The following is a 57,296-nucleotide window of genomic DNA, read 5'->3' as shown; positions in this document are numbered from 1 at the left end:
CCGAGCAACTGGAGGACGCCGTGCGCGACTGGCTCGCCGCGCCGGGACCGGCCCTGCTGGACGTAGTGACCGATCGCTATGAACTCGTGATGCCGCCAAAAGTGGAGGCGGGCCAAGTGGCGGGCATGGCGCTCTATTCCGCCAAGGCCGTGCTGAATGGACGCGGGCGTGATGTGATGGGATTGATCCGGAATTTGCTGTCGTGACGGAAAGATCCGTCCTGACCGCGGCGCTGACCCGCGACAATGCCGTGTCGCGAAACCTTCTGCTCCTGATCGGCCTGGTGGGGACCGTCGGCGCGCTGGCCATCGGATGGCGGTATCATTGGCTGCTGTGGACCTTGTTGCTGTTCACGCCAGTGCTGGCGCTGGCGCTGATCGACCTTGTCCAGCCCCATCATTCCCTCCGCCGCAACTATCCTGCCTCCGCTCGTTTCCGCTGGTTCTTCGAATGGCTCCGCCCCTTTGCGCGAGCCTATATCGTCGAAAGCGATCTGGACGGACGTCCCTACAGCCATGATGAACGAGCCCTGGTCTATGCCCGCGCGAAAGGGGAGGTCGACGCCCATCCCTTTGGTACGGAATTGGACGTCTATTCCGACGAGTATGAATGGCTGGCCCATAGCATCGCTCCATCCCGCGATGCGCCCAGGGAAACGCGCGTCCATGTCGGCACCGATCAGTGTAGCCAACCCTATCAGGCCGCCCGCCTCAACATTTCGGCGATGAGCTTCGGCGCGCTGGGCGCGAACGCAATCGAGGCCCTGAATCTGGGCGCGAAGATCGGCAATTTCTATCACGATACCGGCGAAGGCGGATTGTCACCCTATCATCTCAAACATGGCGGCGACATCGTCTGGGAAATCGGATCTGGCTATTTTGGCTGCCGGGATCGGCAAGGCCATTTCGATCCCGGACATTTTGCCGATCGCGCCGCCCATGATGCGGTCAAGATGACCGAGATCAAGCTCAGCCAGGGCGCCAAGCCCGGTCATGGCGGACTGCTGCCGGGCGCCAAGGTGACGCCTGAAATCGCCGCCACCCGGGACGTGCCAGTGGGCGAGGACTGCCTGTCGCCGCCCGGACACAGCGCTTTTTCCACGCCGATCCAGCTGGTCGAATTCGCCGGCCGGATGCGCGAACTGTCAGGCGGCAAGCCGGTCGGCATCAAATTGTGCGTGGGCTATCCCCATGAATTGTTCGCGGTGATCAAGGCAATGATGGAGACCGGTATCCTGATCGACTTCATCGTGATCGACGGTGCGGAAGGCGGCACCGGCGCCGCACCGACGGAATTGTCCGACCGGGTGGGTATGCCGCTCCGCGAAGGGCTCATGCTCGCGCGGAACGCGCTGGTGGGAACGAACCTCAAGGGCAAGGTCAGGCTGGCTGCATCGGGCAAGGTCAGTTCGGGCGCCGGGATCGCGATGAATGCTGCGCTTGGCGCGGACTGGTGCAACGCGGCGCGGGCATTCATGTTCTCGCTGGGCTGCGTGCAGTCGATGCGTTGCCATACCGATACCTGTCCGACGGGGGTTGCGACCCAGTCGGCAGCACGCCAGCGGGGCCTTGTCATACCGGAGAAAGCGGAGCGGGTTGCCCGCTTTCAACGATCGACATTGTCGGCTCTGCACGACATCGTCGTCGCCTGCGGCCTCCATTCCCCGGACGAGTTCACGCCGGACGGTCTGCGCCAGCGGATCAGCGCGGTGGAGATGCGGTCGATGGACGAACTCTATCCGTTCGTCGAACCGGGCGAACTGCTGGATGGCGTCCGAGATGCGCGACTGGCTCGCTGGTGGACTCAGGCCGACCCCACATCCTTCAGACGACGCGCGCCATGATCGGCATGGCGGTAACAGACGGTTGACGGATTCAGTCGGCAGCCGTCACGGCGCGCATGAAACGCACGCTGTCTTCCAGCACCGGGGCACGGGATCGGAACGGCCGGGCAAAGGCCGTAACCATTCCGACATGTCCTATCCCGGGATAGCGCCTGATCCGGACTGTCACGCCAGCTGCCTGCAACCGGGTGGCCAGCGCCTCGCTATTGCGCGCGCGGACGGTTTCGTCATCCCCGCCGACCAGCAGCAGGCTCGGCGGATCGCCTGCGCCCGCCCATGTGACCGGCTGGGTTTCAGCCGGATTTGGCCACTGCCCGAAGGCAGCTTTGCTGGCGGGCACATCGAAAGGTACGAAATCATAGGGGCCGGCAATGCCGACAAATCCCTTGATCGCCCTTCGCGCCGGACCGAGCCAGCGTCTGTCCATGGCGAGCATTGCCGCGATATAGGCGCCCGCCGAATGGCCGCTCAGCACCATCCTGTCGGGCGTGCCGCCATAGGCCTGGCCGTGTGCGATCACCCATCGCACGGCATCGGCGCCATCGGTCACGAAATCGGGATAGAGATTTTCGGGACCGATCCGATAATCTGGGATGACGACAAGAAAGCCTTGCGCCGCCAACGCCCGCCCGACGAAGCTATAGCCTGCCCGCGTACCGCTCGCCCAGGAACCGCCGTAGAAGAAAAGAATGATCGGCAGTTGCGCGCCTGCCTTCCGGACGCGCGGCGCATAAATGTCCAGCATCCTGCGCTGTCCATCGCCATAGGCGATGCCGCTCGCTATCCTTATACCGCCGCTATCCTTGGGAACAAGCAGATCGAAGCCCTGCAACGGCGCCCAGGCAAGACCAATCATGCCCGTCAGCACGCCGATCCCCGTCGCCGTCCATAATAGCCGCCTGCTCATAGACCTCCTGTCGCGATATGCGGCGCCTTATACCAAGGCGCTAAGATGCTAACGCATCACGCCTTGGACATGCTCACGCGCCGCACGAGCCAATACCGATTTGCCTCGGTACAACGAAGGAAAGGCGGTCCTCAACATCGCGATGCTGGGCGGATGCGCCAGCCTTCCACTGCTGTCGGACTGCACGAGCGGACGGTCGGGACTTAGTGACCGGCATGGGTCGACCTCCCTCCGCGCGGTTCAGATTCTGCTTGGCCATACGAAGATCGAAAGCACGGTCAGGCCGAACAGGAGCCACGGCGTCCAGCCGCAACAGACAACAGCTCGATCACCCTCTCGGTAACGCGAAGGCCATGATGTAGTCGCCCACGTCCGGCGAATGTGCGGCGCCGCCCACCGAGATCACGACATATTGACGACCATTGATCGGGGATATGTAGCTCATCGGCGTGGCGCTGGCGCCCACCGGAAGGGCGTATCGCCACAGCTCCTTGCCCGTCCCGGCGTCCAGCGCGCGCAGATAATAGTCCTGCGTGCCCGCGAAGAACACCAGGCCGCCCGCCGTCGTCGAGGTTCCGGCGTAGCTCGGCATCCCCGGCGTCAATGGCAGGCCGAGCCGGATCCCGAGTGGGCCCAGCATCTTGGCGGTGCCGGCCGGGATCTGCCATGCCACTTTGCGCGTATCCAGATCGATGGCCGTAATGGTGCCGAAGGGTGGCTGCGAACAGGGCACGCCGAGCGCGGACGCCCAGGTGGCACTCTCGACCCCGTAAGGCGTTCCAGCCATCGGGCCTAATCCGTGGCCGTCAGGCGTGGGCGCGCGCGTCTTGATGAGCTTCTCATATTCCGATCGCGTCATGAGCCTCCGCGTGCTCGGCAGGCGGATGTCGTTGACGAACAGGCGGTGATGGGCCGGATCGTACGACGCACTCCCCCAGTTGAGGCCGCCCAATGCGCCGGGATTGGCCATGCTCCAGTCCAGACCGGGCGGCGTGAAATCGCCATCATAGCGCAACCGCCTGAAGCTGATCCGGCAGGTCAGCTGGTCGAACATCGTCATCCCCCATGACGACGCCTCGGTGAAGCGCGGCGCCGCGATCACCGGCATGCCTGTCGAATAGGGCTGTGTCGGCGATACGCGGTTTTCCGGGATGGACCCGCGCGTGGGGACCGGCCGCTCCTCGACGCGAGAAATAGGAGTCCCCGTGCGGCGGTCCAGGGCGAATATCTGACCGCGCTTGGTGAGGATAATCACGGCAGGCACGATGGCGCCGGCATCATTCTTCATGTCGAGCAACGCCGGTTGCGACGGCAGATCATAGTCCCACAAGTCGTTGCGCGTTGTCTGAAAGGACCATCTCGGAACGCCCGTGCCGGCATCCAGCGCCACGAGCGCGTCGTTGTATTTGAGGGATTCCTTCGGTCGGGCGGCGTTGTAATAGTCGGTGCCGGCATTGCCCATGGGAGCGTAGATCAGCCCAAGCGCGGGATCGTAGGCGGCATGGGTCCACATGTTGGGCGTTCCCAGCGTATAGCTGCCGCCATCGGCGGGTCCTTTGCGCACTGCCGGGTTGCCGGGATCCCAAGCCCAGACGAGAGCGCCCGTGCGAACATCGAACGCCCGCAGGCCGCCTGCCGGCTCCCCGAGCATCTGGTTATCCGAAACCCAGCCGCCGACCACGATCTTGTCGCCTGCGATCAGCGGTGCCGAGTTCTGGTAATAGTAGCCGGGGCCCTCCGCCCCCATGCCGTCACGCAAATTGACGACACCGCCGGAGCCGAAGCCGGGGCATAGCGCGCCCGTCTCCGCATCGAGCGCGAAGAGCCGACCGTCGACGGTGTTGCCGATGATGCGCGACGCGCAGACCTGCCCCTTCGTCGCCTGCTCGTCGCGGAAGAAGCCAAGCCCGCGGCAGCGCGCCCATGCAACGGCCTTGGCCTTCGCCTCGAACACCCACCGGCGCTTGCCGGTCGTCGCGTCTATGGCGTGCACCGCATTCTCCGGCGTGCAGGCATATAAACTATTGCCGATCTGGAGCGGCGTGTTCTGATCGACCTCGTTGCCGTCGCTGATGTTGCGGCCGGTCCGGTAGGTCCAGACCGGCTGCAAATTCTTCACATTGTCGCGATTGATCTGGTCGAACGGCGAAAACCGCGTGCCGAAGGTGTCACGGCTGAAGCCGGTCCAGTCGACCGGCGCGTTCCCGGCGCCGGCGGTCCGGTAGCTCTCGGCGCCGTCGTGGGACACGTAGGGCGTGGCGACGAACCCGCGTCCGATGAAGACGACCAGCCCGAGGATCAGGACGAGCCCGGACGCCAGAAACACGCGATCCCTGCCGGGTCGCACGGACGAAAACAGAAAGAGGCTGACGCAGAAAACCGCCCAGGGAACGATCAGCCTGGGAAAGAGCCCCCAATAGGCGGTGCCGACTTCGTAGAATGCCCAGACGACAGTGGCCAGGAAGACGATCGCGGCGACATAGGCGACCCGGACGTCGCCTCGCCACGCGAGGAACGCCGAGCCGAGGTACGTCATGCCGACGAGCAGGTAGTAGATCGAACCGCCAAGGAGCGCGAGCTTTGCACCCAAGACCAGGAGGAACAGCGCCATCACCGAAAGGATCGCGGCGGCAGTTTTCCTCAAGATGTTCATCTGCCTGCCCTTCTCACCCAATCCCCGTCACGACGACAGCCAAGAAGGACGGATAGGCCTCCGGGCATGAATAAGCAATCCGCGCGCTGCGACGCGGGACGTGGATGTGACGGCGCGCCATACGTAACGACAGGATCACATGCCTTTTCCGACAATGATGGGTCAATGGAGGCTATGGCCTAGGGCTGGAACCGAACAGTCCGCTATGGTCGTCATACTCCTGCCCTGAGCGGCAGTGCAGTACGATACACCACGGGCCGCAAAGCAAAACTGGTGGTGACTTGGGAGACGCCGGTGATCTTGGTCAGCTTGTGGCGCAAGAAATCCTCGAACTCTCCCAATGAACCGACCAGGACGCGCAATTGATAGTCGGCCTCGCCGCTCATCAGATAGCATTCCATGACTTCAGGAAACTCGGTGACGGTGGATTCGAACAGGGACAGGTGACTGTCATCCTGCCGATCGAGCCGGATACGGACGAAGGCCGAAACGGCAAGGCCGACTTCATCGGGTTTGACCAGCGCGACATAGCCCGAAATGATGCCATTTTCCTCCAGCAGACGCACTCGCCGCAGGCAGGGGCTGGGGGAAAGGCCGACCTCTTCGGACAATGCCTGATTGGTCATCCGGCCATCCATTTGCAGCCGGTCCAGGATTTTGATGTCGATATCGTCCAACGGCACTCTTGGCATAATCTGCTTTCATTATGGGATATAATATGGTAAGCTAGGGTGGCTTTCGGGCCAGCTCGGCGCGCACCATCAGCCGTCGCTTCGCGAAACACCGAACGCGCCGCATATCCATGCCACCGGCCAAATCCTTTGGGTAAACTTCATATTGAGTTCTTCGCGAAGTGGGCAGCCTTCTTTAGAAAGCCGCCGAACCGGACCGTCCGCACCTGGAATAAAAAATTCGCCACTGAGTGACCGACAAGGGTCGCTTATTCCTGAAATCGGATGACAGGCTCAATATCTGAGCATAGCGATGATCGCACGCCGAACCTGTCGTCGTCGCTCCGCAGGTTCTTCAATTCTGGGATAAACTTCTTGCCGTATTCGTCGCGCCAGCACACGCAGCGCCGCACGGTTAGGTTTTTCTTTCGCACCAATGTTGGCGAGCAGTGCAGGGTAGGTCGGGGTGGAAATTGCCATCCTTGATCCCCCGGGCGTGCAGGATCTGCACGATCTGCCAGGAGACGCCATACATCACGCCGACATAAAGGGGCCGATGCCGACGGCTTTCCAGCAATCCATCCAGTTCTCCAACTCCCCCACCGGCTTCGCCTGCCGCGCCGCGACATCCGCTTCATAGGCGACGATCTCACCACGGCCGACCTTGCCTGCAGCGAGTAGGCGGCACAGTTGCGCGGGTCGCATCGCATCGAAGGCGAGGACAGGATCGTCGCTGAGGCAATGGAATTCGCCCGACGTGGCCCAGCGCGGGAAGTGCGCGTTGCAGAAATCGATCATCTTGTGCGTGCCGCGCGGCGGCATCATCGTGAATACAAACCGGTCATGATCAGGCACATAACCCGGTGTCGACAGGTTGGCGGCCGCAAGACAGGCGTCGATCGAAAGATCGCGATCCTGTGTCGACTGGTCGAGGAAGGAGGATTTGCCCGATGTCCCGCTCGACGCGAAGGACATGATGGCCGGCCGTCTTGGCGCGATCCAGCCAGTCGTCAATATCGCGCACGTCGGCGACGTCGATATTGTCGGTTGGATAGCTGCTTAATGTCCCGAGCCACATGTTCATATGGCTCCACTGAGCATTGTCGACAAAGGCTTCGGGATAGCTTTTGCAACTGGTGTGGGCGAAAAGCAGCGGAACAAGATCGGCAAAGCTGTCGATCGTCGTAATGCCCGCCTCACGCGCCCGCTTGTCGAGTACCCTGATCTTCTGACGCCGCTCCGCGAAGCGCTCGCGCGCGGCCTCCAACTGCAATTCAGCCAGATTGTCCGGCGCTTTCCGGAACGGATCGGGCGATCGTGCAAAGGCGATCAGTTCATCAACCGCGCGCATGGCAAACTCCTCTCAGACATTGCCGGGAGTATAAGCAAGGGCAGGAATTCCGCCGCTCCAATTGCTTTCACGGGGAGGACATACTATTTTCAATGCGACCTTCGGACAGCGCCGAAGGACCACGGCCTCTGTCTGCCGTTGGTGCCGACCGGCAGCGCGTCTATGCAGACATCATGAAATCCTTCGATGATTATTCTGTATCGGCGCAAAAGCTCTTATCCTATTTCCCGCCAATCTTTCATCAATCCACGATCACTCTCCATGAAGATCGGGCATGACCGAGATCGTCAACTTCACTGGCGTTCAGTCCGGTATTCTCTGAAGCTTCAATTCGTAAATACGACGCGCGCCACCGACTATGCCATTCTGCTGTCGGAGTTGGCGGCATGAACGGCGACAGCTATCACCTCAAACAGTCCGTCCGCCGCCGACTAACCCGCCGTTGACAGTCGCGGAGGCCGTGATCAGGGATCGCTTCGTGGGGAAACAACCCTGCTATCCCTATCGCCCTTATCTCGAAAGCCTTCCGCATTGAGGTAAATTTTCTGCATCGTCCATGATCGCTGCGATTCAGCCTATTGCCTTGAAAAGATTGGCCATAAATGCGTCCACAACGGGAGGCTTGGGTGCACGCACCCGCGTCGCGACGATCAAGGGCCGCGTCCATGGTTCCACATCAACATCGATCCTGACGATCCTTCCAGCCTTTAGATCACGGGCCAGCAGCATTTCGGGTAGGATCGTCAGGTGCGTGCCTCCGTCGAGCACCGCCAGCGTAAAAATGACGGAGGTCGTCTCAATTTCAGGCTGCGGTCGAACCATTCCGCCGGCATGAAAACTAGCGTCGATTGCCTGCTCCACTGCACCGATATTGGCACCGGCCAGCCAGCGCTCATTCTTCAGATCATGGAGCGTCATACAGCCCCTGTTCGCCAGTGGATGCCCTGCGCCAGCGAAGACACCATAGCGGATGTCCCCCAGAACCTCCTCACGGATAAGCGGGTCGTGGCGGTCGACCTGACGGACCGCTACGATCACGTCCAATTTGCCAAGCAAAAGATCATTGACCATCGTTTCGTAGACGCCAGCCAACACGGTCAGGCGCACATCAGCCCGCTCGACCACCAACATCTTCACCGCACTGGCGACGACATCCGCCGCGGCGCTGGGCCCCACGCCAACTCTTAACCGGCCATGCCGCCCGCCCAGCATGTCGGTCAGGTCGGCGCGAAAACGATCACTTTCCGCAGCAATGGCACGGGCATGGGGCAGGAAAAGTTCCGCATAGCGGGTCGGACGCACGCGACGCCCGTCCCGTTCGAACAGGCGTACACCCAGCTGCGCTTCAAGACGCAGGATGCTCTTGCTGATCGCCTGCTGGCTCAACCCCAGCCATTCCGCAGCGGAAGCGAAAGTGCCCATGTCATATGCGGCCAGAAAATGCCGTACCTGCCGTGATTCCATAAACCTCCAATACACCACCTATGGTTGTTCAAAAAGATCATTTGTTGTTCGCTTCGTAACCCGCCCTGCGCAATGATCGGGGTACAGAGAGAGTGAGGGCATATGCAGATCATTACGGAAAAACAGCCGATCGTCGCCGATCAGGCAGGTGTGTGGGAAGGCGAATATGTCCATCTCGACGCCGACCACAACATCATCGACCGCCACAAGTCGCGCCTTGTCTGCCGCCTGACCGACGGTCCCGACGGCGTTGCGAAGCTGAGCCAGACCAACATCTACACCTGGGCCGACGGCACGCAGGAAATCCGCTATTTCGACGGCATCTTTCAGGGCGACCGCATCTGGATCAAGAATGAACTGATCGACGGCTTCGTCGGCGCGCTCAACTATGACGAAACCAATCGGACCATCATGGTCGGCTGGACGCGGACCTACGAACCCGACTTCCGCTATTATGAAATGATCACCGTCGCGGAAGACGGCGATGCCAAGAACCGGACCTGGCACTGGTATCGCAAGGGCCGCCTGTTCCAGCGCACCGTGATCAACGAAAACCGGGTCTCGCGCGATTGGCAGGCCTATGACGATCCAAGCTACTACAGCTACCGTCCGCGGGCGGCGCTATGAACCAAGCGGCGCTTTCACGCAGGGCGCTGTTGGGTGCGGCGGGAGGCATTGGCCTCTCCGCCGCTCTCGGCGTTTCAGGCCAGGCCGCTGCCGCCCCCACCGCGCCCAAGGCCGACGTCAGCGTCAGCCCTGACGGCCGCTATCCCGTCGCTCCGTTGGCCAAGGAAAGCTGGACGCTGGGCGTGGCGCAGGCGCGCTCCATCCCCGTCGACCTTGCCCGTGTCGAGGCGAGCCGGCGCGAGAACCTCAACCATATGTTGGGCCTGATCGACGCCGCCTTCGCCTTTGGCGGCGGACCCGACCTGCTGTTCTTCCACGAATTTCCGATCACCGGCTTCGGCGCGGGCTGGACGCGGCAAGACGTGCTGAAGGTCGCGATCGAAATCCCCGGCGTGGAGACGGAGGCGATTGCGAAAAAGGCCCGCCAATACGGCACCTATGTCGTATTCGGCTCCTATGCGCGCGATCCCGACTGGCCGGGCCACGCGCTGTCCATCACCACCGTCATCGGTCCCGATGGCCGCATCCTCTCGCGCGGGTGGAAGGCCCGCAACATCAAGGGCGCGTTCGGCGGCGAGATAGAGCTGTTCACGACGACCATCTACGACGTGCTCGACCGTTTCGTCGAAATGTACGGGCGCGACGCGATCCTGCCGGTCATCCAGACGCCGATCGGCAATATCGCGACCAGTTCGGTCCAGCGCGAACCGGAACTGTTTCGCGCCCTCGCGATCAAGGGCGCCGAAGTCATCCTGCGCACGGCGACCGGCGGTTTCGTGCCCGCCGACATTGCCGCCACCTCTCTCTACAACAGCGTCTATACCGCCGTTTCGAACAATGCGATCTCGCCCGGATCGCCCTTCTTCGAGGATACGAACGCCGGCGGCTCCGCCATTTACGGACCTGACGGCGAAGCCATGGCGATTGCCAAATCGCCCAATGAAACGCTGGTGACGGCGCGCATCCCCATCGGCGCCTTCCGCGCGCGGCACCGCCAGCCGACGATCCATCCGCAACTCTATATGGATGTGTTCAACGGCTACACGCCGCGCTTCCCGCCGAACCTGTTCGATAACTATCTGCCCAGCGACGTGAAGGACGCCGGGCGCTATCTGCGTGACAAAGGTGTCTGGAAATGAATGGCGTAACCCGCAGTGTCACCGGCACGATCCTCTATACCAGCACCAAGCCGGAACGCATGGGCCAGGGCCGTGGGCGTGAGCATTTCCGCATGGATTTCCACGCCGACGGCTGCCGCACCATCGCCGCACATGGGCAGATCGACGACGCCCCTTCGGTCGTGCGCGACGTCAACCTGCGCATCGGCAGCGACGGGCTGCCAAAGGAAAGCTTCGTGCGCATCGCCGTGGGCGGTGAGTTTCGCGGGTCGGGCTGGTTCCGCTTCGCGAACAATTTCGCCGAGTGCGAGGCGATGACCACGGTCGAGGGCCGCGTGTCCCAGCGCATGGAACTGGATGCGCCGCTTGTCGCCTTCGGCAACCATGCGATGGTGAATGACGGCTTCCTGCTCAGCCTCTACGACCTGTCGCAAGGGCCGGGCGTGCAGGTGTTCCGCAACATCCTGCTCTCCTCTCCCGACCATCGCGGCGCGACCGGGCCGATGCTGTTCCCGATCGACCTTGCCATCGAATTTGTCGGACGGGAAACGGTGAAGGTCGCGGCGGGCCGCTTTGACGCGCTGCATTTCCGCTTCACCGACATTCCCGGCCTGCTGCTGGAACACCCGCCTTACGACCTGTGGTGCACCGACGATGGCGACTATGTGCTGCTGAAGGCGGCGGTAGGCGGCTATATGCAGACCGCCTATGAACTGACCGCCTATGACCGGACGGAGACGGCCGCATGATCGTCGCCTGGCTGCTCGCCGCCCATATCGCGGTACTGGGCTACTGGCTCGGTTCCGAATTCGTGATCAACAGCACCTATCGCTATGTCTCCTACGGCGACCGCATGCCGTTCGAGGAACGGTCGCGGCTGATGGAGCATGTGATGCATGTCGACCAGCATGTCCGCTATGCCCTTGTGTTGCAGGCCAGCCTTGGCCCCGCCATCGCCGCGCTCTACGGCTATATTCCCGGTGGAGAGGCTACGGCGATCGGCTTCGGCATTTTCGGTGCGCTCTGGTTCACCTTTGTCGAACTGGTCCATCGCCTGCGCCACAGCCGTATCGGCAAGACGCTGGGCGCCATCGATCGTGGCTCGCGCTATCTGTTGATGGCGGTCTTGCTGGGCGTTGCCACCGGACTGATCGGCGGGGCATGGGACATGCCCCAATGGCTGCGTTGGAAACTGGCGCTGTTCGCCTGCGTCATGATGTGCGGCGTCGGCATCCGCCTTGCGCTCATCGCGCATTTCCGCACCTGGGCGATCATGACGCGCGAAGGGCCGACCAATGAGACCAATGCGATCATCAAGCGGACCTATGTACGGGCGACGTCGGTGCTTTTGCTGCTGTGGGTATTCATCGGCGCGATCACCATCGTTAGCGTATGGAAGCCGGCGTGACCGATCGCGCTCTGATTGACATGCTGACGGCGCGCCTTGGCGCCGATGCCGTCCGCACCGACGACGAGGCCGTGACGCTGGCGGCGAACGACGTCCATGTGACGGCCGATCGCCCCGCCGCCATGGTCGCGCCGCGCGATGCGGCCGACGTCGCCGCCATCGTCGCGGCGGCCACGACACAGGGCCATGCCGTCGTCCCGCGGGGCGGCGGCCTCAGCTATACCGGCGGCTATGCACCGCCCTCCGCCCGGACGATCACGGTCGACATGCGCGGCATGAACCGCATCCTCGACATAGCTGAGCAGGATATGACGATCACCGTCCAGGCGGGCGTGACATGGAAGCAGATCAACGACGCGCTGAAACCGCGCGGGCTGCGCCTGCCCTACATCGGCACATTCTCCGGGGCCGGTGCGACGGTCGGCGGCGGGCTTGGCCATGGCGCGCTGTTCTTCGGTTCGGCGCGCTATGGGTCGGCAGCAGAAAATGTCCTGGGGATGGAAATCGTCCTGGCCGACGGCACCATCTTGCGCACCGGCCAGGGCGCCCTTGCCCAGCCCAGCAAGCCGATATTGCGCAGCTTCGGTCCCGACCTCACCGGCCTCTTCACCCATGATGGCGGCATGTTCGGCATCAAGACCGAAGCGACCTTCCGCCTGATCCGCAGCCCTGCGGAACAGGGCTATGCCAGCTTCGCCTTCGCCTGCATCAAGCAGGCCGCCGATGCGCTGTGCGAGATCGCACGCGCCGATCTGGCGGAGGAAGTGTATATTCTGGATCCCAGCGCGGCTGGCGCGGTCCATGCCGACGCGACGACCATGGCAAAAACCGCCATGTCGGTCGCCCGTGAAGCCGGTGGCGCGCTCAAGGCAATCAAGGCGCTGGCATCCCTCGCCAAGGGCGGCACGGACTTCATTCCCGAAGGCCATTTTTCCCTTCACCTGACGGCCGCCGGACGCTGCGCCGCAGCGGTGGAAGCGGACCTCGACGCGGCGCAGCGCATCGCTGTGCAAAGCGGCGGGATCGTCGTCGCGCCCACCATCCCCCGTGTCGCGCGGGCGGAAATCTTCGCCAATCTGAATGGCGTGCTTGGCCCACGGGGCGGACGCTGGGCGGCGCTGAATGCCAAGGTCGCACATTCCGACGCCCATCTCCTGATCGACGCGTTCGACGCCATGATCGCACCCCATGCCGAAGAGATGGCGGCTTGCGGCGTGACCCATACCCGCCTCGTCTCCGCGCTCGCCAACCATTGTTTCAGCTTCGAACCCGTCTTCCACTGGCAGGACAGCTGGCAACCTTTGCATCGAATGGCGCCCGAATGCGACCATCTCACGCGCTTCACCGAACCGGCACCCAATCCGGCAGGCCGTGCGCTCGTCGACCGACTCCGCCAGCAGACCGTGGAGTTGTTCCGCAGTCTTGGCGCGGCTTCCAACCAGATCGGACGCACCTATCCTTTCCGACCGGCCCTTTCGCCCGCGCCGGAACAGTTGCTTCTCACCATAAAACGGGCGCTCGATCCTCGGGGACTTATGAATCCCGGCGTATTGGGTTTCACCTGACTCTGTCCCAAGGAAATGACCATCATGAAGTTTATCGATTCCGCCGCGCTCGCGCTTTCCAGCCTGACGCTGACCGCCTGCGGCGGACAAAAGGCCGCTCAGCCGGCCAATCCTGTCGCCCAGTGCAAAACCTGTCACAGCTTCAAGAAGGGCGCACCGGGCCTGTCCGCGCCCAACCTGAACGGCATCATCGGCAAGGCGGCGGCAAGCCAGCCCGATTTCAAATATTCCAATGCCATGAAGAACAGCGGAATTGTCTGGACAACTGAAAAGCTCGACGCTTACATTGCCGGGCCGGCTGCCCTCGTTCCGGGCACCCGCATGAATTTCGCCGGGGTGCAGGATGCCGCGAAGAGAAAGGCGATCATCGACTATCTACAGAACGAAGACAGCAAATAAGCGTCACGGCATCATTGTCCAGATTCAAAGGGAATAATGGGATGAACAAAAGCCTTTTGCTTGGTTTCAGTGCGCTCGCCATTCTCGCCGCGACACCTGCCTTTGCAAGGGCGCTTGATCCGGACAAGCCCGAAGACGCCGTCGAAATCATGAAACGCGCGCAATGCGGCGCGAAGGACGGTACACCGGCGATCTACCAATGGTCGGGCAAGATCTTCTCGCGGGTCGAGGGCGAATCGGACCGCCTGCTCTTCACCGGCGAGGGCATGAACATCCGCCAGTGCGTGACCGTCACGGACCCGAAGCGGGGCAAGGGATATCGCCAGGTCAGCCGTGAGATCATGCTGTTCACCGATCCCAAATCAGGCGAAGTGATCCGCAACTGGACCAATCCGTGGACTGGAGAGACGGTAGAGGTGATGCAGGTCGCCAATGATCCGGTGAACGTGCCCACCGCCTTCCCCTATGCCGCCGACGGCAAACCCTTCCACCTCGGCTATAAACGCATGGGTCCGTGGCTGGCCATGCCGCTGGAAGTGCCGCTCTTCTATCATAATGTCCTTGCGGGCAATTATCAGGATTATGTTGGCGGCAAATATCATGCGATGGAGATTTTCGACTTCATCGCCCCCGCGAACGAAATTCTCGACACGAAGAAGCCGACCGCCCATCCTTCGATATCCTGGGTGCGTATTTCCGACTGGATGCCGTGGATGAAGATGCGCGGACGGCAGGGACACCTGGTCTTCAACGCCGTCGGAACGAAGCTGGACAATTTCGATGCCTTGCCGAAACAGTTGAAGGACGAAATCGCCGCAAACTATCCCATCTATGCCAAGGCGCCGCCCACGGACGACGCGCGGCCCAATGAAACCACATGGACCGCCTTCAAGAAATGGGTGGACGAACGCCACCGGCGCCAGCCGCCGACGGCCCATCCGGGAAGTTAAGGGCACATCGGAATGGGAGGGGCATAGCGCTTATGGTTCGGCAGCATTTGTAGCCAAAATCATATAATAGCGACCGCCGCAAATCCTCTCAGGTTCCTTCGGGCGCGCCTTGCCAAAAAGGGCGACGCCTCAGCCATTATTGGCGCCAAATCAAAATATGAAATCATAGCGCTTTTCCGCAACACTCCGCAAAAATCCGTATGGACGCCATCAAATATCCAGACAAATTTGAAAAATTTGTCTGGACAACTTTATGCATGACCGCAATGCTGCATTACAGATGTCGGCAAAGCGCCGCTCTACTGAGGGGGAGTATTTTCGGAAATGAAAAAATCAGCATTTTCGGCGCGCAAGATCGCGCTCATTATCTCTACCGCCATGCTCGCTTCGGCCGAGATGCCGGCCTCCGCACAAGATGCGGCCAACGATCCCGCGGCCAACGCCAGCACGGATTCACAGAACGCCATCGTCGTCACCGCGCGCAAACGGGCGGAAACGCTGCTTGAAGTGCCCATCGCGGTCAATGCGTTCAATAGCGCCCTGATCCAGGACAAGATGGCGCAGAATATCACGGATCTCGCCGCCTTCACGCCTGGTTTCCAGATTCAGCAATCTTTCGGCCGTGGCGGCGACCGTCCGGTCATGCGCGGCGCTTCCAACATCCTGTTCAGCGATGGCAAGGTCGGCATCTTCCTGGATGGCGCGCCCTATTTCGGTGACTTCTCATCGCTCGACCTCGCGAATATCGATCGAGTCGAAGTCATCAAGGGCCCACAATCCGCCGTATTCGGTCGTGGAACACTCAGCGGTGCGATCAACGTAGTTCTCAAACGGCCGGGTAAGGATTTCGAAGGCCGCGTCGTCGGCACGCTCGGCAATTTCGACCGCAGAGAACTGAGCGCCTCGTTGTCCGGCCCGATCATGGAAGGCATCGGCTTCCAGGCCGGCTTCAAGCTGTTCGATGTCGATGGCCAGTGGCACAATGATGCCGTTCCGGGCGAACGGCTGGGCGACCAGAGCAGCAGGCAGTATACCGCCGGCCTGTTCTTCAACCCGACGGAAAATATCAGCGCGTCCGTGCGTTGGCTGCACCAGACCGACGATGACGGCCATTTCGCGATCGGGCTCCAGCCGGCAAGCGCGAACAACTGCTTCCTGTCCACACGCCCCTATTATTGCGGCGTCGTGCCGACGATGAGGCATTTCGCCGCGAACACCAACCGCCTGCTGCGTCCCGGCCTATACCGCAATGCCGACCGCTTCATCGGCGACATTTCCTGGGACATTGCCGGTTCGGGCTATGAAGCATCGTTCCAGGCCGGCTACAGCGACCTGAAAGAAGTGACCGGCCTCGATCAGACCTATGATGTGCGCGGTTTCTACTTCCTGCCCCAGTCGCTGTGCGGCCGCTCCTATTATGCGCTACCCAATCAGGATTGCAGCAAATCGAGCTTCGAAACCACCACGGGAACGCACCGCAAGACGCAGACCTATGAATTCCGCCTGTCATCGCCGGCGACCGATCGTTTCCGCTGGCGCGTGGGCGCATTCCACAGCGTCGACAAGCAGCGCGACCTGCCGAAATATCTGGAGCTGAACGAAGTCGGCCCCGAACTCCTCAACGACACGAAGCGCGTGCGTAACCTCGCCTTCTTCGGCGGCGTCGACTTCGACGTCACCCCCACGGTGACGATCGGCGCGGAACTGCGTCACCAGATCGACAAGGTGCGCAGCGATACCCCGACCTACCGCGTCGGCGACGTGTTCAGCGCCGCCTATCTGGCAACGGTCGTCCTGCCCAATCCTAATCAGATCGTTGGCACGGCGGCGACCCGCAAGGCGACGTTCAAGGCCACATTGCCGCGCGTCACCATCAACTGGAAGCCTGAACGCGACCTGTCCTTCTACGCCCAGTTCTCGCAGGGCAATTCGCCGGGCGGCTTCAACAAGATCAGCGCGCCCGATCCGGTTTTCAAGGAAGAGAAGCTGACCAACTATGAAATCGGCATGAAGACGTCGAAGTTCGGATTCGATTATCTGAACATCTCCGCCTTCTGGCAGGATTATAAGAATCAGGTTCTGACAAACACCTATATCGCCAACAATGTCGTCGACTCCTACAGTGCCAATATTGGGCGTACCCGCATCCGTGGTGTGGAACTGGAAGGTCAGCTCCCGCTGGTCGGCCACATACTGAAGCTGCAATTCAACTACACCTTCCTCGACGCCGAAATCCGCAAGGGCGTGGAGGCGGAAAAGGCGCTCGAACTGCTCGGCCGTCCGTGCAAGACTGGCTCGACCGTGAACCTCGACCTGCCCGGCTGCCGCGACGCGGCATCCATCGCCGGCAACCGCCCGCCGCTCGTTTCCAAGCATAGCGGCACGGTTGGGCTGCGCTTCCAGCACCCCGTCGACGACAACTGGACGGTCTTCTCCGGCGCGGACGTCATCTATCGCAGCAGCTATTTCGACCAGGTGCTCAACCATGCGGAGAGCGGCGATTCGACGCAGCTCAACGTGCAGTTCGGCCTGCATGACAGCCATGGCCTGCGGATCAGCGTCTATGGCAAGAATGTGCTCGGCGACGAGACGCCTGTCGGCATCCTGCGCTATCTGGACTTCGCCGCGGCGCGCACGCCGACCGGCGACTATGCCCGCGCCTTCGCCATTACCCCGGCCCGCAAGCCGGAATATGGCCTGACGGTCAGCAAGTCCTTCTGAAGCATGACTAACCATTGAAAAATCCGGGGCAGGCGCGGCGCAAAACCGTCCTGCCCCCTTTTTCATTTTCCAGCCCGGAGCTTTTTCGATGCCAGCCTATATGATCGTCACGGCCACCATTTCCGACCGCGAGGCCTTTCTGGCCGGCTATGGCGCCAAGGCCGCGTCGCTGGTCGAAGCCTTTGGCGGAAAATATCTAATGCGCGCGCCGGGCGTCCAGTTGCTGGAAGGGAATTTCGGCGACGGCGGATCGGTCGTCATTTCCGAATGGGCCAGCCGGGAAGCGGCGCTCGCATTCTGGAACTCGCCCGAATATGGCGCGGCCCGGACGCTGCGGCAGGGCGTGGCCGAATGCCAGGTCCTGCTGATTGAAGCGCCGGCGATCGCCGGCTAATCCGATTATTGATAGAGGGAACGACCATGTCCAAATTCTATGCCATCATCACGCGCGACAAGCCCGGCGCCACCGCCATCCGCATGGAAAAGCTGAAAGAACATCTCGCCCATGTGGAGGCAGGTCTGGACCGGCTGGCCGTCGCCGGGCCGCTCCGCGACGAGCAGGGCAATTTCACCGGCTCGCTGCTGGTGGTGAAGGCCGAAAGCGAGGCCGAGGCCCGAGCGCTGCTGGAATCCGATCCCTATTACAAGGCGGATATCTGGTCCGACATCGAAATCCGCGCCTTCGGTGCGGCAGCCGGCGACTGGGTCGGCGGCAAGACCTGGTAAGGCGAGGGACAGATCATGGCGCGCGTCGCAAGGATAGAGGCCAATGGCGGGCCGGAAGTCATCGCCTTTCACGATGTCGACCTGCCCGCCCCCGGTGCAGGCGAAGTCCGCGTCCGGCATACGGCGCTGGGCCTGAACTTCATCGACACCTATCATCGGCGGGGCATCTATCCGGTGGCGCTGCCTGCCGAACTGGGCGTCGAGGGCGTCGGCATGGTCGAAGCGACCGGCGAAGGCGTCACTGATTTCCAGCCCGGCCAGCGCGTCGGCTATTTCGGCCCGGAACGCGGCGCCTACGCCACCCATCGCAATATCGCCGCTGCCTCGCTGTTCCACATCCCCGACGATATCGACGATGATAGCGCGGCAGCGGCGTTGCTGAAGGGCTGCACTGCCGAATTTCTGGTCGAACGCTGCGCCAGGGTAGAGGCGGGCTGGCCCGTCCTGGTCCATGCAGCCGCCGGTGGCGTCGGGCTGATCCTGGTCCAGTGGCTGAAGGCGATCGGCGCGACGGTGATCGGCACCGTCAGCACCGAGGAAAAGGCCGCGCAAGCCCGCGCCGCCGGGGCCGACCATATCATCTTCTACCAGAGCGAGGACACCGCCAGCCGCGTCCGCAAACTGACCGGCGGCAAGGGCGTACGCGTCGTTTTCGACGGCGTAGGCATGTCAACCTGGGAATCCTCGCTCGACAGCTGCGGCATTCGCGGCCTGATCGTGAACTATGGCAATGCCGACGCTCCGGTGGGCGGAGTCAATCTGGGCGTGCTGGCGATGAAGGGCTCGCTCTATAATTCGCGGCCCATGCTCTACCATTATTATGCCGATCCGGCGGAGCGGGCGGCGGGTATAGCCCGGCTCTGGGACATGCTGCGATCGGGCAAGGTGAAGATCACCATCGGCCAGCGCTACCGGCTGGAAGAGGTCGCTCAGGCTCATATCGATCTGGAAGGGCGCAAGACGACAGGTTCGACGCTCCTGCTTCCCTAGAGCGATTTTCAAGCAATCGAAATCGATTGCTACTTGAAATCACGGTAAAACAATAAACTAGGTCGATCTGATCCAATCAGATCAACCGCTCTAAAACACAAAAGGGGCCGGGCGCCTGTTCCAGGGCGCCCGGCCCATCGTCCATCCGTTCAGCGTCCGATTTCGATCAGCTCGATCAGTTCCCCGGCCAGACCGCGCACCGTGGCGGCACGCCGCCCGCTATAGAAAACCCCTTCCCGCCTCACCGGCGGCGCGATGAAGTCCGCATCCAGCGCATCGAGATCATCCACCGCCAGCGTGATCATCGCATTGCCGGGCGGCAGCATTTCGGGATCGCCCTGCCGCACGGTAGCCTGCGGCGGATAATCATCCACCTCGACAATGGGCAACCGCCCCTTCTGGACCATGGTGATCGTGGTGCGGTAATCGCTGCCCAGCCCGAAGACATTATTGATCATCGAATAGGCCAGCGTATAGCTGGAAGATATATCCAGCTTCAGCGTCTTTTCGAACCAGTCAAGGCTCGCCTCGCGATCCGGGGTCGCAAGGATCACGATGAAGATATGATCCACCGGCGATTGCGCCCTGGGCAGGTCGGAGGTCGGCGTGTTGTCCGCCACCTCGTTGAGATAGATCATCTCCCGCCCACGCCCCGTCACCTGCATGGGGACGAAATAGGGCAGGCCTTCCAGAGCCTTGGGCGGACCAACAATGTCGAAACCGCTGCCCTGTAGCCGGTCGGGCCAGCCGAACACATGCTGCACGGTCAGCTCATACGCGGCCCAGCCATAGGTGCGCGTGGGCGTGAAATCCGGGGGCAGCACGGCCTCCACCAACCGGATGAAGCAAGGCGCGCCGCTTGCGGGCTGAAGCATCGCAAAACGCGCACCGGCGCTTTTCGGGCATCCCCAGCTCACCGCGAGATCGCCATCCAGCAAGCCCTGCTCAACCACCGTCAGCCCCAGACAGCCATGATAGTCCGCCATCGCCGCATCGAGGTCAGGGGTAGAGATGACCCCGCCCACGATCCGGCCATGTTGCAGGCCCCCACTCACCGAAACACAGCCTTGCGCTTTTCGAGGAAGGCCGACACCCCCTCCTTGAAGTCCGCGCCGGTAAAGGCCGAAGCGAACAGCGCCTGCGTCCCGGCATCATCCTCTGCCTGACCGTCCAGAATGCTGCGGATGATCTTCTTGCTGTTGCGGACGCTGTGCGATGAGACAGTGGCGATGGTGCCCGCCAGCGCCGTTGCAGCGGCGACCGGATCTTCTTCCAGCATCTCGATCAGGCCGATGCGCTGCGCTTCCTCGGCGGGCAGCAGTTGCGCGGTGAAGAGGATGCGCTTGGCCTGTGCAGGCCCGACCAGATCCACCAGCAGCTTTGTATCGTGCAACGAATAGACGAGGCCGAGCTTGGCAGGCGTGATGCCGAAACGCGCTCGTGGCGACGCGACACGCAGGTCGCAGGCAATGGCAAGGCCGCAGCCACCGCCGACGCAATCGCCGTCGATCACGGCGATAACCGGCTTTTCCGCCCGCGCCAGCTCATATTGGGCGCGGCTGATCGCGTCCTGGTTCTTCGCCCGCCATTCGGGATCAAGCGCGCCCGCGCCAAATTCCGCGATGTCCGCACCCGCGCAGAAGATGCCCCCAACCGCCGAGCGGAGGAGCACGACCTTGATCGTGTCATCCGCCATCACCTCACCCAGCAAAATGGGGAACTGCTCCCACATCGTCTGGGCGAAGGCGTTGCGCTTTTCCGCCCGGTCGATCAGCAGATGCGCGACAGCGCCCTGTTTTTCGAGTCGAACGCTCATGCCGGATCGACCTTCGCCAGATGCTGGGCGATGGCATGGCGGGTGGTGATCCACACATCCTTCTTCGCGGTCACATGGCGGAAGAACTCCTCCAGCGCCCAGATGCGGCCCGGACGGCCGATGATGCGCAGATGCAGGCCCAGCGACATCATCTTGGGATTGCCCGCCTCCCCCTCGCGATACAACTGGTCGAAGCAGTTCTTCGCATATTCCAGCCACTGCGTCGGCGTCATCGCCGGATCGGTCCACATCTTCATATCGTTGGAATCGAGCTGATAGGGGACGATGGCGATGGGCTTGCCGGGCACGGTGTCCCGGTCCCAGAAAGGCACGTCGCCCGAATAATCGTCCATATGATAGGCGAAGCCCTCCTCGATCAGCAGGCGCCGCGTATTGTCGGTATGGAAATAGCGGCTGAGCCAGCCATAGGGACGGACGCCGACGGTCTTTTCGATGGAGGCGACCGCCTTCCGGATAAATTCGCGCTCCTGCTCCTCATTCATCTTGAACTGGTGCACCCAGCGCCAGCCATGGCTGACCGGCTCATGCCCGAGTTCTGCGATGGCCTGCGCGATTTCCGGATGATTTTCGAGGCTCAGGGCCGCGACCGTCCAGCTTGCCTTGATGCCATAGTCGCGCAGCAGCTTCACGATGCGCGGCGCGCCTGCCTTGATGCCGTAGCGATAGTTGGATTCATTGCCATAGTTGCGGATGGCCGACTTGATGTGGATCCCCAGTTCATCGACCGGCTCCATGCCGCGGTCGCCGCGCGCCACGGTCATTTCCGACCCTTCCTCGACATTCACGACCACCGACAGCGCCAGCTTCGCCTCATTCGGCCAGTCGATACGTTCTTCCATCATCAATGCATCTCCTCACCGCCCGAGACGTTCAGCGCCTCGCCGGTCACATAAACCGCGTCGTCGGAAGCCAGCCATGCACAGGCCCCGGCGGTATCGCTGCCCTTGCCGGGGCGACCCATCGGGTTCTTGCGGTGCATATTCTCGACATAGGCCTCGACACTGTCGAAGCCGAGCAGCTTCGAGAAATACTCATTCTGCCGCGCGCCAAGGCCCGTCGTGACATGATTGGGGCACACCGCGTTCACGGTGATGTCGTACTGGCCAAGCTCGATGGCGTTGGAGCGGGTCAGCCCGACCATGCCATGTTTCGAACTGGTATAGGGCGCCATGTGCGGGAAGCCCGACTTTGCGGCCTGGCTGGCGATGTTGATGATCCGGCCACCCTTGCCGCCCGCGATCATGGCCTTCGCCGCCGCCTTGGTGCCGTAGAAGGCGCCCGACAAGTTGACGCCGATCACCGCCTCCCACTCGCTGGCGGTCGTTTCCAGCAGCGGCTTCATGATATAGCCGATGCCCGCATTATTGACCCAGATGTCGAGCGATCCGAACGCCTCGACGGTCTTTGCCGCCAGTGCCGCGCAGCTGTCCTCCGACCGCACATCGCAGGGGATGACCGCGACCTTCGCGCCGCGCTGGCGCAGTTCCTCGGCCACCGCTTCCATCTCGTCAGTGGTGCCGATGTCGCTGGCGCCCATATGCTCGGCCGGCTTGCCGAGGTCGGAAACGACGCAGTTCGCGCCCTCATCCGCGAAGCGTTGCAGGATAGCCTGCCCCAGCCCCTTGTCACGGCCCGAGCCGGTGACGACGATGGTTTTCCCTTCGAAACGGCGCATCACAGCGTCTCGGTCAGGATGAACTGCGGATTGTCCGCGAACTGTTGGAACTGGGCGGCGACCTTCTGCACGGCCTCGCTCGACGCATCGACGCCGAAGGCCGCCATGTCGGTGATATCGATCACCTCGAAATAAGCGTAGGGCGACGGCGCATCGCTGCCCAGCACGCCGGTTGCCCGGTGCACCTGGAAATCCTCGACGGAGGAAAGCGCGTTGACGCCCGGAATGTCGACCGTCCGTGCCCAGTTTTCATAGGCGGTGGGATCGGCGTCCGGCTTCAGGTTGAACAGCACGATGATGCGCATGGGGCTCTCCTTCTTATTGATCAGATCAGGGGGGACGGCACGAAACCGACAAGACCGGCGTCGAGCCTGCGGGCAAAAGCGATCAGCGCCGCCTCGCTATGGGGTGGGCCAACCAGCTGCACCGCCACGGGCATGCCCTCAGCATCCAGCCCCACCGGAATGCTGATCGCGGGCAGGCCGGAAATATTGGCAAGGCCAGTGAAGGCCGACTGGGTTGCGGGGGGACGAGCGCTGTGGCGGAAGGCCGTCTGCGGAGCCGTCGGCATCAGCAATATGCCATCCTCGCCAACGGCGTCGCGCACCGCCACCCGCGTGCGGGCAAGGATTTGCTGGGCGCGGGCCACATCCTCGTCAGACCGGCCTTCGGCATAATCGAGCATGAAGCGCAACTCATCCGACAGCTGATCGGCAGCCTCCGTCCGCGTCGCGCCAAGATGCGTGATGAGTTCGCGAGCCGCGAAGACAAAGCCCGCAAAGCGCACGTCCGTAGCGCTATCCGCCAGCTTGAGCGACCGTCGGGGCAGGTTGTCAACCAGCGCCACCGCACGCTCATAAGCGGCGACAACGTCCGCCTCGCAAGCAAGGTCATCGAAATTGTCGAGCAGCACGAGACGCTTGGGCGTGGTCCCGGCATCGACGGCGCCGTTCAGCACCGCCAGCACCGCTGCCAGATCGTCGATCGACCGGGCGATCGGACCGATGCTGTCCAGCCGTTCGCTCAAGGGAACAAGTCCCTTGTCGGAGATTGCGCCCGGCGTCGGCTTGATCCCGTAGACACCATTATAGGCGGCCGGAATGCGCACCGAACCCAGCGTATCGGTGCCCAGCGACGCGACGCACAGCCCCGCCGACACCGCAGCGCCGCTGCCGCCCGAAGAACCGCCCGGCGTATAGCCTTCTCGGTGGGGATTGATGGTCTGGCCGAACCAGGGATTGTCGGTCGTCGCGCCCAGCGCCGCTTCATGCATGTTAAGCGTGCCGAGGATGATCGCCCCGGCCGTCCGCAGCCGCGCCACAGCCTCCGCATCTTCGGCAGCGATGATGCCGCGCCGCGCCGCCATTCCGGCATTCCACTCCAGCCCCCTGACCGCGATGTTGGCCTTCACCCCAACCGGCACACCCTCCAGCACGCGGGCACGGCCTTCCGCAATCCGCTTACCGCTTTCCCCGGCCGCCACCACGGCGCCCGCGCGGTCGACCTCGACATAGGATCGGATCGCACCGTCATGGGCGGCGATGCGGGCGAGATAATGGTCGACGACCTTGGCGGGGGTGGTTTCGCCCGCCGCATAGGCCGCATGCAGCCCGGCTATGTCGAGACGATGCAATGGCGTCACGACTTGCGCTCATCGATCAGACGGATCGGCTTCTGCCGGACGTCGATCTGCGTCAGGGTCGCCGTATCGCCGGGACCCACCAGCTTCACCGACACCTCCACGCCCAGCCCCTGACGCAGCAGCCCTGCAAGCTGGCCTTCATCCGTGCTGCCACGGCTTTCGAGCGTGACCCGCATGTCGTCACGGCCCGCCCCGTCGCGCGAGACATGGCAGACGAACTCGCCCGTCAGGTCAGGGCGGTTTTCGATCAGCGAACCGATGGCATGGGGGAAGACGTTGATGCCGCGCAGCTTCACCATATTGTCGCTGCGTCCCTTGAAACCGGCGATCCGCTTGAAGGCGATGCCCGTCTGGTTGGCGCCGGTCAGTTCATGGGTGATGTCATGCGTGTTGAAACGGATGCAGGGCGCGATATCGTCCTTGAACAGGCAGGTCACGACCATGTCGCCGGTTTCGCCCGCACCCACGGCCGTACCCGTGTCGACATCCAGCAGTTCCAGATATTGCGCGTCCTCCCAAACATAGAGGCCGTCGCGTTCCGGACCTTCGCCCGCGATCGATCCGGTGTCGCCCACGCCATACCAGTCATAGGCCTTGGCCCCGCCCCATGCCTTTTCGACGCTGGAACGATCTTCCGTGCCCAGATGGCCGCAAATCATCTTGATGTTGATCTTGTCGAGCAGGCCTTCCGCCTCGGCCACCTCGGCCAGCTTGCGGATATAGTCGATGAAGCCCATCAGCACCGACACGTTGAAATCCGCCATCAACCCGACCTGATTGATCGATCGCGTTTCGATGCCGGTGCCCGCCGACAGGAAGATGGAGTTGGTGAAATGGGTCACCGCCTCACGGATATAATGGCCGCCATTGATCATGCCATGGCCATAGACCGACTGCACGACGTCGCCGGGGCTTACCCCCTGCCAGCGATACATGCGCCCAACGAGCAGGTTGGTGATCTCGCGCCCCTTGGGACCGAACAGCAGCGCCTGCGGCCGCCCAGTGGTGCCCGACGTGGTGTGGAAGATCGTCGGCGGACGATCCGCACCGCCGAGGCCTGCGAAATCGCCATAGGGCGGATGGTCGGCGATAGAGGCCATCAGGTCGGTCTTGTCATAGACCGGCAGCTTCACAATGTCCTCAAGGCCGCAGATATCGCCCGCTTCTATGCCCTTGGCGCCCCAAAGACGCTGGTAGAAGGGGATTTCCCAGCCGCGCTTCATCAGCTTGAGGAACCGTTCATTCTGGAGCGCGTGCAGTTCGTCACGGCTCATCCCGGTATAGCGCGCGACAAAGGCGTCACCCACCGGATAGTTCTGAAGCATCTGCTTGGCGTCGAAAGCTTCGAAATAGGTCGGGAAAGTCATGGTTGCTCCGGACGTGTGAAATAGGAAAGCGGATCGGAAAACAGGCGCGGATCGGGCTCGCTGGCGGCAAGTTCGCGGGCAAGACTACGCTTGGCCTGCGTCTGCGCGGGGCTCATCGCCGCGTCGGGATGGCCCAGCGTCGCGGAAATGACACGTTCCAGCACCGTGCCGTCGCTACGCGTCACCTCCAGCCGCTGCGGCGACAGGGCATTGGGATCGTCATTGCCGTCCAGCGTGATGACCAGCCTGCCCGCCAGCGCAGCGATCGCCGGATCGGCAAAGGTCACGGGCGTGAAGCGGCGCGGATCGATCCGCCCGTCGGTCAGCATCAACGCCACCAGCAGGGACAGGCAGAGCCGGGCATAAGCGGGCGTCATGTCCGCCTGGAACGGGCGCCCGACCAACCGCTGGATAAGGGGCGGCACGAACGCCTCGATCTTTACGACGGAGCCGGCATCCACATCCCCCTCGCGCAGCAGCGTGTCGAGCGTCGCGAGCACCGCATGGCTCGCCCGCCCCGACGGGAACGGCTTGATGCTGACTTCCGCGATCCGCCAGACCCGACCCAGCGCATCGGCATAGGGCGTCAGATCGCCCTCATCGAACAGCCGGAAATAGCCGAAGGGGCCCTCGAGCGCGTCATGCGGGCCGGTCAGCCCCGCCTTGACCAGATCGACCGCCGCGATGGCCGCCCGCGCCGCCCCTGCGATCTGGAGCGGCAGGGCAATAGATCCTTCGACATGCGCCTGCATCGTGCCTGCGCACTGCGAATAGGCAAGACCCAACACATCTTCCAGCCGGTCGACGCCGTCGATCCGGGCCACCGCCAGCGCGGAGCCGATGCAGCCTGCGGTTGCGGGCCGGAAAAAGCGCAGCGGCGTGTCCGCCGACAGGCCAAGGCCGCTCGCAATGTCCACGCCGATGGCCAGCGCCGTCAGCGCTTCGTCCGGATCGCATCCGCCGCGCCGATCGATCGCCGCCATGACGGAAGCGGTCACGGTGGACAGCGCATGGACCACGGCGGGCTCATGCACCGCATCCCATTCAAGACAATGAATCTGGAAGGCGTTGACAAAGGCCGCGCCCGCGGCGGGCAGGCGCATGCCCCGCGCAATCAGGCGGGCGTCGCTCCCGTGCCCCCAACTCCGCGCCGCAACCAGCACATTGTCGGCGCCCGGCGCGGTCGAACCGGCCGCCCCTGTCGCCAGCGTATCGCCCAGCAGGTGAAGCGCAGCCTCCCGCACCACCGGGGGAAGCCGGTGCCCGGCACGAACAAAATCAAGAATGCGATGCGTGGCGCTCAAAGCCAGCCCTCCAATATGCGCATGATGTCCGACACCCGATCGCCCTCAAGCGTGGCCACGATCATTTCGCTGGCCTCATCGATGTCGACGCCTCCCCATGCCATCAGCGCGCGGGCCTTTTCAACCACCCCGGCCTCGGACAAGGGCCGCTCCGGGTCCCCGCGCGCGTCGGCCAGCGTGATCCTGCCTTTCCCGCTCGACAGGGTGGCCCCGAAATGCGCTGGATAGGCGCGGGTCAGCGCCTCGCTCTCCACCACCGTCACCTGTCTGCGCGCATCGGCCAGCGCGGCAATCGCATCGGGTTCGAAGTCAGCAAGCTGCGGCACGCCCCGTTCCATGACGATGGCGACCGCATGTTGCAGCGAGAATTTCGCGTCGATCACGCTTTTCGGATCGGGCCGGTCGCAAAAGATGAGCGCATCGCGATAGGTGACGACCGTCACTGCCCCCTCCAGCGCGCCCATCGCCTTGAGTTCCAGCGCCGCGTCGATGGCGGGATGCGCATGGCGGCAGGCACCCCAGGGCTTGAAGCTCACCTGATCGATCCGCCAGCCCTCGCCCAGCACCAGCGGCTTTGGCGCGTCGCAGGTCGCGGCGAACAGCCCCTGCGGCCCCTCCAGGATGAAGCGCGGCCCGGTGATACCCATAACCGCGTGCCGGGCCGCTGCCGTGCCCGTCATCATCGCATGGGCCAGATGCCACTGCTTGGCCATGACCGGCTCATGCCGCATCTGCCAGAGGCCGCCCGTGACCGATCCCGCCAGCCCCAGCGCCGATACAAGCTGCGCCTCGCTTGCGTCGAGGCGGAATACTGCAGCGGCAGCAGCGCCAAAGCTGCCCGCCGTCGCCGTATTGTGCCAATAGGCATAATGCCGCCCGTCGAGCATCGCGCCGATCCCGATCATGGCCTCATAGCCCCGCACGCCCGCATCGAGCGCGTCGTCCAGCGCATCCCCGCCCATGCCGAGCACCGTGGGCCAGACCGCCGGGCCGGGATGCAGGATCGCCGTGCGATGGACATCGTCCATCTCCAACACATTGCCCAGCCACGCAGCCTTCTCGGCGGCCGCAGCACCTCTGCCCCCTGCCTGCAATCGAGCGACTTGGGATTGTCTTGCTCCTGCAACACAAGCCAGCCAATCCAGCAGGTGCAGCCTCGACTTTGTCCGGACAATTTTTTCTATCGGACGATGGAGATGCTGTGCAATGCGTTCAACTAGGCTATGGTCTACCGCAGTCATCGGATATACTCCGACACGTAACGAATTGGCAGGGGAGTGTGAATTTGTCGGCGGAAGTTCAAAAGGTTACGCAAAATGGTGGCAAGAAGCCACGCTATCAGGAACTTGCCGAGGATTTGCGCGCGGGAATTTTGCGTGGCGACTATCCCGATCCGGCGCATTTCCCCACCGAAAGCGTATTGTGTGCGCGCTACGGCGTCAGCCGCTTCACTGTGCGCGAAGCCCTTCGCTCGTTGCAGACCGAAGGCCTGATCCAGCGCAAGCGCGGATCGGGCACCGTAATCAAGCCCGCCTCGGCGCGCGGCGGCGCGCTTCACCAGCCGCTGTCCAACGTCGGCGAAATTCTGCAATATGCGCGCGACAGCCAAATTCATTTCACCACCATGGGACCGGCATCGCTGCCCAAGAAGTTCGCGGCTCATATTGCGGAGCCGATAAGCGGCCGCTGGTATCATTTTCGCGGCTTGCGCACCCGGCAGGGTCAGGCCGGGCCGATCGCCCTGACCGACGCCTATATTCATCCGGACCTTGAAGCTGCCGCACGAGAGATAAGGACGAACGAAGACACGCTTTTCCGCCAGCTTGAACGCCTTTCGGGTGTCAAGATCGCAACTGTGACGCAGGATATCCAGGCCGTCGCTGCCAGCGGCACGGTCGCGACGGAACTTGGCGTTCCGCGTCGCAGCCCCTGCCTTCGCATCCTGCGCTGCTATCTCGATGCCGAAGGCCGCATCCTGGAGATTTCCGCGAGCCACCATCCCGGTGACCGCTTCGCCTACACCATGCATATCGACGTCGAGTAACAAGGGTTCAGCCATCGGCGCCAAGCTCCGGCGCCGATGTCGGAACCCACGGCTTTTCCCCCGCGAAGCGAATGGGCGGCGCGATATGATGTGCCCCATCGGCCTCGACGATAAGCCCGCGTTCCGCGATATGAGGCTCCGAAAAAGCCTCTTGAAAATCAAGCACGGGGGAAAAGGCGACATCCTTTTCCGCGAACCAGGCAACCCACTGGTCGCGCGTCCGCGTGCGGAACGTCTCCCGCAGGAAACCGACCAGCGGGGCCTGCCCCTCACCCGGAGCCACCGCCCCGAGCGGAATGAGATCGGGCCGATCCAGCGCGTTCAGCAGGTTCGCGACGAACTTCAGTTCACGCCCGCCAAGCACGACATGCTTCCCGTCGGCAGTCTCATAGACATTGTAGAAGGCCGCGCCGCCCAGCGACCGCTGGCTGGCCGATCGCGGCGGTTCCCCACCAGCGATTGCGCCGCCTGCGATATGCGCGCACCAGGGCAGCATGGAATCGAACATGGCGACATCCACATAGTCGCCCCGGCCGCTCTTCTCCCGACCGATGAGCGCCATCAGCACCGCCGACAGCCCGGTCAACCCCGCCGCCATGTCGGCCGAAGGCGCGCCCGGCACCACCGGCATGCCATCAGGACCGTCATTGACCGACAGAAATCCTGCCATGGCCTGAACCGCCATGTCGTGCGCGGGATGATGGGCCAGCGCCCCGGCCTGCCCAAAGGCCGAGATCGAGCAATAAACGATGCGCGGATTGCGCGCCGACACCACATCATAGCTGAAGCCCAGCCGAGCGACGACGCCCGGCCGGAAGCCTTCGATGAACACATCCGCCTCATCGATCAGCGCCCAGAGCGCATCGCGCCCCGCATCGCTCTTGAGGTCGAGCGCGACGCTCTTCTTGCCCCGGTTGAGGTTGCGAAACCAGATCGACTGCCCCGCCTCGAAAGGAGCCTGTTCGCGGGCCGGCTCACCGCTCAGCGGCTCCACCTTCACGACTTCGGCCCCCTGATCCGCCATCATGACCGACAGCATCGGCCCTGGCAGGAACTGCGACAGGTCGACGACCTTTATCCCTGACAGCTTGCCCATGGGATCAGATCACCCCCTTCGCCTTGAAGGAGCCGATTTCATCCGCGTTGAAGCCGGCCTCCGCCAGTACCGCTTCGCTATCGGCGCCCAGCAACGGGGCCGCACGGTTCGGCAGGCGCTTTCCGTCCATGCGGATCGGGTTGGCGAGCACGCGCAACGCATCCCGATCAGGATGCGACACCGTGTCGATCATGCCGGTTTCCTGAAGATAGGGATTGTCGAGCGCTTGGTCGAGGCCATAGACCGGCGACACCGGCATGTGACCGGCAAGCCGTTCGACCCAGTGCGCCACCGGCTGCTCGCTGAAAATGCCGTCCAATATGACGGTCAGCACGTCGCGATTGGCCAGCCGGTCGGCGGGCGTCCCGAAACGGCGATCGGCGGCGAGTTCGGCATGACCGATGCGGTCGACCAGCACGTCCCAGAATTTGGGAAGCTGCGCCATCACGAACACCCAGCCGTCCGCCGCGCGGAACATCTGGCTCGGCGTGACAGACGGGTGCGCCGAACGCTCGACACGCTCAGTGACATCGCCTTCGTTCAGATACCAGACCGCCGGATAGCTGGTCTGATGGATGGCGGTGGACAGCAGGTCGACATCGACGTCCCGGCCAACACCCGAACGCTGTGCATCGACAAGCGCGCCCAGCAGACCGATGGTCATGATCGTGCCGGTCATGAAATCGACCAGCGACAGACCCGCACGCGTCGGCGGCGCATCCGGCTCACCCGTCAGCGACAGCCAGCCCGCCTCCGCCTGCATCAGATAGTCATAGCCCGGCCAGCGCGCCCGCTCATTATCGCGGCCATAGGCGGAAAGATGAGCGCAAACGAGCGCGGGATTGACGTTCTTCAATTGCGCATAGGTCAGCCCGATCTTCACGGGCAGATCGCCGCGCAGATTATTGACGACGGCGTGGCTGGACGCAGCCAGCCGATGCAGGATCTGTTTACCCTCGACCGAATTGAGGTCGAGCGTCAGCGAACGCTTGTTGAGGTTGAAACTTTGGAAATAGAGGCTTTCGCCCTTGCGCAGATAATGCGGCCCCACCGCGCGGGCCGTGTCTCCGGCCTTGGGCGGTTCGATCTTGATGACCTCCGCCCCCATCTGCGCGAGAAACATGGTGCCGTACGGGCCGGCGCCATATTGTTCGGCGGACAGTATCCGATATCCTTCCAGGGGAAGTTTTCGCGTCACACCGGGTTCCTTTTCAGCCATTGCTTGGCGATGATCATTCGCTGCATTTCGTTGGTGCCCTCACCGATGCACATCAGCAAAGAGTCACGATAATAGCGCTCGATCTCATATTCCTTCGAATAGCTGTAGCCCCCGAAGATACGCATGGCTTCTTCCGAATTGCGGACGGCCGCCTCGGACGCGAAATATTTCGCCATACCCGCCTCCATGTCGCAGCGTTCGCCGCGATCATAGGCTTGGGCCGCCTGGCTGACCAGCAGCCGCGCCGCCTCGGCACGCGTCACCATCTCACCCAGTTTCAGTTGGATCGCCTGATGCTGCGCGATCGGCTTGCCCATCGTCTTGCGGAGCTGTGCATATTCGGTGGCCAGCCGCAGCGCCCCTTCCGCCAGCCCAACGCCACGCGACGCAACGTTGATCCGGCCCAGTTCGAGCCCGCCGGTAGCCTGGAAAAAGCCCTGCCCTTCAACGCCGCCGATCAGGTTCTCGGCCGGGATGCGATAATTGTCGAAGATCAGTTCCGCGGTATCAATAGACTTGTAACCCAGCTTATCGAACTTCTTGCCAACGGTGAAACCTTCACCCTTCGGCGCCATGAACAGGCTCATGCCCTTGTAGCGCGGTTCGGCCCGGGGATTGGTCTTCACCAGCAGCGCGATGCAACTGCCCTGAATGCCGTTGGTGATCCACGTCTTGGTGCCGTTGATGACATAATCGTCGCCATCGCGCACCGCATGGGTCCGGATCGCCTGAAGGTCGGTGCCCGCATCGGGCTCGGTCAGCCCCAGCCCGCCGCGAATCTCGCCGGTGGCGAATTTCGGCAACCATTCCTGCTTCTGCGCTTCGGTGCCGAAACGCTCGACTGCCGCAGCCATCATCAGGTGCGAATTGACGATTCCGGTAATCGCCATCCAATAGGATGAAATACGGGTGATGATCTTGGAATAGGTCGTCGCCGGCAGGCCAAGACCGCCATATTCCTGCCCGATGGTAGCGCCGAAGAGCCCCATTTCCTTCATCTGCTCCACCAGTTCGGCGGGCCAGATGTCGTTATGATCGTGATACATGACCACCGGGCGAACATCCCGTTCAATCCAGCGGTCAATGGTTTCCAGCAGAGCGGATTCGTCGTCGGGATCGATATGCCGCTGAATATGTTCAGACATTATGCTCTTTCCTCAATCGTCGACGGGGCCGAAACCACGCTTCCAGATCAGCATGGTTCGGTTGAAAGTGCAGACGATATCGCCATGCTGGTTCTTGCCGATCGTCTTGACGGTGACGATGCCCTGTTCCGGGCGGGAACTGGATTCGCGCTTCTTGATGACTTCGCTTTCGGCATAGATGGTGTCACCGGGGAACATCGGATGGGTCAGGCGGATATTGTCCCAGCCCAGATTCGCCACAGCCTTCTGGCTGACGTCCGAAACGCTCATGCCGACCATCAGCGCCACCGTCAGCGGCGAACAGACCAGCGGCTTCTTGAACTCGGTCTTCTTGGCAAATTCATAATCGAAATGCGCCGGATGCGTGTTCATCGTCAGCAGCGTGAACTGCACATTATCGGCATCGGTGATGGTGCGTCCGGGACGGTGCTCATAGATATGGCCGACCACGAAGTCTTCATAATAGCGTCCGAAAGTTTCACGGAAGCGCCCGGGGCTGACTTCTACAACGCCTTCACGCATCTTGATTGCTCCGCATTGCCAATATCCTTTGGTAGCGCCGCATGATCGGTGTTTCGAGCATGCGGCCGTTGAAACGAATTGCAGCACCACCGGCTGCATCAAAAACCCTTTGCGCCTCTTCCGCCTCGGCAATCTGTTCGGCCGTCGGACGGAATGTCGCGTTGATGATGTCCACCTGCGCGGGATGGATCGCCGCCTTGCCGGTAAAGCCGAGCGCCTTTGCGGCCTTCGCCTCGTCACGCAGCCCCTGCTCGTCATCGAGCGCGATGAAAGGCACGTCGATCGCCGGAACTCCCGCCCCAGCACAGGCCATCACAAAGGCGCCGCGCGCCGAACGCAACGGCTCCCATGCCAGCGCGACGCCCAGTTCGGCGGCAAGGTCGCCACCGCCGAACATCATCGCCACCACGCCGGGCGCGGCGGCGATTTCCGACGCCGCGCGCAGCCCCTTCACAGTCTCGATCAACGGCACGATTCCGGGCGTGCGTTTACCCAGAACCGACGCCATGATCCCGATCTCCACCGCGCTTTCCACCATGGGCACGAAGATCAGTGCGGGAAGCACTGACGCATCGGCGAGCGCGAGAAGATCTTCCAGACCCGCCCGTGTTGTCATGCCGTTGATCCGCAGGACGAGCCGTGCATCGCCCCTGCCGATCGCCGCGATAGCCGCCCCGCGCGCATGCCCCTTGGCCGGCTCAGGAACCGAATCCTCCAGGTCGATACAGACGGCGTCGGCATTGCTGGCCAGCGCCTTGCCATAACGCTCCAGCTTTGACCCGGGCACGAACAGCAATGTTGAAAGGCTGATGGGTGCGTTCACTGAGGAACCCCTCCTGTTGACGTCCTAATAAATTTGTCCGGACAACTTATAAGTCAAGCACAAAAGCGCCAGCCCCCGTTTTTCCGTCAGAATGGCTTCACCGTCCCAAGGTAGGAGGTGACAATCAACAGTCCATAAACGATGAACACCCACATGCGGGTCCGGTCCATGGTGCGACGCAGCGGCACCTCCGTCTCATCGCTCGACCCTTCCTTCAGCAGACGGCCGAGCTGCGGCCCCACCGGCTTGAACGCGACGTCGATCATGATCGCGGCTACGAAAATCAGCCCGAACAGCAGCGCCTTGGACGCAAGCCATTTCTCGGCCAGCGGCGCACCCGTCGCTAACGACACGATACCCAGGCCCAGATAGCCAACGGTGATCGCATTTTTGAGCCAGAATTCGATCTTCCGGTTACGCGCCGCACGCGGGGTCATGTCATGGAAATGCGCGTCCCAGACGAGCCAGAGCCAGAATAGCCCCGCCAGCCAGGCCCCCGCCAGCACCATGGACGGAACCGCCCAATAGCCGCCTAGCGTCACAACCGAAAGCGACACCGGCACCATCAGCGCCCATGCCGTCCGCGGCGTCATGTCGATCAGGACGAGCAGCTTCAGCAACGCGATTCGCTGATCCAGCGTGTAGAGATGACGCTTCCGAAAATGCTGCCCGGCAAGAAAGACGCCGACGTCGCCGCCGAGCCACAAAACAAAGAGAATCAAGTGAAAATAGACAAGGCTTGGGTAAGCCAGATCAGCGAGTGCCATCTAATTTTTCTCCTCCGTGGCTCAGGGCCGCTTGACAGCCCCCTGCTTACATGAAAATTTGTCCGGACAAATTAGAAAAAACGTCCGCAGGCAGAACTGCCAGTTCCGGAATAAGAAAATAGGGAGAATAATATGAAGCGTCTTCTGCTTGTCGCGACGACCGTGCTCAGCGCAGGCATCACGGTCTCACCGTTGCACGCCCAGACCACTGCCAAGGCCGAGGACCAGTCGAGCGGTGGTGTCCAGGAAATCGTCGTGACGGCTCAGCGCCGGTCGGAAAGCTTGCAGAATGTGCCGATCGCCGTTTCCGCCTTTTCGGCCGAACAGCTTCGTAGTCAGGGCGTTTCCAACACGCTCGAACTGGGCCGCTTCGTTCCCAATCTTGTGTCGATGAACAATACGGGCGTCGGTTCGGCCAACGCCTTCTACTTACGCGGTCTTGGCAATACGGAAACGATTCCGACCTTCGACCCCCCGGTTGGCACTTATGTCGACGAAATCTATCTCAGCCGCCAGAACGCAAATAATATCAATCTGTTCGATGTGGAACGGGTCGAAGTCCTGCGCGGTCCGCAGGGCACACTGTTCGGCCGCAACACCACCGGCGGCGCCGTCAACGTGATCCTGAAGGAGCCGGGCAAGGAATTTGGCGGCTTCGCGGAAATTGGCTATGGCCGTTACAACAAGAAAATCGCACGCGCATCGGTCGACGTGCCTCTTGCCGACACCCTGTCCGTCAAGCTCAGCGGCTATTGGCAGAATGACGATGGCTATGTAAAGGACGTCACCACCGGCCAGCGCCTCAACGACGATGACGGCTGGGGCGCCCGCATCGGCATCCACGGCGAATTGAGTCCGTCGGTCCACTGGAATGGGTCCTATGCGCATATCGTCGCCAATGGCGAGAATATCCTGAATTTCCAGTGCAACCCGGCCAATCTCACGGACTGCGACGGCCGTTTTGCCACCACCGGCATTCCAGTAGGCAAGAGTTCGCCCAATTCGCCCTTCGCGTCGCTGCCGATCAGCGGCCGGAAGAAATACTTCCTGATGGGGAATTATACGACGACCAACCTGATCACGTCGAACTTCGAGGTCGATCTGGCCGAAAAGATGACGCTGAACCTGATCACGGGCTTTGTCAGCCAGGACCAGCAATATGCGCTCGACTTCTATGACGGCCGCAGCGGTCCTTCGCTGGCCGATCCGAATCCGGCCGTAAGGGGCTATGCGCGGGGCGGCTTCGCGATCCTGAACGACGGCACGCACCAGCAGTTCAGCCAAGAAGCCAAGGTCAATGGCAGCGTCGCCGACGGCCTGATCGACTATGTTGCGGGCGCCTTCTATCTCGTTGAACGCAACCGCACCGACTTCGCCGACACCTTCACCCTGTCGCCGACCAGCACCCTGATCCTAGCGGACCGCATCCTGCGCAACAAGACGGAGGCGCTGGCCGGCTACGCCCAGATCGACGTCAACCTCACCGACCAGATCAAGCTGACCGGCGGCATCCGCTACACCGACGAAACCAAGACTCTGCAGGTGCAGGACAATCGGGCAAGCTGTAATGACGGCACGATCGAAGCGACTTGCCTCGACACCTTCAATCTTTCCGGTCCTTCCGGATTGAAGATCCCCAACAAGCTGAAGACCAAGCAGTGGACCCCACGCTTCGCGATCAATTACAAGGTCAATAACGACATCCTGCTATTCGCTTCGGCGACGCGTGGATTCAAGTCGGGTGGCTGGAATGCCCGCGCGACATCTGTGACATCCTTCCTTCCCTTCGGCCCTGAAAAGGTTTGGAGCTATGAAACCGGTATCAAATCCGAATGGTTCGATCGCCGTCTTCGTGCGAACCTCACCTTCTTCTACATGGACGTCAACGATCTCCAGACGCCTTCCGCGCTGGTCAACCCCAATGGGTCCGCCACCTTCATCACCCGCAACTTCGCGGACATGACGAACAAGGGTATTGAGGCCGAATTCACCGTCGTGCCGGTCGAAGGGCTGAACCTCTACGTCAACGCCGGTTACCAGGACGCCAAGTTCAAGATCGATCGCAACGCGCCCGATTATGACGAATATGGCATCCAGTCGGTCAATGCCCAGCAAAAGGCATGTCAGGCCCTGATCGCCGCAGGCAATATTCCGGGCGGCACCGGCACCACCGCAGCCTGCGGCGTGGGCATCGTCACGCCCGACGGCAGAATCGCCGATCCGACGCGCACGCCGAAATGGACGATTGCTCTGGGCGGCAATTACACCGTGCCCTTGGGCAGCAGCGGCATGACGCTGGCCCCGTCGGTCAACGGCAGTTATCGCACCAGCCAGGAAACCAACGCCGCCAACTACACCATCTATTCGGGGTCGATCACCGGCACTAACGGCACCTATCCGGCCAATCCCTATGGTGGAGACGAGATATTGAACGGTTCCTTCTCTCCCGCGGCCTGGTTCGTCAATGCGAGCCTGTCGTTGGACGGAGCGGACAAGAAGTGGCAGCTTTCGGTGTCCTGCACCAACTGTCTGAACAAGACAGCGGCTAACACATCACTGGCGAACACGCGCTATATCGACCCGCCGATGATGTGGGTGGCGCGCGCTCGCTACAACTTCTAGTAACTTTCCGCCGGACAGTGGTGCGATCCGCATCCCTGTCCGGCGGTAGCTTGGAATGGCTTTGAGATGTCGCGTTTTGACACTGCAATACAGGGGAATGGTCCAGACATGACAATCGCCTCCGGCGCGCGCTCGGAATTCAGACTGGGCGCGAAGCCGCTCGTGGCAGCATTGATCGGGGTGGCCTGTGGCGCATCCCCCCTGCCCTTCAACGTCCTGCCTCTGGTCATGGGGCCGGTCAGCGCCGAATTCGAATGGGATTTCGCTGCAACCAGCGCAGGCGTGACCGTCTTTGGCATCATCGCCGCGCTGCTCGCTCCCTTTTACGGCGCCTTGTCGGACCGCTTCGGCGTTCGCCCGGTGGTGCTCTGGTCGTTGTTCCTGTTCGGCATCGTCTTCGGTTCCTTCTATTTCCTGCCCGCTTCGAAGATCGGCTATCTGTTCTTCTGGGCGGTACTGGGCGCGATCGGCATCGGCTCGACCCCCGTCACCTGGAGCCGCGCGATCAGCATGTGGTTCAACCGCCATCGTGGGCTTGCGCTGGGTATCATGCTGCTGGGCACCAGCCTTGCCGCCATGGTCGTGCCGCAGATCGCGCAAAAGGCGATCGCCGCGGGCGGATGGCGCATGGCGTTCCCCGTCGTGGCGCTGCTGCCCCTGCTCGTTGCCATTCCCATCGCTTTCCTCTGGTTCCGTGAACCCCGCCCCGATGAACGTCCCGAAGGCGTCGCCGACGCCAGCGGCACAATCTTCGGCATCCCGCTGAAACAAGCCATGGGCAGCCATCGTTTCTGGATCCTGTTTACGTCGATCCTTCTCACCGCCTTCGCCTATGGCGGCGCGCATATCCACATCGCCCAGATCGTCGGCCTGCACGGCTTTTCGGCTGAGGTCGCCGCCAGCGTGCTGGGCGTGGTCGCCATCGGCATCCTCGTCGGCCGGCTGCTCGTCGGCTATATGTTCGACCGTTTCTGGGCGCCGGGCGTCGCCTTCCCCGCGCTGCTGCTGCCCGCCGCCGCCTGCTGGTTGCTGATGGGCACGGACGCGACGCTCAGCCATGTCATCGTCGGCGGCTTCCTGCTCGGCTTCGCCGCCGGTACGGAATCCGACATCATCGCCTATCTCGCCTCGAAATATTTCGGCATGGCGCATTATGGCCGCATCTACGGCGTACTCTACATGCCCTTCGCCATCGGCTCCGCCATCTCCCCGATCGTCTACGGCATGGTGCGCGACCGCACCGGCAGCTACGATCTGATCCTTGCGGTCGCGATGGCCATGTTCGCCATCGGCGGCGTGCTGCTGCTGGCGCTGGGCCGCTATCCCGACCTCAAGACAAGCCATTCAGGAAATTGACGTGGAAACTCTCGTTCCCCAAGACGATATCGCCCTTACGGCGATCACCGCAGCGGTCGGCGCGGACGCCCTGATCACCGACGCAGCGGAACGCGCCTATTATTCGCAGGACGTGTTCAGCACCGGCCCGACCGTCCTCGCCGTCTTCCGCCCCACCGACAAGGACATGCTGGCACGCGGCATCGCGGCGGCGACCGCTGCGGGCGTGGCGATCGTCCCGCGCGGCGGCGGCATGAGCTACACCAGCGGCTATCTCGCGCCCAAGGCCGGTGCCCTGCTGATCGACACCGGATCGATGAACCGCATCCTCGACATCAATGAAGAGGACATGACCGTTACCGTCGAATCCGGCTGCACCTGGGACAAGCTTCAGCGGACGCTGAAGCCCATGGGCCTGCGCGCGCTCGCCTGGGGAACGCTGTCGGGCATCAACGCCACGGTCGGCGGCGGCATGAGCCAGAATGGCGTATTCTGGGGCGCCTTGGGCGGCACGGTGGTCGACGCCGCGCTCAGCTTTGAAGTCGTGCTGGCCGACGGCACGATCCTGTCCACGGGCAGCAATTTCTTCCGCCCCTTCGGCCCCGACATCACCGGGCTGTTCGCCTCCGACTGCGGCGCGCTGGGCGTCAAGGCCACCATCACCCTGAAACTGGTGCGCGAAGGCACGGCCTTCTTCTACGGCTCCTTCTCCTTCTCGGACGCCAATGCCTTTTTCAGCGCGATGAGCGCCATCGCCCGCGAAGGGCTCGCCTCGGAAAGCTTCGGTTTCGACCCTTATCTTCAGGCCCAGCGCATGAAGCGCGACAGCCTGGCCAAGGACGCCAAGTCGCTCGTCAACATGATGAAGGCGCAAGGCTCCGTGCTGAAGGCGCTGAAGGAGGGCGCGAAGGTCGTCGCGGCCGGCCGCTCCTTCCTCGACGACGTGCCCTTCTCGCTCCACCTGATCTGCGAGGGCCGCTATCAAAGCGCGGTCGACGCCGACATGAAGGCGATAGAGGCGATCGCGGCCAGCCATGGCGGCAAGGCGATCGAAAACACCATCCCCAAGATCATGCGCGCCAATCCCTTCCCGCCCGTCAATTCGATGGTCGGCCCGGATGGCGAGCGCTGGGTTCCCGTCCACGGCTTCCTGCCCCACAGCCGGTTGATCAAGGCTTGGGATCGCATCCAGGCTCTGTTCGACGCGAACAAGGCTGAAATGGAAGCCGAGGGTGTCGCCGCCGGCGCCATGCTCGCCGCGGTCAGCCGGTCGACCTGCCTGATCGAGCCGGTCTTCTTCTGGCCCGACGCGCTGGAGGAATTGCATTGTCGCTCGCTGGACACATCCCATCTCGCCAAGCTCAACCGCTTCCCTGCCAATGCGCAATCGCGCGCCGTGGTCGACGGGTTGCGCAAGGAGATCGTCGGCATCTTCCGGGATCTGGGCGCAACCCATCTTCAGGTTGCCCGCACCTACCCGCTGGAAGAAGCCAGCGATCCGCGCGCCTGGGACATGTTGAAGGCGATCAAACAGACCATCGATCCCAAGGGGCTGATGAACCCCGGCAGCCTGGGCCTGTGACACGATGAGTAGTATCAAATCCTATGCCGCCCTCGCGCTTCAGATAACCGCCCGCTCGGTCGAGCGGCTACCTGACCGCGCCGCCGTAAGCGAACAAATGCTGTCGATGATCGAGGAAATCAGCGTCAAGCTGCGCGCCTCCTCCGTCTTCATCCAGCAATATAGCGGCAGCCCCGTGCGCCTTGCGGTGCTGCCCGAATATTTCCTGACCAGCTATCCCGGCCGCATCTCCATTCCCGACTTCGCGGAAAAGGCGGCGCTGGACATGGACGGCCCCGAATATGAGGCGCTGGGCCGGATTGCCGCCGCGCAGGACCTGTTCCTTGCGGGCAACGCCTATGAACGCGATCCGCATTTCCCCGGCCTCTATTTCCAGACGAGCTTCGTCGTCGCGCCATCGGGAAAGGTCGTGCTGCGCTATCGCCGCCTCAATTCAATGTTCGCGCCGACACCGCATGACGTTTGGTCGAAATATCTCGACATTTACGGGCTGGACGGCGTGTTCCCCGTCGCCCGGACGGAGATCGGCAATTTGGCCGCCATCGCGTCCGAGGAGATCCTCTACCCCGAAATCGCACGTGCCCATGCCCTGCGCGGCGCGGAGATTTTCGTCCATTCCTCTTCTGAGGTCGGATCGCCGCTTGCCACGCCCAAGCAGATCGCCAAGCGCGCCCGCGCGTTCGAGAATGTAGCCTATGTCATCTCCGCCAACACTGCCGGGATCGAAGGGTCAGCGATGCCGCTGGCGTCGGCCGACGGCAATTCGATCGTCATCGACTATAAGGGTAATACGCTCGCGGAATCGAGCCCCGGCGAAACCTTCACGGCCTTTGCCGATCTCGACATCAACGCCGTGCGCGCCCAGCGGCGCAAGCCGGGCATGACCAATTTCCTCGCCCGGCAGCGACTGGAGCTTTTCGCGCCCATCTATGGCGGCCAGGCGCCCCAGCCCGCCAACAGCCTGATCGCCGACGGGGTGGTAAAGGTGCCCGACCGTGACCATTTCCTAAAGGTGCAGGAACAAGTGATCGACCGTCTTTCGAAGGATGGACTGATATGAAACAGGATGTACCCCCGCCCTATACCGCCGTCGCCCAGCATGCGGTGTTCCCGAAGCCGACCCATGATGAGGCGGCGCGCTACAATTTCCTGACGGCGTTCAACAAATATCTGTCCGGACCGATCGGCGGCGGCAACAAGATCGCCTATGACAGCCGCGTCCTGCCCGCTTTCCAGGCGGAACATGGGCGCGACCCGCAGGACCGTTTCGAAATCCGCGACGCGATGAACCAGGACCCCTGGCATCGCTACTGGTCGGCGCTGAAGCGCAATTCGATGGAAATGCGCCAGCAGAACGGCCGTTCGATCACGCTGCGCCAGCTCGATGAACTGAGCGCAAAGGTATGCCAGTTCAATGAGGGCCGGGAAACGCTGCAACTCGATCCCTTGCTGCCGATCCCGCATTATATGGATGCGGTCGACATCCACTGCATGCCCGGCAACTATCAGGGGGAGGAACGCCCCGGCGACATGTCGGCAGGCGCCAATTATGACAGCGGCCTGTTCGCCACCACCGCAGGCGGGCTTGGCGCCTTGTCCGACGGCGGCGGGCAGGCGCTGGTCGAATGGGTGCGCAAGGAACGCCCCGACTGGAAACCCCGCCGCATTCTCGATCTGGGCTGCACCGTGGGGCATAATATCGTGCCGCTGGCGCTGGCCTTCCCCGATGCGGAGGTCGTCGCCATCGACACCGGAGCCGCCGTGCTGCGCTATGCCCATGCGCGCGCGCAATCGCTGGGCGCAACGAACATCCGCTTCATCCAGATGAATGCCGAGGATATGAGCCGTTTCCCCGACGGCCATTTCGACTGGGTGCAGACTACCATGTATCTGCACGAACTGTCGGGCAAGGCCCTGCCCCGGATCATCCACGAAAGCGAACGCGTGCTGGCGCCGGGCGGTCTGATGTTCCATCTGGAACAGCCGCAATATAGCGACGACATGCCGCTTTATGAGCAGTTCATCCGCGACTGGGACGCCTTCAATAATAATGAGCCCTATTGGTCGGCCATGCATGCGCTGGACCTGAAGCAGGTGATGGAGGAAGCAGGCCTGCCGCGCGAATGCCAGTTCACGGCGCGCGTGCTGGCCGTGGTCGACCGCACCATCTTCCCGGCCGCCGCAGAGGGCGCGGAGGAAGATCATGGCCGTGCCGCCGCCTGGAATGCCTATGGAGCGTGGAAAGCCGAAGCATGACGGATAATAGCGTAGATTATATCGCCCGCGCGGGTAGGCGGGCCAAGGGCAAGCGCCCCGACACCCTGCACGATTTCAGTGCCGAACGGACGCTGTCCATCCTGATGGCGGTCGCGGGCGAAGTGGCCGTGCTGAAGGAACGGCTCGACACGGTCGAACGTCTGCTGGACGCCAAGGGCACGATCAGCCGCGCCGATATCGAAGCCTATCAGGCGACGGGCGACGCCGCCTACGAACGCGCGCTGTCCACCAAGGAATATGTCGCCCGGATCATGCGCGGCGTGCAGCAGGAAATGGAAGCCATGCAGGCGGCGCCCGAACGCCCCACTGCCGAAATCAGCATCGAGCTGAAGAACAGCTGATGCAGCATCGCACCATCACCGGCCGCATCGGCTACACGTCGAAAAAGCCGGACATGCTGAATCAGGAGCGCGGGCGCGAATGGTTCAGTTTCACCCATCATGGCGATGGCAGCACCATTTTCCGTGCGCGCTGCGAAATTGAGGAACCGGCCCCCTCGGTGCTGCGCGACATCGTCTATGTACTCGATGGCAGCGGACAGCCGCAGGATCTGCATGTCCACCTGACAGTAGGCGACGCCTATATGGGCTCAGGCTGGCTGCATCATACGCCTGGCGATGAGGGTGGCCTCATCGAATGCGAAAGCTACGGGCCGTCCATCGGGCGTATCTCGCAGAAAATGCCCTATGTCGGACGGATTGACGGCTTCGGCACGCATCCGATCGCGGGCGACGGCTATACGACGCGCTGCATGGATGTGACCAAAGGGCCACATCGTCGCAAAATCCGCGTCTTCATGCCCTCCCCCGATCATCGCGGCGCCACCCCACCCGTGATCGCGGAGGTCGAGATCGGCCTGGAATATGTCGGCGACGAAACCGTCACCGTGGCGGCGGGCACGTTCGACTGCCACCATTTCCGCTTCGTCGACGATGAAGGCCCCGGCATGGGCGGCGTGGAGCATCCCCATTATGATGTGTGGGTCACGGCCGACGCCGACGCCATCTTCGTACAGGGCGGCGTCAGCGGCTATATGCAGACCTGGTACGAACTTCTCGAACTGGAGCGCTAAACGGCATTGTTCGTAGCGTTCCAAGCCGGGGGCGCCGCACCCGCCCCCGGCTTCATGCTGGATCAACCGCCCAGCGCTTCTTCCGAATAAGCGGCAAGCGGCAGCGCATCGCCCGATTGACGGATCAGCGCCTGCCTGCGGAAGAAACGCAGCAAACCGCTTTCCCCCATGCGCGACGGCCCAAGGCCGCTTTTGCCGAAGCTCGATTTCTCGGCCTCCCAGACCAGTCCGGTCAGCGACCCATCGTTGATCGACACCCCGCCAACGTTGAGCCGCACCGCAACCGCTTCGGCTTCCTGCGTGCTTCCGGCGATCACGGCAGCGGACAGGCCGAAAATGCCGCTATTGGCATGGGTCACGGCCTCATCCTCCGTATCGAACGGCGTCACCGGGATGACCGGACCAAAGGTCTCCTCCTCCATGATCGCCATGTCAGGCGTCACGTCGACCAGAACCGTCGGGCGCAGATATTGGCCGCCCCCCAGCGTCTCGACCTGTCCACCGGCCAGTATCCGCGCGCCCTTCGCCACGGCATCGTCAATCTGCGCCTGCACGATGACGGCCTGCCTGCCGAAGATGAAGGGACCGATATCTCCCGCATGGACATCAGGATAGTTGAGCCGCGCCGCCTGCGCCTTGCGCACCAGAGCCGCCAAAAATGGCTCGGCTATGGCGCGGGCGACATAGACCCGCTCGATCGACTGGCAGGCCTGCCCCGTATTCAGCACCGACGCGCGCAAGGCGATGTCCGCCGCCCTTTCCGGATCGGCACTGGCAAGGATCAGCATCGGGTCCTTGCCGCCCAGTTCCAGGCTCGCGGGGATGAAGGCCCGCGCCGCCGCCTCGCCCACCTTGCGCCCAGTCGCGACCGATCCGGTGAAGGCGATGAAGTCGACATGATCGACCAGCGCGGCGCCCGTCGCGCCGTCCCCTTCGATCAGGGTCAGCACCGCCGCGATTTCCGGAACCTCGGCTATGGCCGCCATCAGGGGACGGATGAAGCGCGGCGTCACTTCGGAAGGCTTGATGATCACCGCCGATCCCGCCGCCAGTGCGGGAATCGCGTCGATCAGCGCCAACGTCAGCGGAAAATTCCATGGGCTGATCACGCCCACCAGCGCATAGGGCACCAGCCGGGTCGTGGTCGTGATGGTGGGAATGCCGGTCGGCCGATCCTGCAGCTGCGCCGCCCCGATGATCGCGGGCGCGCTGTCGGCCCAGCGGATCAACGCCCGGGTCATGGCATCGACCTCTATCGCAGAGATCGCTGCCCGTCCGGTATCCGCCGTCAGTACCTCGATCAGTGCTGCGCGATGTCGCGTCATGGCTTCGGCCAAGGCACGCAGGACGGTGGCCCGCTGCTCCGGCGACCGGGTCGCCCAGGCCGATTGTGCCCGCCGCAATGTCGTGGCAAGCGCAGCGATTTTCGGCCCGTCGAATGGCGCTATGCTGTAATCCACCTGTCCCGTGCGCGGATTGACGACTGCCATGCTCATTGCTGTCCTTCCCAACTGTTCACGATCTCCTCACCAGTCGCGAACCATGTCTGGGGACGAGCGGCGAGCGTCTTGAGCAGCCCCTCGAACGCGCCGATGCGATAGGGCAGCGCCATGATATAGGGTGTGATGTGCAGCGGCAAGATGCGCCCGCCATGGCTGCCCGCCTCCTTGGCCAGCCAGTCGAAGGCGTCGATCATCTGCTGCGCATAACTGTCCGCCGACTGCTGCTGCACGGTGATGATCTGCCGGTCGGACAGTTCATGGTTGAGCGGCAGGTTCACCAGCCCGTTCGCAAAACGCCAGGGGAGTTCGTCATTCGCCCAGTCGCAGGCATAGCGCATACCCGCCTCCTTGAGCAGCCGAGGCGTGTTCCAGCTTTCCGAGCGGGCGATAGACAGCCACCCGGCCGGGCGCTTGCCCGACACGGCCTCGATCGAGGCAAGCGACTGCGCGATCAGCGCACGCTCGTCGTCCTCGGGCAAGGTGCTGCCGATCGTGCCGTTCATGTCGGTCGAATGGGCGATAATCTCATGCCCGTCCGCCACAATGTCCGCGATGACCTGCGGATAGCGGTCGGCAATCGCGCCATTGGCCGCGATGGAGGCCTTCACCCCCACCTTCCGGAACGCATCGAGCAGGCGGTAAAAGCCCACCCGCGTGCCATATTCCCGCGCCGTATAATGGCGATAGTCGGGGTAGCTGGTCTGCATGTGTCCGGGCGCCCGGAACGGCGTGTCCGATGGCGTCATTGGAAACCATTCCAGGCTCACGCACAGCCAGACCGCGACCGACTTGCCGTCCGGCCAGGCCACCGGCTTGCGGGCGAAAATCGACGACCATGGATAAAGATCATGATCATAGCCTTCACGGCGCCGGGGATATTCGAGATAGGCGGGATCAAGCGCCATGAACGGCCTCCGCATAATGATGTTCGTAATAATGGTCGGCAATCTCGCCCGCCCGAGCAATCCAGGCGCGCCCGTCCTCCGCGATATGGCGTAGCACCTCGGCAAAGGGACCGATGCGGTGCGGCTGCCCGATCAGATAGGCGTGCAGGGGAATGCACATGACCGTGCCGGACATCTCCCCTTCCTCCGCCAGCCGCTCATATTGGCGAAGCAGCGTGTCCGCATATTCACGCGGCGACATATTGTAGACGAAGAAACCATAATGGTCGTTGACCTCAAGACTGTAGGGGATCGAGATCAGCTTGCCCGATTGCACCTTCACCGGCTGCGGCTGGTCGTCATGATAAAGGTCGCAAGTATAGTCCAGGCCATATTCGGCGATGAGATCCAGCGTGCGCGGCGTATGCGTCAACGCGGGCGCCAGCCAGCCCCGAATCGTCTGCCCCGTCGCGTCCCGCACGGTGCGGATCGAATCCTCGATGATCGCGCGCTCCTGCGCCTCATCCATGCCGTAAGTGTATCGGGTGTTGTAGATGCCGTGGCTGAAAAATTCCCAGCCGCGTTCATTGGCGTCCTTCACCACTTCGGGATGATGCTGGCACAGCGCAACCGACAGCGAAACGGAGCCAGGAAAGCCATATTTCGACATCGCGTCTGCCATGCGCCAGTGCGACACCCGGTTGCTGTGGTCGCGATGCGCATAGCCCGCGACATCGGGATGGGGCTTCGTCCAGCTTTTGCGATGCGGATTGGTTGGCGGATCGATCTCATAATATTCAAGATTGGGCGCGACCCAGATCGCCACTTTCTTGTCGCCCGGCCAGACGATCTTGCTGCGGTCGCGATAGGGGGCGAAGTCGTACAGCCCCGGATCGGCCTTCTGCGCCTCGTTCATCAACGCGCCTCCAGCCAGTCGATCACCGTCTGCACCGGCTCCACATCGGCATATTTCAGCTGAAGGTCAGTGAGGTTGGCGAAATGATAGCTTTCATGCTTATCCGCGCATGTCTCGATAGGAACGATTGTGCGAAATCCATAGGACAGTGCGTCGACCGCCGTTGCGCGCACGCAACCCGACGTGCTGCCGCCAGTGACGACGACCGTATCGACCTTGTGCCAACGCAGATAGCTGTTGAGCGGCGTTTCGAAAAAGGCCGAGGGCATCCGCTTGGTATATAGCAGGTCGTTTGGATCAAGCTCGCAGCGCGGGTCGAAAGCTTGGCGTTCGCTGCCATATTTGATGTTCTGGAGCGAGTCCGGCGTATCCGTCCGCGTCCCCCAGACGCCCGCATCGCCTGCATCATCCTTATACCCCACACGGCTCCAGATCACGGGCATTCCCCGCTCGCGTGCGAGACGGGAAATGGTGTTGCTATATTCGATCTGGCGCGGATCGGTTGCATAGGCCGTCTTGAACATGTCGGTGCGGGTATAGGCCTGCTGGAAATCGACGTTCACGATGGCCAGCTTTTCCCCGAATCCGAATTTCTTGCGCGCCGGATTCGCCATCACCTCTTCGAAAATCTGGCGCGCGGTGCGCCCGTCGCAGACCATGTCGGTGCCGATCATCGTCATCTGAAACTCCTGCAAAATCGTGATTCGTACAGTAGTTTGCAAAAAAGACTTGTCGAGCGGAATTTGTCCGGACAAATTAGGCGGCATGACGATCACCCGCCACTTCATCCGCGTCGGCAACCGCCGCGTCCATTACCGCAAGGCAGGCTCAGGACCGACCGTGCTGATGGTCCATCAAAGCCCGCGCAGCTCCGCTGAATATGAGCCGCTGATGCGCAAATGGGCGGAACATTTCACCTGCATCGCGCCCGACACGCCGGGCTTTGGCCAGTCGGACGCTCTGCCCGGCAACCCCGACATGGAAGCATTTTCCGCCGCACTGGTCGAACTGCTCGACGCGCTGGGCATCGACCGGACGGCGGCCTACGGCTTCCATTCGGGCGGCATCATCCTGGTCGGCGCGGTCAAGCGTCACCCCGAACGCTTCACCGCGCTGGCGACCGGCGGCTACGCCGTCTGGACGCCGGAGGAAATGGCGATCTTCGACAAGGATTATCTGCCTCCCTTCCAGCCCAGCGGCTATGGCGAACATCTGACCTGGCTGTGGAACCGCATCATCGAACAGACCTGGTTCTTCCCCTGGTTCGACGTGCGCGACGGCGCCCGCATCAGCGTCGCCCATGACGACCCGGCCCGGACCGACGCGGTGATCCGCGACATGCTCGACAGCGGCGACGCCTACCGCGCCGGCTATGGCGCGGTCCTCCGCGCCCCGCGCGACATCCCCGCCACCGATGCGGAAACGATCCCGGTGCTGATTGCCGCCTATAATGGCGACCCCCTGCAAGCCCATATCGCCCGCCTGGGCGCCATGCCCCCCAGCTGGCGGGCCGAAGCCGTGGCCACCCCCGCCGATCTGGAGGACGCCTGCCTCGCCCACCTGCGCGCCGCCCCAGCCCTGCCGTGCCCCACCATCGCGGAAAGCCGCAACGGCGGCTTCATCCCCATCGAAAGCCCCGGTTTCAGCGGCCTCATCCACTGGCAGGGCAATCCGCAGGCTGACACGGTACTGATCCACGCCCCCGGCCGCGCCGCCGAACTGTTCGACACCGGCGACGCGCTGGCGATCGACCTGCCCGGCCATGGCCTGTCAGATGACTGGCAGCCCGGCTTCGCGCCCGACATGAAAAGCTGGGCGGCGATTGCGGCGGCCTCCATCAGCGGGATCAGCAAGGCCAAGATGCCGGCAATCATCGGCGAAGGCTTCTCCGCGCTGCTCGCCGCGAAGGTTGCAGCGGAGGTCGGCGCCCGTGGCTGGGGAGCGGTCGACGCACATCTCCCGCTCGCCGAAAGTTCCGCGCTATGGGCAGAAAAAGCCATCCCGGACCAAACCCCCGACCGCCACGGCGCCTATCTCAACGCCGCCTGGAACGCCGTGCGCGCCGGCCATTTCTTCTGGCCCTGGTTCGAGGCAAAGGCCGCCAACGCCATCCCCTTCACCGCCGCCGGCATCGCGCCGGAAACGCTCGCCATCGAACATCGCAGTCTGATCCGCGCCCGCGCGGGCCGGTCGATGCTGACCGTGCTCGCCTCACAGGATCGCGACGCGCTGCTCGCCGCCGCCCCCGCGCCGCTCACATGGGAACGAGCCGACTGGGCGCAGATGCGCACTGACATCTGGTCACCACAAGGTTTCTGAAAGGGAGCATCCAATGGGAATTCGCGAAGACATGCCACTGCTCGCGCGTCATGAGGGCGTGTGGGACGGGGTCTACACCTATTATAACGCGGCCGGCGAGAAGATCGACGAGCACAAGTCGCGCCTGTTCTGCCGTTTCCCTGAAGGGGGCCAATTCCCCTATCACCAGAGCAATCATTATCTGTGGGACGATGGCCGCACCGAAATCCGCGATTTCCCCGCCGCCTATCGCGACAAGCGCATCTGGTGGGACAATGAGCTGATCCAGGGCTGGGCTGCCGAGGTCGGGCTTGACGAATATAACCGCACCGTCATGCTCTACTGGCAGCGTCAGGGCGATCCCAGCCTCTATCTCTACGAGATGATCCAGCTTGCGGATGACGGCCAGACACGCTGCCGCACCTGGCACTGGATCCGCAATGGCCTGCTGGAAACCCGCACCGCGATCCAGGAAAAGCTGGTCAGCCGGGACTGGGCGGCGGTGGAAAAGAAAATGGAGGCTGACGCTGTCTGATCCACAGACCCTGTTCGGAAAAATCTGGGACCGGCACGTCGTTGCCGGTCTCGCCGGTGGCGCGGAGCTACTGGCGATCGACCGGATATTCCTGCACGAACGGACCGGCGCTGCTGCCCTCAACAGCCTGAAGGCAGCAGGGCGCCCGGTTGCCGATCCGTCGCGCGTTTTTTGCGTAATGGACCATATCGTCGATACCCGGCCGGGCCGGGGCGACCAGACATTGATGCCCGGCGGACAGGCCTTCATCACCGAAACGCGCGCAGCCGCCAGGGACGCGGGCATCACCCTGTTCGACGTGACCGATCCGGATCAGGGCATCGTCCATGTCATCTCGCCCGAACTGGGCATCGTGCTGCCCGGCTGCACGCTTATCGCGCCCGACAGCCACACATGCACACAGGGCGCGTTCGGCGCGCTAGCATGGGGCATCGGTTCGTCCGAAGCCGAACATTCCATGGCGACCGGCACGCTGCGCCTGACCCGTCCGAAAACCATGCGCGTCACCTTCACCGGCACGCTGGCGCCGGGCGTCACGCCCAAGGACATAATCCTGACGCTGATCGCACGCCATGGCGCTGGCGGCGGCAAGGGCTATGCCGTCGAATTCGCCGGGGACGCGATACGCGCCCTGGACATGGAGGGACGCATGACGCTTTGCAACATGGCGACCGAATTTTCCGCCATGACCGGCATGATTGCGCCCGACGAGAAGACCTATGACTGGCTTCGCGGCCGCCCCTATGCCCCCCGCGACGCGATGTTCGACCAAGCGGTCGCGGACTGGCAGACACTCCCCTCCGATGAGGGCGCGCGGTTCGACATAGAGATCGATATCGACACTTCGGCGATCCAACCGATGATCAGTTGGGGGACCTCGCCCGAACATAGCATCGGCATATCCGGCACCGTCCCCGCCGATCCGCCCGAACGGCCGGTCACCTATATGGGCGTCGAACCCGGCCAGAAACTGATAGGCCTGCCGATCGACGCCGCCTTCATCGGCAGCTGCACCAACGGCCGCCTGTCCGATCTTCGCCGTGCCGCCGCGCTGCTGAAAGGACGCCATGTCGCGCCGGGCATCAAGGCGCTGGTCGTGCCCGGCTCCATGGCGGTGCGCCGCGCCGCCGAGGCGGAAGGGCTGGACTGCATCTTCACGCAAGCCGGTTTCGAATGGCGCATGAGCGGCTGTTCCATGTGCTTCTATGCGGGCGGAGAGAGCTTTCCGGCGGGATCGCGGGTCATTTCCTCCACCAACCGCAATTTCGAAGGGCGTCAGGGACCGAATATCCGCACCCACATCGCCAGCCCGGAAACCGTCGCCGCCAGCGCCATCGCCGGACATATCGCCGACCCGCGGGAGATGGCGGCATGAAACCTTTCACCACGCTCACCGCCGTGGCCGCGCCGCTGATCCGCGACAATATCGACACTGACGCGATCATCCCATCGCGCGAGATGAAAAGCACCGGCAAGACTGGCCTCGCCGACGGGCTTTTCGCGCCATGGCGCTATTTGACGCCGAGCGCTCGCGATCCCGATCCGCAATTCGTGCTCAACCAGACTGCTTTTGCGAAGGCGGAAATCCTGCTGGGCGGCCGCAATTTCGGTTGCGGGTCAAGCCGCGAACATGCGGTCTGGGCGCTGGCCGAATATGGCATTCGCGCGGTCATCGCGCCTAGTTTCGCACCGATCTTCGCGGGGAACTGCACGCGCAACGGCATCGTTCCGGTCGTACTCAACGATGACGCTATCGCCGCGATCGGCAATGACGGCGGACCTGTGACGATCGATCTGGCGGCACAGACCGTAGCCGTTCGGGACGGATCGCAGTGGTTGTTCGAGATCGGCGCGGAAGCCAAGGCCATGCTGTTCGAAGGCCTCGACCCGATCGAGCTCACCCTTAAAAACCGGGCGGACATTGCCGCCTTCCAGACGGCGGACAAGGTCGCGCGCCCCTGGATCTACCTCGGAGATATTGCATGACGCGCATCCACATCAGCGAAGTCGGCCCGCGCGACGGATTGCAGAACATCAGCCGGGTCATGCCGCTCGAAGCGAAGAAGGCATGGATCGCCGCTGAAGCGGCCGCCGGCGTGCCGGAGATCGAAGTGGGCAGTTTCGTCCCGCCATCGCTCTTGCCCCAGATGGCCGATACAGCCGAACTGGTCGCCTTCGCAAAGGGCATAGAGGGCCTAGCGGTCGCCGTGCTCGTCCCCAATTTCAAGGGCGCTGAGCGGGCTATAGCGGCAGGCAGCCAGAAAATGTCGCTGCCCTTTTCGATGTCCGAAACGCACAGCCTGAAAAATGTCCGCAAGGACCATACCGTCGTCCTCGCCGAAATCCGCGCCATTGCCGAACTGGTCACCGCGCAGCCGCAAGCGATGCGCCCCCATTTCGAGGTCGGCCTCGCCACCGCCTTCGGCTGCACCATCGAGGGGCCGGTAGACGAGGATAATGTCGTCCGCCTCGCCGCCGCGGCCATGGAGGCGGGCGCGGCGGAAGTCGGCCTGTCCGATACCACCGGCTATGCCAATCCCGCCCAGGTCAAACGCCTCGTCCGCCGCGTCAAGGGGGAGGTCGGCGCCGACCGGCTCAACACGCTGCACCTCCACAACACGCGGGGTCTTGGGCTCGCCAACGCTCTCGCCGGGCTGGAGGAAGGCATCACCACGCTCGACGCGTCGCTGGGCGGGTTGGGCGGTTGTCCTTTCGCGCCGGGCGCATCGGGCAATATCGTTACAGAGGATTTGATATTCATGCTGGAAGCCATGGGGTGCCAAACGGGGGTCGACCTCGAAAAACTGATGAAAGTACGCAGTATCATCGCTGAAGCGCTGTCCGGCGAACCCCTTTACGGCTTCATTCCGGATGCGGGCCTGCCGCTCGGCTTCGCGCAGGTGGCAGCATGACCGCGCCTGCGCCTCTCGCTGGCCTGAAGGTCGTCGAATTCACCCATATGGTGATGGGTCCGGCAGCAGGCGCGATCTTCGCCGCGCTGGGGGCAGAGGTCGTGCGGGTCGAACCGCTCGAAGGGGACAAGACGCGGACGCTGCTGGGTTCTGGCGCGGGCTATTTCCCCATGTATAATCGTCACAAGCAGAGCGTTTCCCTCGACCTAAAATCGCCCGAGGGCATGGCTCAAGCGAAGGCGATGGCGGCTGGCGCAGACATTTTGATCGAAAATTTCCGTCCGGGCGCCCTCGACAAGCTCGGCCTTGGCTATGACGCGCTTGCCGAACTCAACCCGCGCCTCATCTATTGTTCCGCCAAGGGCTTCCTGCCCGGCCCCTATGAAAATCGCACCGCGCTCGATGAAGTGGCGCAGATGATGGGCGGCCTTGCCTATATGACCGGCCCGCCGGGACGCCCGCTGCGGGCGGGGACCAGCGTAATCGACGTGGCCGGCGGCATGTTCGGCGTGATCGGGGTCCTGGCCGCGCTTGAAGAACGGCACCGCACCGGCAAGGGTCGGCTCATTCAGACGTCGCTGTTCGAAACGACGGTCTATCTGGTCGGACAACATATGGCACAGCTTGCCGTGACCGGAAAGACCGCCAGCCCCATGCCCGCCCGCATCTCCGCTTGGGCGATCTACGATGTATTTGAAACCAGGGACGATCCGATATTTATCGGCGTCGTCACCGACGCGCTGTGGGCGAAATTCTGCCAGCTTTTCAAACTTGACGATCTTTGGGCCGATGAAAGCCTGCGCCGGAACAATGAGCGCGTTCTCCAGCGAGACCGGATCCTGCCGCAGATCCGCACCCTGATCGCGAATTTCACCCGCGCCGAAATTCTCGAACGGCTGGAAGGCACCGGCATCCCCTTCGCCCCAATCGGCAAGCCCGAGGAAATGTTCGATGATCCGCACCTGCAGGCCATCGGCCTGTTGGAGCAGGTGACATTACCCGACGGCCGCGAAACCCAGCTACCCGCCTTGCCGATCGCCTTTGACGGCGCTTTGGTGGCGCGCCCCGCCACCCTCACTCCTGCCGATGCCGAGCCTCTCGGATAATCGGCCGGGAAAGACCCAATCGCCTGCGTGGGCAATAAACATCCGCCGCCTCCATACCGATGCAACTGAAGGCGGCGCATGTTCTGCCTCTTTGATCTGGACTCGAATTTTTCGAAAAATTCTTCGACAAGCGTCTCGGTGTCCAATTCCCATCGCCGCTTCCTTGGCATATGGTAAAATAAATTCGAGGCATGACGAAAAATAATAATATATATATTTCATCATTATACTAGGTTTGTTAAAGTCAATGGATTGGTCCTGTTGTTTTCATAACATTCAAGATTGTTATGCTCGGCGTAGGCATGTTCTTCGCCATCAAGTGGCATTACGATCAGGATAAAAAGACACGAAGGGGAGAGGTGCTAAGCACTGTTGGCAAGACAACCCCGATCTTAGTATTAGGGAAGGCGCTGTTCAGTAGGCATCGATGAATTGGCTTGCATTCAGATGTTACTGGTAAACAGGGTACCTCAACGGCTCGCCAGTGGTCAGGGTTGGCGCTACCGCGGGGAGAGATTGCCAGCGTCGAGAAGAATGGTGCGATTGGCAAGGCGGGCGCCTTGGCGCCGCGCTGCTTTACTTGGACCTACCTTCCGGTCGGAATCCACTATTGGGCACTTGTTAGATCAGCGAACAATACACTCAGCCGCGGGTGGGAATGGAAAAGCTACCCGCCCGCACTTGGATAGCGGAAATCGACAGTTGAATGGCGGCTAAGGGTCGATGGTGGAGGCCGCCGCGATAAGCCGGAGGGTCTAAGACTGGGCGCGCCGTCGGAAGTTGGTCACGGGCGCCGCTTTGGCCCCCATCAGGCCGATCTGCTCCGATCTGAACGGGTGACATGAACCGTCCGCGCGGGATATATCAAGGACCGGGTGCAGCGAATATGCCCTTGCGCTGCGGCCCGGAAGAGGTGAACATGCGCAGGTGCAAGCATCCCAGGCAGTCAAACTCGGCCGATGAGGCCGTGCTCGATCTGACCGTCCTGGATGCGGCTCGCGATAAGCGCCTTGTTGCATTGGTACATCTGCTCGCCCGCCGTGCCGCGCGAAAGGCCTATCGCACAATGTTGGAGGACCGCAGCACGCCCCGCTCCTGATGCAGGAGGCTGCTTGGTGAAGGTCGCAGTTTATGCCCGTTATTCCTCGGATAATCAGCGGGACGCATCGATTGAAGATCAATTCCGCGTTTGCCGCCTTCATGCCGAGAAACAGGCTGGCAGATTAGCGAGGAATATAGCGACCACGCGATTTCAGCCGCCTCCCTCCTGTTAAGGCCAGCTATCTAGACATTGATTTCGGACGCGCATAGCGGCCGATTTCAGATATTGCTAGCGGAAGCGATGGATCGCCTGTCCCGCGATCAGGAGGATATTGCCGGGCTGTTCAAGCGGATGGTCTTTGCCGGCATCAAGATCGTGACCCTCTCGGAAGGCGAGATCACCCCTCTCCATGTCGGCCTCAAGGGCACGATGAATGCGCTTTTCCTGAAGGACCTTGCCGACAAGGTCCGGCGCGGACTGCGGGGCCGGGTGGAAAACGGCAAGTCCGGTGGCGGCAACAGCTACGGCTATGATGTTGTTCGCAAGCTGGATGGCAATGGCAAACTGGTGCGCGGCGAGCGTGCGATCAATTCGTTCCAGGCCGATGTCGTCTGCCGCATTTTCCGGGACTATGCCGCCGGCAAGTCAGGCCAGCGAATCGCGGCCGAACTCAACAAGGAAGGGATAGCCGCTCCCACGCGCGGGACTGGGGTGTCAGCACGATCAACGGCAATCCCAAACGCGGAACCGGTATCCTCAACAATGAGATGTATATCGGCAAGCTGATCTGGAACCGGCTGACCTATCTCAAGAACCCGGACACGGGAAAACGCCAGTCCCGACTGAACCCGGATCCCGAATGGATCACGCAAGACGTGCCCGAACTGCGGATCGTCGATGACGCTCTCTGGCAGGCAGTGAAAGAGCGTCAGAGCGCTTTACGCTTCAGCGGCGTCGCGAAGCGGGACGTCTCCGACGAACTCAATCGCAGTAAAAGACAACGCTTCCTTCTGTCTGGCTTGGTCAAGTACGGGCACTGTGGGGCACGCTACACGATGATCTCGGCCACGTCTTTCGGCTGTGCGGCCGCGCGTAACAAAGGAACGTGCGGCAATAGAGTGAATATCCGGCGCGATCGTTTGGAAGAACGTGTTTTGCATGCCCTGCGCCACCATCTGATGGATCCGTCGTTGTTCAAGGACTTTTGCGACGAGTTCACGCGCGAGATGAATCGTCTGCGGATGGAAGGCCGAGCATCGATCGACGGGGATCTGGACATTCTGCTGAATCTGATCCTCCGGGGCGGCGCCGCTGACAAGATCAATGCCAGGATGGTCGCGATGGAGACGCGCAAGAAGGAACTGGAACAGATGTTGGCTGCTGCCGACGAGCCGCCGCCGCTGCTCCATTCCAACATGGCGCATCATTATCGCCAGCAGTTGGACGAGTTGTATCAGGCCCTACAGGAGGATTGTGAAGCAAAGCGGCTGGAAGCTGCGGAGGTCATCCGCTCTTTGGTGCAGGAGATCATCCTGAGTCCCGAAGAGGGTGAGCTGAAGATCGACGTGCGGGGTGATCTGGCGGCACATTGTCGATCACTGTACACAGGAAAAAGCCCGCCGGGAAGGCGGGCTTGAGGCGCGTTGCGACCTCTGGTGATCTGTCGCAATTACCGATGGTTGCGGGGGCAGGATTCCAAAAACGCACGCACATCGCTGGATATTAAAAATAATTTAGCAAGATTAAATGTCGAGACCAACAAAATAGATAACAACTATATTGGACCCTTAACGACAAAATGGGACCGTACGATACAAAAGTCAATATTTTCTCTCCACCCGTTCAAGGAGAGATTTTTGATATCCGATGATATACAAAATCCACTTCTCGACTGGCGATTGATCACAACTTTGCCATCGTAACAGCGATCACCTTGAACAATGCGAGAAAGCGCCTTGCCGCGGCCCACCATTTCCGCGCAGAAAGGCGCGTGAATAAGAATTATGTTAATACCTATACCCAAACTGTCCATGTAAACTGTCGTTTTCCGGAGATCGCAAGACTCTGACTGAATCTGGTTCCAATTACCCGAGTTCGCGAGACAAAAATTACCGAAGATCGGTAGACTTTTGCCTTAGATCGCAAGACTCCAATAACACCAGTTTCCAACCAACAACGTGCCAAGGAATAGTATACACCAGAGCCATGGGTATCGCCAAGCGACAGAACTCCGTCACGCCATCGAACGTGATATGGTCCTTTAATCCTTAACCATTTGCTCGTTGGGATCGACTTGGCCTGCCATCGAAGCCAGCTTTCTGATGATCGGTTCGCGCACAGCAGCCAGCTGCCACACTGAGGTGGCCTCGCCTTCTTGGA

54 protein-coding genes and 1 pseudogene (1 of these 55 running past the window's edge) are annotated in these 57,296 nt (G+C 62.2%); 29 read left to right on the top strand and 26 right to left on the bottom strand.

The features are described from left to right. Both F7P65_RS14080 and F7P65_RS14075 read left to right on the top strand, forming a co-directional pair. Positions 1-206: the 3' portion of a thiamine pyrophosphate-dependent enzyme gene (locus tag F7P65_RS14080; protein WP_150292879.1), read on the top strand. It extends 1,504 nt beyond the left edge of the window; only the last 206 of its 1,710 coding nucleotides appear in the window; its start codon lies off the left edge, out of view; the stop codon is at positions 204-206. Continuing rightward, entirely contained in the window at positions 203-1,843 is a 1,641-nt protein-coding gene (locus tag F7P65_RS14075; protein WP_150292765.1) for an FMN-binding glutamate synthase family protein, read from the top strand. The genes F7P65_RS14080 and F7P65_RS14075 overlap by 4 nt, the downstream gene beginning before the upstream one ends. Before the next feature lie 31 nt (positions 1,844-1,874). Here F7P65_RS14075 and F7P65_RS14070 read toward each other — a convergent pair whose 3' ends face one another. From F7P65_RS14070 to F7P65_RS14050, 7 genes are all read right to left on the bottom strand, one after another. Next, positions 1,875-2,750, bottom strand: coding sequence for an alpha/beta hydrolase (locus tag F7P65_RS14070; protein WP_150292763.1), 876 nt, complete (start codon positions 2,748-2,750; stop codon positions 1,875-1,877). A gap of 328 nt (positions 2,751-3,078) precedes the next feature. Continuing rightward, complete coding sequence (locus F7P65_RS14065) at positions 3,079-5,403, bottom strand: membrane-bound PQQ-dependent dehydrogenase, glucose/quinate/shikimate family (protein WP_150292761.1); 2,325 nt, start codon at positions 5,401-5,403, stop codon at positions 3,079-3,081. A 212-nt stretch (positions 5,404-5,615) separates the two neighbouring features. After that, positions 5,616-6,086: an Lrp/AsnC family transcriptional regulator gene (locus F7P65_RS14060; RefSeq protein WP_240334310.1), complete on the bottom strand. Its 471-nt coding sequence runs from the start codon at positions 6,084-6,086 to the stop codon at positions 5,616-5,618. 282 nt (positions 6,087-6,368) lie between these two features. Beyond that, entirely contained in the window at positions 6,369-6,554 is a 186-nt protein-coding gene (locus tag F7P65_RS22060; protein WP_162854625.1) for a hypothetical protein, read from the bottom strand. Positions 6,555-6,608: 54 nt separating this feature from the next. Then, positions 6,609-6,899, bottom strand: coding sequence for a hypothetical protein (locus F7P65_RS22395; protein WP_240334302.1), 291 nt, complete (start codon positions 6,897-6,899; stop codon positions 6,609-6,611). 22 nt (positions 6,900-6,921) lie between these two features. Beyond that, a complete protein-coding gene (locus F7P65_RS22390; RefSeq protein WP_240334301.1) occupies positions 6,922-7,425 on the bottom strand; it encodes a hypothetical protein in 504 nt (167 codons plus the stop codon). A gap of 570 nt (positions 7,426-7,995) precedes the next feature. Further along, positions 7,996-8,889: a LysR family transcriptional regulator gene (locus F7P65_RS14050; RefSeq protein WP_150292757.1), complete on the bottom strand. Its 894-nt coding sequence runs from the start codon at positions 8,887-8,889 to the stop codon at positions 7,996-7,998. Positions 8,890-8,991: 102 nt separating this feature from the next. Here F7P65_RS14050 and F7P65_RS14045 point away from each other — a divergent pair, with 102 nt between their 5' ends. The 11 genes from F7P65_RS14045 to F7P65_RS13995 all read left to right on the top strand — a co-directional run bounded on the left by F7P65_RS14045 (position 8,992) and on the right by F7P65_RS13995 (position 19,393). Beyond that, the gene (locus F7P65_RS14045; RefSeq protein ID WP_150292755.1) at positions 8,992-9,516 is read left to right on the top strand and encodes a DUF3598 domain-containing protein; all 525 of its coding nucleotides are present in this window, start codon (positions 8,992-8,994) and stop codon (positions 9,514-9,516) included. Beyond that, positions 9,513-10,655, top strand: coding sequence for a nitrilase-related carbon-nitrogen hydrolase (locus F7P65_RS14040; protein WP_150292753.1), 1,143 nt, complete (start codon positions 9,513-9,515; stop codon positions 10,653-10,655). The genes F7P65_RS14045 and F7P65_RS14040 overlap by 4 nt, the downstream gene beginning before the upstream one ends. Then, positions 10,652-11,383, top strand: coding sequence for a DUF3108 domain-containing protein (locus F7P65_RS14035; RefSeq protein ID WP_150292751.1), 732 nt, complete (start codon positions 10,652-10,654; stop codon positions 11,381-11,383). Before F7P65_RS14040 ends, F7P65_RS14035 begins: the two co-directional genes overlap by 4 nt. Beyond that, positions 11,380-12,042, top strand: coding sequence for a hypothetical protein (locus F7P65_RS14030; protein WP_150292749.1), 663 nt, complete (start codon positions 11,380-11,382; stop codon positions 12,040-12,042). Before F7P65_RS14035 ends, F7P65_RS14030 begins: the two co-directional genes overlap by 4 nt. Further along, positions 12,039-13,607 carry an FAD-binding oxidoreductase gene (locus tag F7P65_RS14025; RefSeq protein ID WP_162854627.1) on the top strand — a complete coding sequence of 523 codons (1,569 nt, stop codon included), beginning with the start codon at positions 12,039-12,041 and terminating at the stop codon, positions 13,605-13,607. The genes F7P65_RS14030 and F7P65_RS14025 overlap by 4 nt, the downstream gene beginning before the upstream one ends. Before the next feature lie 24 nt (positions 13,608-13,631). Continuing rightward, positions 13,632-14,006, top strand: a complete 375-nt coding sequence (locus F7P65_RS14020; protein WP_162854626.1) for a c-type cytochrome — start codon at positions 13,632-13,634, stop codon at positions 14,004-14,006. A 41-nt stretch (positions 14,007-14,047) separates the two neighbouring features. Then, on the top strand, positions 14,048-14,956 hold the full coding sequence (locus tag F7P65_RS14015) for a DUF1838 family protein (RefSeq protein WP_150292743.1): 909 nt from the start codon (positions 14,048-14,050) through the stop codon (positions 14,954-14,956). 324 nt (positions 14,957-15,280) lie between these two features. Further along, a complete protein-coding gene (locus F7P65_RS14010) occupies positions 15,281-17,677 on the top strand; it encodes a TonB-dependent receptor (RefSeq protein ID WP_150292741.1) in 2,397 nt (798 codons plus the stop codon). Between the two features lie 88 nt (positions 17,678-17,765). After that, positions 17,766-18,071 (top strand): DUF1330 domain-containing protein, encoded by a 306-nt coding sequence (locus F7P65_RS14005; RefSeq protein WP_150292739.1) that lies wholly within the window; start codon positions 17,766-17,768, stop codon positions 18,069-18,071. 26 nt (positions 18,072-18,097) lie between these two features. Then, a complete protein-coding gene (locus F7P65_RS14000) occupies positions 18,098-18,403 on the top strand; it encodes a YciI family protein (protein WP_150292737.1) in 306 nt (101 codons plus the stop codon). A 15-nt stretch (positions 18,404-18,418) separates the two neighbouring features. After that, entirely contained in the window at positions 18,419-19,393 is a 975-nt protein-coding gene (locus F7P65_RS13995; RefSeq protein WP_150292735.1) for a quinone oxidoreductase family protein, read from the top strand. A 149-nt stretch (positions 19,394-19,542) separates the two neighbouring features. Here the strand turns inward: F7P65_RS13995 and F7P65_RS13990 are convergent, their stop codons facing one another. From F7P65_RS13990 to F7P65_RS13950, 9 genes are read right to left on the bottom strand one after another with little or no spacing between them, the layout of a single operon-like run. Then, positions 19,543-20,448, bottom strand: a complete 906-nt coding sequence (locus F7P65_RS13990; RefSeq protein WP_150292733.1) for a hypothetical protein — start codon at positions 20,446-20,448, stop codon at positions 19,543-19,545. After that, on the bottom strand, positions 20,445-21,209 hold the full coding sequence (locus F7P65_RS13985) for an enoyl-CoA hydratase/isomerase family protein (RefSeq protein WP_150292731.1): 765 nt from the start codon (positions 21,207-21,209) through the stop codon (positions 20,445-20,447). Before F7P65_RS13985 ends, F7P65_RS13990 begins: the two co-directional genes overlap by 4 nt. Then, positions 21,206-22,072 (bottom strand): polysaccharide deacetylase family protein, encoded by an 867-nt coding sequence (locus F7P65_RS13980; RefSeq protein WP_150292728.1) that lies wholly within the window; start codon positions 22,070-22,072, stop codon positions 21,206-21,208. The genes F7P65_RS13985 and F7P65_RS13980 overlap by 4 nt, the downstream gene beginning before the upstream one ends. Then, positions 22,072-22,905 carry an SDR family NAD(P)-dependent oxidoreductase gene (locus tag F7P65_RS13975; RefSeq protein WP_150292726.1) on the bottom strand — a complete coding sequence of 278 codons (834 nt, stop codon included), beginning with the start codon at positions 22,903-22,905 and terminating at the stop codon, positions 22,072-22,074. The genes F7P65_RS13980 and F7P65_RS13975 overlap by 1 nt, the downstream gene beginning before the upstream one ends. Then, on the bottom strand, positions 22,905-23,210 hold the full coding sequence (locus F7P65_RS13970) for an REDY-like protein HapK (protein WP_150292724.1): 306 nt from the start codon (positions 23,208-23,210) through the stop codon (positions 22,905-22,907). Before F7P65_RS13970 ends, F7P65_RS13975 begins: the two co-directional genes overlap by 1 nt. A gap of 20 nt (positions 23,211-23,230) precedes the next feature. Then, positions 23,231-24,547, bottom strand: coding sequence for an amidase (locus F7P65_RS13965; RefSeq protein WP_150292722.1), 1,317 nt, complete (start codon positions 24,545-24,547; stop codon positions 23,231-23,233). After that, positions 24,544-25,914: a phenylacetate--CoA ligase family protein gene (locus F7P65_RS13960; protein WP_150292720.1), complete on the bottom strand. Its 1,371-nt coding sequence runs from the start codon at positions 25,912-25,914 to the stop codon at positions 24,544-24,546. Before F7P65_RS13960 ends, F7P65_RS13965 begins: the two co-directional genes overlap by 4 nt. After that, positions 25,911-27,218 (bottom strand): MmgE/PrpD family protein, encoded by a 1,308-nt coding sequence (locus F7P65_RS13955; RefSeq protein WP_150292717.1) that lies wholly within the window; start codon positions 27,216-27,218, stop codon positions 25,911-25,913. The genes F7P65_RS13960 and F7P65_RS13955 overlap by 4 nt, the downstream gene beginning before the upstream one ends. After that, a complete protein-coding gene (locus F7P65_RS13950; protein WP_150292715.1) occupies positions 27,215-28,459 on the bottom strand; it encodes an MmgE/PrpD family protein in 1,245 nt (414 codons plus the stop codon). The genes F7P65_RS13955 and F7P65_RS13950 overlap by 4 nt, the downstream gene beginning before the upstream one ends. Here F7P65_RS13950 and F7P65_RS13945 point away from each other — a divergent pair. Then, positions 28,420-29,262 carry a GntR family transcriptional regulator gene (locus tag F7P65_RS13945; protein ID WP_275897561.1) on the top strand — a complete coding sequence of 281 codons (843 nt, stop codon included), beginning with the start codon at positions 28,420-28,422 and terminating at the stop codon, positions 29,260-29,262. The two genes, F7P65_RS13950 and F7P65_RS13945, sit on opposite strands and share 40 nt — an antisense overlap. A gap of 7 nt (positions 29,263-29,269) precedes the next feature. Here F7P65_RS13945 and F7P65_RS13940 read toward each other — a convergent pair whose 3' ends face one another. The 6 genes from F7P65_RS13940 to F7P65_RS13915 form a co-directional block, all read right to left on the bottom strand. Beyond that, positions 29,270-30,358 carry a CaiB/BaiF CoA transferase family protein gene (locus F7P65_RS13940; RefSeq protein ID WP_150292711.1) on the bottom strand — a complete coding sequence of 363 codons (1,089 nt, stop codon included), beginning with the start codon at positions 30,356-30,358 and terminating at the stop codon, positions 29,270-29,272. A gap of 4 nt (positions 30,359-30,362) precedes the next feature. Beyond that, on the bottom strand, positions 30,363-31,556 hold the full coding sequence (locus F7P65_RS13935; protein WP_205452073.1) for a CaiB/BaiF CoA transferase family protein: 1,194 nt from the start codon (positions 31,554-31,556) through the stop codon (positions 30,363-30,365). Then, positions 31,553-32,722: an acyl-CoA dehydrogenase family protein gene (locus F7P65_RS13930; protein WP_150292707.1), complete on the bottom strand. Its 1,170-nt coding sequence runs from the start codon at positions 32,720-32,722 to the stop codon at positions 31,553-31,555. Before F7P65_RS13930 ends, F7P65_RS13935 begins: the two co-directional genes overlap by 4 nt. Before the next feature lie 12 nt (positions 32,723-32,734). Continuing rightward, complete coding sequence (locus tag F7P65_RS13925) at positions 32,735-33,244, bottom strand: MaoC family dehydratase (RefSeq protein WP_150292705.1); 510 nt, start codon at positions 33,242-33,244, stop codon at positions 32,735-32,737. Next, positions 33,237-34,067 carry an HpcH/HpaI aldolase/citrate lyase family protein gene (locus F7P65_RS13920; RefSeq protein WP_150292703.1) on the bottom strand — a complete coding sequence of 277 codons (831 nt, stop codon included), beginning with the start codon at positions 34,065-34,067 and terminating at the stop codon, positions 33,237-33,239. Before F7P65_RS13920 ends, F7P65_RS13925 begins: the two co-directional genes overlap by 8 nt. Before the next feature lie 86 nt (positions 34,068-34,153). Beyond that, complete coding sequence (locus tag F7P65_RS13915; protein WP_150292701.1) at positions 34,154-34,834, bottom strand: hypothetical protein; 681 nt, start codon at positions 34,832-34,834, stop codon at positions 34,154-34,156. A 132-nt stretch (positions 34,835-34,966) separates the two neighbouring features. Here F7P65_RS13915 and F7P65_RS13910 point away from each other — a divergent pair, with 132 nt between their 5' ends. The 7 genes from F7P65_RS13910 to F7P65_RS13880 all read left to right on the top strand — a co-directional run bounded on the left by F7P65_RS13910 (position 34,967) and on the right by F7P65_RS13880 (position 43,722). Continuing rightward, positions 34,967-37,456: a TonB-dependent receptor gene (locus F7P65_RS13910; RefSeq protein ID WP_150292699.1), complete on the top strand. Its 2,490-nt coding sequence runs from the start codon at positions 34,967-34,969 to the stop codon at positions 37,454-37,456. A 108-nt stretch (positions 37,457-37,564) separates the two neighbouring features. After that, complete coding sequence (locus F7P65_RS13905; RefSeq protein WP_205452072.1) at positions 37,565-38,812, top strand: MFS transporter; 1,248 nt, start codon at positions 37,565-37,567, stop codon at positions 38,810-38,812. Position 38,813: 1 nt separating this feature from the next. Further along, entirely contained in the window at positions 38,814-40,373 is a 1,560-nt protein-coding gene (locus F7P65_RS13900; RefSeq protein WP_150292697.1) for an FAD-binding oxidoreductase, read from the top strand. Between the two features lie 4 nt (positions 40,374-40,377). Beyond that, positions 40,378-41,433 carry a nitrilase-related carbon-nitrogen hydrolase gene (locus F7P65_RS13895; RefSeq protein ID WP_150292695.1) on the top strand — a complete coding sequence of 352 codons (1,056 nt, stop codon included), beginning with the start codon at positions 40,378-40,380 and terminating at the stop codon, positions 41,431-41,433. Continuing rightward, complete coding sequence (locus F7P65_RS13890; RefSeq protein ID WP_150292693.1) at positions 41,430-42,629, top strand: class I SAM-dependent methyltransferase; 1,200 nt, start codon at positions 41,430-41,432, stop codon at positions 42,627-42,629. The genes F7P65_RS13895 and F7P65_RS13890 overlap by 4 nt, the downstream gene beginning before the upstream one ends. Next, positions 42,626-42,991: a hypothetical protein gene (locus tag F7P65_RS13885; protein WP_240334298.1), complete on the top strand. Its 366-nt coding sequence runs from the start codon at positions 42,626-42,628 to the stop codon at positions 42,989-42,991. Before F7P65_RS13890 ends, F7P65_RS13885 begins: the two co-directional genes overlap by 4 nt. Beyond that, the gene (locus F7P65_RS13880; protein ID WP_150292691.1) at positions 42,991-43,722 is read left to right on the top strand and encodes a DUF3108 domain-containing protein; all 732 of its coding nucleotides are present in this window, start codon (positions 42,991-42,993) and stop codon (positions 43,720-43,722) included. The genes F7P65_RS13885 and F7P65_RS13880 overlap by 1 nt, the downstream gene beginning before the upstream one ends. Positions 43,723-43,784: 62 nt before the next feature. Here F7P65_RS13880 and F7P65_RS13875 read toward each other — a convergent pair whose 3' ends face one another. Genes F7P65_RS13875 through F7P65_RS13860 form a run of 4 tightly spaced genes read right to left on the bottom strand, consistent with a single transcriptional unit; the run spans position 43,785 to position 47,704 of the window. Next, positions 43,785-45,218 carry an aldehyde dehydrogenase family protein gene (locus tag F7P65_RS13875; protein WP_150292689.1) on the bottom strand — a complete coding sequence of 478 codons (1,434 nt, stop codon included), beginning with the start codon at positions 45,216-45,218 and terminating at the stop codon, positions 43,785-43,787. Further along, entirely contained in the window at positions 45,215-46,129 is a 915-nt protein-coding gene (locus tag F7P65_RS13870; RefSeq protein ID WP_150292687.1) for a polysaccharide deacetylase family protein, read from the bottom strand. The genes F7P65_RS13875 and F7P65_RS13870 overlap by 4 nt, the downstream gene beginning before the upstream one ends. Beyond that, positions 46,119-47,024 (bottom strand): polysaccharide deacetylase family protein, encoded by a 906-nt coding sequence (locus tag F7P65_RS13865; protein WP_150292685.1) that lies wholly within the window; start codon positions 47,022-47,024, stop codon positions 46,119-46,121. The genes F7P65_RS13870 and F7P65_RS13865 overlap by 11 nt, the downstream gene beginning before the upstream one ends. Beyond that, positions 47,024-47,704 carry an isochorismatase family protein gene (locus F7P65_RS13860; protein WP_150292683.1) on the bottom strand — a complete coding sequence of 227 codons (681 nt, stop codon included), beginning with the start codon at positions 47,702-47,704 and terminating at the stop codon, positions 47,024-47,026. The genes F7P65_RS13865 and F7P65_RS13860 overlap by 1 nt, the downstream gene beginning before the upstream one ends. A gap of 85 nt (positions 47,705-47,789) precedes the next feature. Here F7P65_RS13860 and F7P65_RS13855 point away from each other — a divergent pair, with 85 nt between their 5' ends. The 8 genes and pseudogenes from F7P65_RS13855 (at position 47,790) to F7P65_RS22645 (ending at position 56,554) form a co-directional block, all read left to right on the top strand. Next, positions 47,790-49,343, top strand: coding sequence for an alpha/beta hydrolase (locus tag F7P65_RS13855; RefSeq protein WP_150292681.1), 1,554 nt, complete (start codon positions 47,790-47,792; stop codon positions 49,341-49,343). A gap of 13 nt (positions 49,344-49,356) precedes the next feature. Continuing rightward, positions 49,357-49,857 (top strand): DUF3598 domain-containing protein, encoded by a 501-nt coding sequence (locus F7P65_RS13850; RefSeq protein WP_150292679.1) that lies wholly within the window; start codon positions 49,357-49,359, stop codon positions 49,855-49,857. Further along, a complete protein-coding gene (locus F7P65_RS13845) occupies positions 49,763-51,232 on the top strand; it encodes a 3-isopropylmalate dehydratase large subunit (RefSeq protein ID WP_150292677.1) in 1,470 nt (489 codons plus the stop codon). Before F7P65_RS13850 ends, F7P65_RS13845 begins: the two co-directional genes overlap by 95 nt. Continuing rightward, positions 51,229-51,843 carry a 3-isopropylmalate dehydratase small subunit gene (leuD, locus tag F7P65_RS13840; protein WP_150292675.1) on the top strand — a complete coding sequence of 205 codons (615 nt, stop codon included), beginning with the start codon at positions 51,229-51,231 and terminating at the stop codon, positions 51,841-51,843. The genes F7P65_RS13845 and leuD overlap by 4 nt, the downstream gene beginning before the upstream one ends. Continuing rightward, the gene (locus F7P65_RS13835; protein WP_150292673.1) at positions 51,840-52,769 is read left to right on the top strand and encodes a hydroxymethylglutaryl-CoA lyase; all 930 of its coding nucleotides are present in this window, start codon (positions 51,840-51,842) and stop codon (positions 52,767-52,769) included. The genes leuD and F7P65_RS13835 overlap by 4 nt, the downstream gene beginning before the upstream one ends. Next, positions 52,766-53,875, top strand: coding sequence for a CaiB/BaiF CoA transferase family protein (locus F7P65_RS13830; RefSeq protein ID WP_150292670.1), 1,110 nt, complete (start codon positions 52,766-52,768; stop codon positions 53,873-53,875). The genes F7P65_RS13835 and F7P65_RS13830 overlap by 4 nt, the downstream gene beginning before the upstream one ends. 1,342 nt (positions 53,876-55,217) lie before the next feature. Further along, positions 55,218-55,789 (top strand): annotated as a pseudogene (locus F7P65_RS22200) (recombinase family protein); the annotation flags it as partial. A 183-nt stretch (positions 55,790-55,972) separates the two neighbouring features. Next, a complete protein-coding gene (locus F7P65_RS22645) occupies positions 55,973-56,554 on the top strand; it encodes a hypothetical protein (RefSeq protein ID WP_240334308.1) in 582 nt (193 codons plus the stop codon). Positions 56,555-57,296: the final 742 nt, after the last annotated feature.

The sequence above is a fragment of the Sphingobium estronivorans genome, from assembly GCF_008692605.1.
GTDB lineage: Bacteria > Pseudomonadota > Alphaproteobacteria > Sphingomonadales > Sphingomonadaceae > Sphingobium > Sphingobium estronivorans.
The sequence above is the reverse complement of the archived record's forward strand: the minus strand, read 5'-3'. Positions and strand labels throughout refer to the sequence as shown.

What these genes read in the sequence shown, in the direction of transcription:
- F7P65_RS14000 (WP_150292737.1), top strand. Translation starts at nt 18,098, where the DNA reads ATGTCCAAATTCTATGCCATCATCACGCGCGACAAGCCCGGCGCCACC.
- F7P65_RS13985 (WP_150292731.1), bottom strand. Translation starts at nt 21,209, where the DNA reads ATGAGCGTTCGACTCGAAAAACAGGGCGCTGTCGCGCATCTGCTGATC.
- F7P65_RS22390 (WP_240334301.1), bottom strand. Translation starts at nt 7,425, where the DNA reads ATGCGCGCGGTTGATGAACTGATCGCCTTTGCACGATCGCCCGATCCG.
- F7P65_RS13880 (WP_150292691.1), top strand. Translation starts at nt 42,991, where the DNA reads ATGCAGCATCGCACCATCACCGGCCGCATCGGCTACACGTCGAAAAAG.
- F7P65_RS13995 (WP_150292735.1), top strand. Translation starts at nt 18,419, where the DNA reads ATGGCGCGCGTCGCAAGGATAGAGGCCAATGGCGGGCCGGAAGTCATC.
- F7P65_RS22060 (WP_162854625.1), bottom strand. Translation starts at nt 6,554, where the DNA reads ATGGCAATTTCCACCCCGACCTACCCTGCACTGCTCGCCAACATTGGT.
- F7P65_RS14040 (WP_150292753.1), top strand. Translation starts at nt 9,513, where the DNA reads ATGAACCAAGCGGCGCTTTCACGCAGGGCGCTGTTGGGTGCGGCGGGA.
- F7P65_RS13950 (WP_150292715.1), bottom strand. Translation starts at nt 28,459, where the DNA reads ATGACTGCGGTAGACCATAGCCTAGTTGAACGCATTGCACAGCATCTC.
- F7P65_RS13870 (WP_150292687.1), bottom strand. Translation starts at nt 46,129, where the DNA reads ATGGCGCTTGATCCCGCCTATCTCGAATATCCCCGGCGCCGTGAAGGC.
- F7P65_RS13860 (WP_150292683.1), bottom strand. Translation starts at nt 47,704, where the DNA reads ATGACGATGATCGGCACCGACATGGTCTGCGACGGGCGCACCGCGCGC.
- F7P65_RS14020 (WP_162854626.1), top strand. Translation starts at nt 13,632, where the DNA reads ATGAAGTTTATCGATTCCGCCGCGCTCGCGCTTTCCAGCCTGACGCTG.
- F7P65_RS13890 (WP_150292693.1), top strand. Translation starts at nt 41,430, where the DNA reads ATGAAACAGGATGTACCCCCGCCCTATACCGCCGTCGCCCAGCATGCG.
- F7P65_RS13925 (WP_150292705.1), bottom strand. Translation starts at nt 33,244, where the DNA reads ATGCGTGAAGGCGTTGTAGAAGTCAGCCCCGGGCGCTTCCGTGAAACT.
- F7P65_RS13845 (WP_150292677.1), top strand. Translation starts at nt 49,763, where the DNA reads ATGGCCTGCTGGAAACCCGCACCGCGATCCAGGAAAAGCTGGTCAGCC.
- F7P65_RS13905 (WP_205452072.1), top strand. Translation starts at nt 37,565, where the DNA reads ATGACAATCGCCTCCGGCGCGCGCTCGGAATTCAGACTGGGCGCGAAG.
- leuD (WP_150292675.1), top strand. Translation starts at nt 51,229, where the DNA reads ATGAAACCTTTCACCACGCTCACCGCCGTGGCCGCGCCGCTGATCCGC.
- F7P65_RS13875 (WP_150292689.1), bottom strand. Translation starts at nt 45,218, where the DNA reads ATGAGCATGGCAGTCGTCAATCCGCGCACGGGACAGGTGGATTACAGC.
- F7P65_RS13930 (WP_150292707.1), bottom strand. Translation starts at nt 32,722, where the DNA reads ATGTCTGAACATATTCAGCGGCATATCGATCCCGACGACGAATCCGCT.
- F7P65_RS14035 (WP_150292751.1), top strand. Translation starts at nt 10,652, where the DNA reads ATGAATGGCGTAACCCGCAGTGTCACCGGCACGATCCTCTATACCAGC.
- F7P65_RS14070 (WP_150292763.1), bottom strand. Translation starts at nt 2,750, where the DNA reads ATGAGCAGGCGGCTATTATGGACGGCGACGGGGATCGGCGTGCTGACG.
- F7P65_RS13830 (WP_150292670.1), top strand. Translation starts at nt 52,766, where the DNA reads ATGACCGCGCCTGCGCCTCTCGCTGGCCTGAAGGTCGTCGAATTCACC.
- F7P65_RS22395 (WP_240334302.1), bottom strand. Translation starts at nt 6,899, where the DNA reads ATGATGCCGCCGCGCGGCACGCACAAGATGATCGATTTCTGCAACGCG.
- F7P65_RS13970 (WP_150292724.1), bottom strand. Translation starts at nt 23,210, where the DNA reads ATGCGCATCATCGTGCTGTTCAACCTGAAGCCGGACGCCGATCCCACC.
- F7P65_RS14030 (WP_150292749.1), top strand. Translation starts at nt 11,380, where the DNA reads ATGATCGTCGCCTGGCTGCTCGCCGCCCATATCGCGGTACTGGGCTAC.
- F7P65_RS13910 (WP_150292699.1), top strand. Translation starts at nt 34,967, where the DNA reads ATGAAGCGTCTTCTGCTTGTCGCGACGACCGTGCTCAGCGCAGGCATC.
- F7P65_RS14010 (WP_150292741.1), top strand. Translation starts at nt 15,281, where the DNA reads ATGAAAAAATCAGCATTTTCGGCGCGCAAGATCGCGCTCATTATCTCT.
- F7P65_RS14065 (WP_150292761.1), bottom strand. Translation starts at nt 5,403, where the DNA reads ATGAACATCTTGAGGAAAACTGCCGCCGCGATCCTTTCGGTGATGGCG.
- F7P65_RS22645 (WP_240334308.1), top strand. Translation starts at nt 55,973, where the DNA reads ATGATCTCGGCCACGTCTTTCGGCTGTGCGGCCGCGCGTAACAAAGGA.
- F7P65_RS13895 (WP_150292695.1), top strand. Translation starts at nt 40,378, where the DNA reads ATGAGTAGTATCAAATCCTATGCCGCCCTCGCGCTTCAGATAACCGCC.
- F7P65_RS13855 (WP_150292681.1), top strand. Translation starts at nt 47,790, where the DNA reads ATGACGATCACCCGCCACTTCATCCGCGTCGGCAACCGCCGCGTCCAT.
- F7P65_RS14045 (WP_150292755.1), top strand. Translation starts at nt 8,992, where the DNA reads ATGCAGATCATTACGGAAAAACAGCCGATCGTCGCCGATCAGGCAGGT.
- F7P65_RS13940 (WP_150292711.1), bottom strand. Translation starts at nt 30,358, where the DNA reads ATGGGCAAGCTGTCAGGGATAAAGGTCGTCGACCTGTCGCAGTTCCTG.
- F7P65_RS13885 (WP_240334298.1), top strand. Translation starts at nt 42,626, where the DNA reads ATGACGGATAATAGCGTAGATTATATCGCCCGCGCGGGTAGGCGGGCC.
- F7P65_RS13915 (WP_150292701.1), bottom strand. Translation starts at nt 34,834, where the DNA reads ATGGCACTCGCTGATCTGGCTTACCCAAGCCTTGTCTATTTTCACTTG.
- F7P65_RS14005 (WP_150292739.1), top strand. Translation starts at nt 17,766, where the DNA reads ATGCCAGCCTATATGATCGTCACGGCCACCATTTCCGACCGCGAGGCC.
- F7P65_RS14015 (WP_150292743.1), top strand. Translation starts at nt 14,048, where the DNA reads ATGAACAAAAGCCTTTTGCTTGGTTTCAGTGCGCTCGCCATTCTCGCC.
- F7P65_RS13865 (WP_150292685.1), bottom strand. Translation starts at nt 47,024, where the DNA reads ATGAACGAGGCGCAGAAGGCCGATCCGGGGCTGTACGACTTCGCCCCC.
- F7P65_RS14050 (WP_150292757.1), bottom strand. Translation starts at nt 8,889, where the DNA reads ATGGAATCACGGCAGGTACGGCATTTTCTGGCCGCATATGACATGGGC.
- F7P65_RS13960 (WP_150292720.1), bottom strand. Translation starts at nt 25,914, where the DNA reads ATGACTTTCCCGACCTATTTCGAAGCTTTCGACGCCAAGCAGATGCTT.
- F7P65_RS13975 (WP_150292726.1), bottom strand. Translation starts at nt 22,905, where the DNA reads ATGCGCCGTTTCGAAGGGAAAACCATCGTCGTCACCGGCTCGGGCCGT.
- F7P65_RS13980 (WP_150292728.1), bottom strand. Translation starts at nt 22,072, where the DNA reads ATGATGGAAGAACGTATCGACTGGCCGAATGAGGCGAAGCTGGCGCTG.
- F7P65_RS13835 (WP_150292673.1), top strand. Translation starts at nt 51,840, where the DNA reads ATGACGCGCATCCACATCAGCGAAGTCGGCCCGCGCGACGGATTGCAG.
- F7P65_RS13850 (WP_150292679.1), top strand. Translation starts at nt 49,357, where the DNA reads ATGGGAATTCGCGAAGACATGCCACTGCTCGCGCGTCATGAGGGCGTG.